General features: G+C 69.7%; 54 protein-coding genes (1 of these 54 only partly in view). 33 read left to right on the top strand and 21 right to left on the bottom strand.

The annotated features are described in order from the left end of the window. Positions 1-114 precede the first annotated feature (114 nt). The 21 genes from thrB (at position 115) to IE325_RS11445 (ending at position 22,111) form a co-directional block, all read left to right on the top strand. Positions 115-1,032: a homoserine kinase gene (thrB, locus tag IE325_RS11345; RefSeq protein WP_190069660.1), complete on the top strand. Its 918-nt coding sequence runs from the start codon at positions 115-117 to the stop codon at positions 1,030-1,032. 408 nt (positions 1,033-1,440) lie between these two features. Beyond that, the gene (gene rho, locus IE325_RS11350; RefSeq protein ID WP_190069661.1) at positions 1,441-3,435 is read left to right on the top strand and encodes a transcription termination factor Rho; all 1,995 of its coding nucleotides are present in this window, start codon (positions 1,441-1,443) and stop codon (positions 3,433-3,435) included. A 120-nt stretch (positions 3,436-3,555) separates the two neighbouring features. After that, a complete protein-coding gene (locus tag IE325_RS11355; RefSeq protein WP_229911753.1) occupies positions 3,556-5,346 on the top strand; it encodes a trypsin-like serine protease in 1,791 nt (596 codons plus the stop codon). Positions 5,347-5,553: 207 nt separating this feature from the next. Continuing rightward, positions 5,554-6,693, top strand: a complete 1,140-nt coding sequence (locus IE325_RS11360; RefSeq protein WP_190069662.1) for an LCP family protein — start codon at positions 5,554-5,556, stop codon at positions 6,691-6,693. Positions 6,694-6,815: 122 nt separating this feature from the next. Further along, positions 6,816-7,040: a 50S ribosomal protein L31 gene (rpmE, locus tag IE325_RS11365; RefSeq protein ID WP_019753312.1), complete on the top strand. Its 225-nt coding sequence runs from the start codon at positions 6,816-6,818 to the stop codon at positions 7,038-7,040. A 105-nt stretch (positions 7,041-7,145) separates the two neighbouring features. After that, positions 7,146-8,222, top strand: coding sequence for a peptide chain release factor 1 (gene prfA, locus IE325_RS11370; protein WP_190069663.1), 1,077 nt, complete (start codon positions 7,146-7,148; stop codon positions 8,220-8,222). 89 nt (positions 8,223-8,311) lie between these two features. Beyond that, entirely contained in the window at positions 8,312-9,151 is an 840-nt protein-coding gene (gene prmC, locus IE325_RS11375) for a peptide chain release factor N(5)-glutamine methyltransferase (protein ID WP_190069664.1), read from the top strand. A gap of 64 nt (positions 9,152-9,215) precedes the next feature. Continuing rightward, the gene (locus IE325_RS11380; protein ID WP_190069665.1) at positions 9,216-9,863 is read left to right on the top strand and encodes an L-threonylcarbamoyladenylate synthase; all 648 of its coding nucleotides are present in this window, start codon (positions 9,216-9,218) and stop codon (positions 9,861-9,863) included. Continuing rightward, the gene (locus tag IE325_RS11385; RefSeq protein ID WP_190069666.1) at positions 9,860-10,540 is read left to right on the top strand and encodes an arsenate reductase/protein-tyrosine-phosphatase family protein; all 681 of its coding nucleotides are present in this window, start codon (positions 9,860-9,862) and stop codon (positions 10,538-10,540) included. Before IE325_RS11380 ends, IE325_RS11385 begins: the two co-directional genes overlap by 4 nt. 89 nt (positions 10,541-10,629) lie before the next feature. After that, positions 10,630-11,868 carry a serine hydroxymethyltransferase gene (gene glyA / locus IE325_RS11390; protein ID WP_190069667.1) on the top strand — a complete coding sequence of 413 codons (1,239 nt, stop codon included), beginning with the start codon at positions 10,630-10,632 and terminating at the stop codon, positions 11,866-11,868. Positions 11,869-12,008: 140 nt separating this feature from the next. Continuing rightward, positions 12,009-13,373 carry an MraY family glycosyltransferase gene (locus IE325_RS11395; RefSeq protein ID WP_190069668.1) on the top strand — a complete coding sequence of 455 codons (1,365 nt, stop codon included), beginning with the start codon at positions 12,009-12,011 and terminating at the stop codon, positions 13,371-13,373. Between the two features lie 317 nt (positions 13,374-13,690). Continuing rightward, positions 13,691-14,137, top strand: coding sequence for a Cg1360 family ATP-synthase-associated protein (locus IE325_RS11400; protein ID WP_190069669.1), 447 nt, complete (start codon positions 13,691-13,693; stop codon positions 14,135-14,137). Positions 14,138-14,362: 225 nt separating this feature from the next. Continuing rightward, positions 14,363-15,190 (top strand): F0F1 ATP synthase subunit A, encoded by an 828-nt coding sequence (gene atpB / locus IE325_RS11405; RefSeq protein ID WP_190069670.1) that lies wholly within the window; start codon positions 14,363-14,365, stop codon positions 15,188-15,190. 78 nt (positions 15,191-15,268) lie between these two features. Then, complete coding sequence (gene atpE / locus IE325_RS11410; protein ID WP_009321656.1) at positions 15,269-15,499, top strand: ATP synthase F0 subunit C; 231 nt, start codon at positions 15,269-15,271, stop codon at positions 15,497-15,499. A gap of 41 nt (positions 15,500-15,540) precedes the next feature. Continuing rightward, on the top strand, positions 15,541-16,080 hold the full coding sequence (locus IE325_RS11415) for a F0F1 ATP synthase subunit B (RefSeq protein ID WP_190069671.1): 540 nt from the start codon (positions 15,541-15,543) through the stop codon (positions 16,078-16,080). Beyond that, entirely contained in the window at positions 16,077-16,892 is an 816-nt protein-coding gene (locus IE325_RS11420) for a F0F1 ATP synthase subunit delta (RefSeq protein WP_190069672.1), read from the top strand. The genes IE325_RS11415 and IE325_RS11420 overlap by 4 nt, the downstream gene beginning before the upstream one ends. A 137-nt stretch (positions 16,893-17,029) precedes the next feature. Beyond that, a complete protein-coding gene (gene atpA / locus IE325_RS11425; RefSeq protein WP_190069673.1) occupies positions 17,030-18,622 on the top strand; it encodes a F0F1 ATP synthase subunit alpha in 1,593 nt (530 codons plus the stop codon). Positions 18,623-18,643: 21 nt separating this feature from the next. Beyond that, positions 18,644-19,561 (top strand): F0F1 ATP synthase subunit gamma, encoded by a 918-nt coding sequence (locus IE325_RS11430; RefSeq protein ID WP_190069674.1) that lies wholly within the window; start codon positions 18,644-18,646, stop codon positions 19,559-19,561. Continuing rightward, positions 19,561-20,997 carry a F0F1 ATP synthase subunit beta gene (atpD, locus tag IE325_RS11435; protein ID WP_190069675.1) on the top strand — a complete coding sequence of 479 codons (1,437 nt, stop codon included), beginning with the start codon at positions 19,561-19,563 and terminating at the stop codon, positions 20,995-20,997. Before IE325_RS11430 ends, atpD begins: the two co-directional genes overlap by 1 nt. A 130-nt stretch (positions 20,998-21,127) precedes the next feature. Continuing rightward, positions 21,128-21,502 carry a F0F1 ATP synthase subunit epsilon gene (locus IE325_RS11440; protein WP_126395091.1) on the top strand — a complete coding sequence of 125 codons (375 nt, stop codon included), beginning with the start codon at positions 21,128-21,130 and terminating at the stop codon, positions 21,500-21,502. A gap of 162 nt (positions 21,503-21,664) precedes the next feature. Next, complete coding sequence (locus IE325_RS11445; RefSeq protein WP_190069676.1) at positions 21,665-22,111, top strand: DUF2550 domain-containing protein; 447 nt, start codon at positions 21,665-21,667, stop codon at positions 22,109-22,111. 8 nt (positions 22,112-22,119) lie between these two features. On the opposite strand, the gene IE325_RS11450 is transcribed toward IE325_RS11445, so the two are convergent. From IE325_RS11450 to IE325_RS11460, 3 genes are all read right to left on the bottom strand, one after another. After that, positions 22,120-23,946 (bottom strand): glycoside hydrolase family 18 chitinase, encoded by a 1,827-nt coding sequence (locus IE325_RS11450; RefSeq protein ID WP_190069677.1) that lies wholly within the window; start codon positions 23,944-23,946, stop codon positions 22,120-22,122. A gap of 135 nt (positions 23,947-24,081) precedes the next feature. After that, positions 24,082-24,723: a response regulator gene (locus IE325_RS11455; RefSeq protein ID WP_190069678.1), complete on the bottom strand. Its 642-nt coding sequence runs from the start codon at positions 24,721-24,723 to the stop codon at positions 24,082-24,084. Beyond that, positions 24,720-25,898, bottom strand: a complete 1,179-nt coding sequence (locus tag IE325_RS11460) for a sensor histidine kinase (RefSeq protein ID WP_190069679.1) — start codon at positions 25,896-25,898, stop codon at positions 24,720-24,722. Before IE325_RS11460 ends, IE325_RS11455 begins: the two co-directional genes overlap by 4 nt. A gap of 153 nt (positions 25,899-26,051) precedes the next feature. Here IE325_RS11460 and IE325_RS11465 point away from each other — a divergent pair, with 153 nt between their 5' ends. After that, the gene (locus IE325_RS11465) at positions 26,052-26,636 is read left to right on the top strand and encodes a hypothetical protein (RefSeq protein WP_190069680.1); all 585 of its coding nucleotides are present in this window, start codon (positions 26,052-26,054) and stop codon (positions 26,634-26,636) included. Between the two features lie 4 nt (positions 26,637-26,640). Here the strand turns inward: IE325_RS11465 and IE325_RS11470 are convergent, their stop codons facing one another. From IE325_RS11470 to IE325_RS11480, 3 genes are read right to left on the bottom strand one after another with little or no spacing between them, the layout of a single operon-like run. Beyond that, entirely contained in the window at positions 26,641-27,213 is a 573-nt protein-coding gene (locus tag IE325_RS11470) for a cob(I)yrinic acid a,c-diamide adenosyltransferase (RefSeq protein ID WP_190069681.1), read from the bottom strand. Positions 27,214-27,226: 13 nt separating this feature from the next. After that, complete coding sequence (locus IE325_RS11475) at positions 27,227-27,976, bottom strand: ABC transporter permease (RefSeq protein WP_190069682.1); 750 nt, start codon at positions 27,974-27,976, stop codon at positions 27,227-27,229. A 10-nt stretch (positions 27,977-27,986) separates the two neighbouring features. After that, on the bottom strand, positions 27,987-28,769 hold the full coding sequence (locus IE325_RS11480; RefSeq protein WP_190069683.1) for an ABC transporter ATP-binding protein: 783 nt from the start codon (positions 28,767-28,769) through the stop codon (positions 27,987-27,989). A gap of 79 nt (positions 28,770-28,848) precedes the next feature. Between IE325_RS11480 and IE325_RS11485 the strand changes: the two genes are divergently transcribed. The 4 genes from IE325_RS11485 (at position 28,849) to IE325_RS11500 (ending at position 33,801) form a co-directional block, all read left to right on the top strand. Further along, positions 28,849-29,490 carry a TetR/AcrR family transcriptional regulator gene (locus IE325_RS11485; protein ID WP_190069684.1) on the top strand — a complete coding sequence of 214 codons (642 nt, stop codon included), beginning with the start codon at positions 28,849-28,851 and terminating at the stop codon, positions 29,488-29,490. 136 nt (positions 29,491-29,626) lie between these two features. Next, complete coding sequence (locus tag IE325_RS11490) at positions 29,627-30,475, top strand: 3-hydroxyacyl-CoA dehydrogenase family protein (protein ID WP_190069685.1); 849 nt, start codon at positions 29,627-29,629, stop codon at positions 30,473-30,475. Positions 30,476-30,704: 229 nt separating this feature from the next. After that, a complete protein-coding gene (locus IE325_RS11495; protein WP_019760944.1) occupies positions 30,705-31,028 on the top strand; it encodes an STAS domain-containing protein in 324 nt (107 codons plus the stop codon). Between the two features lie 262 nt (positions 31,029-31,290). Beyond that, complete coding sequence (locus tag IE325_RS11500) at positions 31,291-33,801, top strand: ATP-binding protein (RefSeq protein WP_190069686.1); 2,511 nt, start codon at positions 31,291-31,293, stop codon at positions 33,799-33,801. 84 nt (positions 33,802-33,885) lie between these two features. On the opposite strand, the gene nucS is transcribed toward IE325_RS11500, so the two are convergent. Further along, a complete protein-coding gene (gene nucS / locus IE325_RS11505; RefSeq protein WP_190069687.1) occupies positions 33,886-34,557 on the bottom strand; it encodes an endonuclease NucS in 672 nt (223 codons plus the stop codon). A gap of 273 nt (positions 34,558-34,830) precedes the next feature. Here nucS and IE325_RS11510 point away from each other — a divergent pair, with 273 nt between their 5' ends. Further along, on the top strand, positions 34,831-35,223 hold the full coding sequence (locus IE325_RS11510; RefSeq protein ID WP_031485789.1) for an SCO5389 family protein: 393 nt from the start codon (positions 34,831-34,833) through the stop codon (positions 35,221-35,223). 103 nt (positions 35,224-35,326) lie between these two features. Here the strand turns inward: IE325_RS11510 and IE325_RS11515 are convergent, their stop codons facing one another. Further along, entirely contained in the window at positions 35,327-36,355 is a 1,029-nt protein-coding gene (locus tag IE325_RS11515) for an LLM class flavin-dependent oxidoreductase (protein ID WP_190069688.1), read from the bottom strand. A 234-nt stretch (positions 36,356-36,589) separates the two neighbouring features. Here IE325_RS11515 and IE325_RS11520 point away from each other — a divergent pair, with 234 nt between their 5' ends. Beyond that, a complete protein-coding gene (locus tag IE325_RS11520; protein ID WP_190069689.1) occupies positions 36,590-36,931 on the top strand; it encodes an Rv1322 family protein in 342 nt (113 codons plus the stop codon). Between the two features lie 22 nt (positions 36,932-36,953). Here the strand turns inward: IE325_RS11520 and IE325_RS11525 are convergent, their stop codons facing one another. The 7 genes from IE325_RS11525 to mce form a co-directional block, all read right to left on the bottom strand. Continuing rightward, a complete protein-coding gene (locus IE325_RS11525; protein ID WP_190069690.1) occupies positions 36,954-37,823 on the bottom strand; it encodes an ABC transporter permease in 870 nt (289 codons plus the stop codon). Then, on the bottom strand, positions 37,820-39,067 hold the full coding sequence (locus tag IE325_RS11530) for an ABC transporter ATP-binding protein (RefSeq protein ID WP_190069691.1): 1,248 nt from the start codon (positions 39,065-39,067) through the stop codon (positions 37,820-37,822). Before IE325_RS11530 ends, IE325_RS11525 begins: the two co-directional genes overlap by 4 nt. Positions 39,068-39,197: 130 nt before the next feature. Continuing rightward, positions 39,198-39,965, bottom strand: coding sequence for an ABC transporter permease (locus IE325_RS11535; RefSeq protein WP_373315139.1), 768 nt, complete (start codon positions 39,963-39,965; stop codon positions 39,198-39,200). Positions 39,966-39,970: 5 nt separating this feature from the next. Next, positions 39,971-40,939, bottom strand: coding sequence for an ABC transporter ATP-binding protein (locus IE325_RS11540; protein ID WP_190069692.1), 969 nt, complete (start codon positions 40,937-40,939; stop codon positions 39,971-39,973). Between the two features lie 86 nt (positions 40,940-41,025). Continuing rightward, the gene (locus IE325_RS11545; protein WP_190069693.1) at positions 41,026-41,964 is read right to left on the bottom strand and encodes a coiled-coil domain-containing protein; all 939 of its coding nucleotides are present in this window, start codon (positions 41,962-41,964) and stop codon (positions 41,026-41,028) included. Between the two features lie 183 nt (positions 41,965-42,147). After that, positions 42,148-45,996: a polarized growth protein Scy gene (gene scy / locus IE325_RS11550; RefSeq protein ID WP_190069694.1), complete on the bottom strand. Its 3,849-nt coding sequence runs from the start codon at positions 45,994-45,996 to the stop codon at positions 42,148-42,150. Between the two features lie 210 nt (positions 45,997-46,206). Beyond that, the gene (gene mce, locus IE325_RS11555; protein ID WP_048582912.1) at positions 46,207-46,647 is read right to left on the bottom strand and encodes a methylmalonyl-CoA epimerase; all 441 of its coding nucleotides are present in this window, start codon (positions 46,645-46,647) and stop codon (positions 46,207-46,209) included. Positions 46,648-46,796: 149 nt separating this feature from the next. Here mce and IE325_RS11560 point away from each other — a divergent pair, with 149 nt between their 5' ends. The 3 genes from IE325_RS11560 to IE325_RS11570 all read left to right on the top strand — a co-directional run bounded on the left by IE325_RS11560 (position 46,797) and on the right by IE325_RS11570 (position 50,351). After that, the gene (locus tag IE325_RS11560) at positions 46,797-47,999 is read left to right on the top strand and encodes an acetyl-CoA C-acetyltransferase (RefSeq protein ID WP_190069695.1); all 1,203 of its coding nucleotides are present in this window, start codon (positions 46,797-46,799) and stop codon (positions 47,997-47,999) included. A gap of 37 nt (positions 48,000-48,036) precedes the next feature. Continuing rightward, a complete protein-coding gene (meaB, locus tag IE325_RS11565) occupies positions 48,037-48,996 on the top strand; it encodes a methylmalonyl Co-A mutase-associated GTPase MeaB (protein ID WP_190069696.1) in 960 nt (319 codons plus the stop codon). A 131-nt stretch (positions 48,997-49,127) separates the two neighbouring features. Continuing rightward, positions 49,128-50,351, top strand: a complete 1,224-nt coding sequence (locus IE325_RS11570; RefSeq protein WP_190069697.1) for an MFS transporter — start codon at positions 49,128-49,130, stop codon at positions 50,349-50,351. A gap of 10 nt (positions 50,352-50,361) precedes the next feature. Here IE325_RS11570 and IE325_RS11575 read toward each other — a convergent pair whose 3' ends face one another. Beyond that, a complete protein-coding gene (locus IE325_RS11575) occupies positions 50,362-50,961 on the bottom strand; it encodes a PepSY domain-containing protein (protein ID WP_190069698.1) in 600 nt (199 codons plus the stop codon). 116 nt (positions 50,962-51,077) lie between these two features. Here IE325_RS11575 and IE325_RS11580 point away from each other — a divergent pair, with 116 nt between their 5' ends. Further along, positions 51,078-51,746: a response regulator transcription factor gene (locus tag IE325_RS11580; RefSeq protein WP_190069699.1), complete on the top strand. Its 669-nt coding sequence runs from the start codon at positions 51,078-51,080 to the stop codon at positions 51,744-51,746. After that, the gene (locus tag IE325_RS11585) at positions 51,743-53,125 is read left to right on the top strand and encodes a sensor histidine kinase (RefSeq protein WP_190069700.1); all 1,383 of its coding nucleotides are present in this window, start codon (positions 51,743-51,745) and stop codon (positions 53,123-53,125) included. Before IE325_RS11580 ends, IE325_RS11585 begins: the two co-directional genes overlap by 4 nt. A gap of 6 nt (positions 53,126-53,131) precedes the next feature. Here the strand turns inward: IE325_RS11585 and IE325_RS11590 are convergent, their stop codons facing one another. The 5 genes from IE325_RS11590 to IE325_RS11610 all read right to left on the bottom strand — a co-directional run. Next, positions 53,132-53,608, bottom strand: a complete 477-nt coding sequence (locus IE325_RS11590) for a MarR family winged helix-turn-helix transcriptional regulator (protein WP_190069701.1) — start codon at positions 53,606-53,608, stop codon at positions 53,132-53,134. Positions 53,609-53,720: 112 nt separating this feature from the next. Continuing rightward, complete coding sequence (locus tag IE325_RS11595; protein WP_190069702.1) at positions 53,721-54,518, bottom strand: AIM24 family protein; 798 nt, start codon at positions 54,516-54,518, stop codon at positions 53,721-53,723. Then, complete coding sequence (locus IE325_RS11600; RefSeq protein ID WP_190069703.1) at positions 54,515-55,165, bottom strand: AIM24 family protein; 651 nt, start codon at positions 55,163-55,165, stop codon at positions 54,515-54,517. Before IE325_RS11600 ends, IE325_RS11595 begins: the two co-directional genes overlap by 4 nt. A 1-nt stretch (position 55,166) precedes the next feature. Next, complete coding sequence (locus tag IE325_RS11605; RefSeq protein WP_190069820.1) at positions 55,167-55,799, bottom strand: AIM24 family protein; 633 nt, start codon at positions 55,797-55,799, stop codon at positions 55,167-55,169. 77 nt (positions 55,800-55,876) lie between these two features. Further along, positions 55,877-56,101, bottom strand: partial view of a DUF6191 domain-containing protein gene (locus IE325_RS11610; RefSeq protein WP_190069704.1) — the 3' portion only. It continues 108 nt past the right edge of the window; 225 of the gene's 333 nt are visible here — the last part of the coding sequence; its start codon lies beyond the right edge, outside the window; its stop codon occupies positions 55,877-55,879.

Raw genomic sequence — 56,101 nt, forward strand, 5'->3', positions numbered from 1 at the left:
TGCCTCCGCATGGGGTGCGGTGCCGCGCCGTCTCCACAGGAAGCGGCCCCAGAGGTTCTCGTACGTCATCGAATGTCTTCGACAATCACGCAGCTCAAGGAGAGTCATCGAGCGATGGCCGGTCCAGCGTTCCGCGCCGCCGCCGTGAGGGTGCGCGTCCCCGCCACCAGCGCCAACCTCGGCCCGGGCTTCGACGCCCTCGGCCTGTCGCTGGGGCTCTATGACGACGTCGTCGTCCGAGTGGCCGACTCCGGGCTGCACATCGACATCGCGGGCGAGGGCAGCGAGACGCTGCCGCGTGACGAGAACCACCTTCTCGTACGCTCCCTGCGCACCGCCTTCGATCTGCTCGGCGGGCAGCCGCGCGGCCTGGAGATCGTCTGCGCCAACCGCATCCCGCACGGCCGCGGTCTCGGCTCCTCCTCCGCCGCCATCTGCGCCGGCATCGTCGCCGCGCGCGCCGTGACCATAGGCGGCGAGGCCAAGCTCGACGACACCGCGCTGCTCGAACTCGCCACCGAGATCGAGGGCCACCCCGACAACGTCGCGGCCTGTCTGCTCGGCGGGTTCACCCTGTCCTGGATGGAGGCCGGCGCCGCCCGGGCCATCAGGATGGAGCCTGCCGATTCCATCGTTCCGGTGGTTTTCGTACCGGGTAAGCCGGTGCTGACGGAGACCGCGCGCGGCCTGCTCCCGCGCACCGTCCCGCATGTCGACGCCGCCACCAACGCGGGCCGCGCCGCCCTGCTCGTGGAAGCCCTGACCAGGCGCCCCGAGCTGCTGCTGCCCGCCACCGAGGACCGTCTCCACCAGGAGTACCGCGCACCCGCCATGCCGGAGAGCGCCGCACTGGTCGAGCGGCTGCGGGCCGACGGAGTACCGGCGGTCATCTCGGGCGCGGGACCCACAGTGCTGGCACTGGCCGATGAGGACAGCGCCGACAAGGTCGCCCATCTGGCAGGCGAGGGGTGGGCCGCGAACCGGCTCGACCTCGACGCCCAGGGAGCGAGCGTGCTGCCGCTTGCGCCCTGACACACGGTTGCCGGATTTCGAGAGGGGGAATGTTTGTTGGATCCGGTAGTGTTAACCTCAAGTCTGCACCCGACCCCACCATGGCGAGGTGCTTGTTGTCCCCGTCCGGGACAGACATTCTTCCGGGAGCCTCCCAAGCCGCACTGTGTTCCGTACGACGTACGCGGGCAGTACGTCGTACACGAGCACTGAGCGACTCGCCGGGCACGCTCCGGAACCGGCGCGACCGAGCCGCGTGACACAGACACTCAGTGCCACGGCTCTGGGAACCGCCATCACCAGAAATTTCCTCCGCCGCTTTGGCGGACCACCGCCCCGGCACGGTCCACACACCAAGGACCTAAGCCGGACAGCACAACCGGTCGCCGAGCCAGACAGGCCGACGTCCGCTCCAGGGAAGGACCCTTCGTGAGCGACACCACCGATCTGATGGGCGCACGTGTCGAGGAGACCGCTGCCGCGCCCGCCACGGACGCCTCCGCGCCTGCCAGCGGTGCCGGCTCCCGGCGGCGCCGCGGTACCGGCCTCGAGGGCATGGTGCTGGCAGAGCTTCAGCAGGTCGCATCAGGCCTCGGCATCAAGGGCACGGCGCGTATGCGCAAGAGCCAGCTGATCGAGGTCATCAAGGAGGCGCAGGCCGGGGGAGGTGCCGCGGCTCCGAAGGCGGAGTCCGCCACCGAGACCAAGCCCAAGCGCCGCGCCACCTCCAAGGCTCGTACCGGCGACGACGCCGGGAAGAAGGCGGAGAAGGCGGCCGAGGCCCCCGCCGAGAAGGCCGTGGCCCAGCAGCAGATCGAGATCCCCGGCCAGCCCGCCAGCGACGACGCGCCGGCCGGCGAGCGCCGCCGTCGCCGCGCCACCGCGGACGCGGGCAGCCCCTCGTCCGCGCCGGAGACGGTCGCCGCCGAGGCCAAGAGCGAGCCCAAGGCCGAGACGCCCGCGCAGCCGCAGGCCCAGCAGGGCGACGCCAAGAGCGACGCCGACGGCGGCGAGGGCCGTCGTCGTGACCGCCGTGAGCGCGGCCGCGACCGCGGTGACCGCGGTGACCGTCGCAAGGGCGACGACCAGCAGGGCGGCGGCCGTCAGGACCGCCAGCAGGGCCAGCAGCAGGGCGGTGGCCGTCAGGACCGCCAGCGCGACAACGGCCCGCAGGACGACGACGACTTCGAGGGCGGCCGCCGTGGCCGTCGCGGGCGTTACCGGGACCGCCGGGGCCGTCGTGGCCGCGACGAGATGGGCCAGGAGCCGCAGATCAACGAGGACGACGTCCTGATCCCGGTCGCGGGCATCCTGGACATCCTCGACAACTACGCCTTCATCCGTACGTCGGGTTACCTGCCGGGCCCCAACGACGTGTACGTCTCCCTCGCCCAGGTCCGCAAGAACGGCCTGCGCAAGGGCGACCACATCACGGGTGCGGTCCGTCAGCCCAAGGAAGGCGAGCGGCGCGAGAAGTTCAACGCGCTGGTGCGTCTGGACTCCGTCAACGGCATGGCGCCCGAACACGGCCGTGGCCGCCCGGAGTTCAACAAGCTCACCCCGCTGTACCCGCAGGACCGCCTCCGTCTGGAGACGGACCCGGGCGTTCTGACCACCCGGATCATCGACCTCGTGTCGCCGATCGGCAAGGGCCAGCGCGGTCTGATCGTGGCCCCGCCGAAGACCGGTAAGACCATGATCATGCAGGCGATCGCCAACGCGATCACGCACAACAACCCCGAGTGCCACCTGATGGTCGTCCTCGTCGACGAGCGTCCGGAAGAGGTCACCGACATGCAGCGGTCGGTGAAGGGCGAGGTCATCTCCTCGACCTTCGACCGCCCGGCCGAGGACCACACCACGGTCGCCGAACTCGCCATCGAGCGGGCGAAGCGCCTGGTGGAGCTGGGCCACGACGTCGTCGTGCTGCTCGACTCCATCACGCGTCTGGGCCGTGCGTACAACCTCGCAGCCCCGGCGTCCGGCCGCATCCTGTCCGGTGGTGTCGACTCGACCGCGCTGTACCCGCCGAAGCGCTTCTTCGGTGCCGCGCGCAACATCGAGGACGGCGGCTCGCTGACGATCCTCGCCACGGCTCTCGTCGACACCGGGTCCCGCATGGACGAGGTGATCTTCGAGGAGTTCAAGGGCACGGGCAACGCCGAGCTGAAGCTCGACCGGAAGCTCGCGGACAAGCGGATCTTCCCCGCGGTGGACGTGGACGCGTCCGGTACGCGTAAGGAAGAGATCCTGCTCGCCAGCGACGAACTCGCCATCGTCTGGAAGCTGCGCCGGGTGCTGCACGCGCTCGACCAGCAGCAGGCGGTCGAGCTGCTTCTCGACAAGATGAAGCAGACGAAGTCGAACGCCGAGTTCCTGATGCAGATTCAGAAGACGACGCCGACCCCCGGCAACGGCGACTGATCACACACGATCGGTAAAAGGCCGCCGTACGTCAATCAGTGACGTGCGGCGGCCTTTTGGCGCAGATAGGAGCGGGCGTATCCGTGCGCCCCTTCCTACTCTTGTGTCCCTGGGGGGAACTTGACCACCAATCCGTCCGGCAGAGGTCGTCACAGACGCCGGATACGCTTCGGGCTGCCCGTTGCCGCCGTCGGGGTCGCCGCGGCCGTCGCCGGTGCGCTGCTGACCTCGTCCGCGGGGGCCGCGACCGCGCTGCCGAAGCCCACCGTGAAGCCCACCACCAGCTCGGTCCCGCTCGCCGAGCTGGAGCGACGCGTCGCGGGTGCCGCCGCCGGTGATGACACCGCGGGGGAGACGGCGAAGAAGTCGTCGTACAGCGCCGGTGACTCCACCACGGGCGCCATGGTCATCGGCGGCACCACGACCAGCCTCACCTCCGCGCCCTGGATGGCGCAGCTCTGGTACTACGACGACCAGGGCACCGCCGACGAGGCCGACGACCTCGGCTTCTTCTGCGGCGGCGCCGTCGTCGCGCCGACGAAGATCCTGACCGCCGCGCACTGCGTCAAGGGCTACGACTGGGCCGGCTACGGTGCCATCGTCACCGGTACCGCCCAGCTGGCGTCCGACAGCGTCCCGAGCGGCGCCACCGTCTCCGCGCCGCACCGGCAGTGGTACCACCCGTCGTACAACTCGACGACGATCGACAACGACATCGCCGTCATCACGCTGGCCAACCCGGTCAAGGCGACGCCGATCCGCATGACGACGTCCGGCGACACCGCGTCCTACGCCGCCGGGACCAGCGCCAAGGTCTACGGCTGGGGCCGCACCAGCTCCACCAGCGAGGACATCTCGCAGTCGCTGAAGTCGGCGACGCTGCCGATCCAGTCCGACGCCACCTGCGCGGGCTTCTACGGCGGCGAGTTCATCAAGGGCCACATGGTCTGCGCGGGCAAGCCGGCCAGCGGCAGCGACACCGGCACGGTCTCCGCCTGCAACGGCGACTCCGGCGGGCCGCTCGTGGTGAACGGCCGTATCGCGGGCGTCGTCTCCTGGGGTGTGAAGGACTGTGTCGCCAAGGGCGCGTACAGCGTGTTCGCCAAGGTGACCTCCTACGTCGGCGCCGCCTACCCGCGGATCGACGACACCAACATCAGCGGTGACCACCGGGCCGACATGTGGCTGCGCAACGCGTCCACCAAGACCGGTTACTCGAAGGACTCCACGGGCACCTCGTTCGCCGCGCGCGAGTCCTGGGGCAACTGGAGCGGGACCAACCTGGTCCTGCAGACCGATCTCGACCGGGACGGCTACCAGGACCTGGTGTACCGGCGCAGCTCCGACGGGGCGATGTTCTGGGCGCACTTCGTGCCGGCCAGCGAGTCCTGGGCCACCAAGACGATCTTCAGCAACTGGAAGACCCGCACCCGCATCGTGGCACCGGGTGACGTCACCGGCGACTACCGGCCCGACCTGATCTCGGTCGACTCGTCCGGTGTCCTGTGGATCTACCCCGGCAACGGCAACGGCACCTTCGGCACCCCGGTGAAGTCCGGCACGGGGTACAACGCCTACAACTCCCTGCGCGGCCACGGCGACTTCAACGGCGACGGCAAGACCGACTTGATCGCCCGCAGCTCGTCCGGCGGTTACATCTACCTCCTCAAGGGCACCGGCAAGTCCGGCACGGGCGCCTTCGCCACCCGTATCAAGGTGCGTACCTGGTCGACCTACACCGGCTTCGACGCCGTCGGCGATGTGACCGGTGACGGCAAGGCCGACTTCCTGGCCCGCAACTCCTCCGGCACGCTCTACCTGTACCCGGGCACCGGAAAGGCCACGAGCGAGATCTTTGCCACACCGAAGTCCGTCGGCACCGATTACAAGCAGTACGACCTCTTCGGCTGAAATCCCAGGTGGGACCGGCCTGCCCGGTCCCCCTGACTACGCACTGTGCCCATCGCCTTCCAGGCGGTGGGCACGGTCCGTTGTGCAACCCTTTCCCGGGTTTCCCCGTCTGACCGGACGGGGTGACGATGGTGCGGTAAGGGCCTTTTGGCCATGCCTGTCCCTGAAAGCAGGGGGTAACCGACCGGACGAGAACCGAGGAGCACAGTGTCCGCCGAGAGCACGCCGGAGCCCGGCATACCGGGTGAGCCCGGCACCAACGGTCCACGCCACAGCGCCAAGGGCCGCCGCCGCAAGCCCCGCGAGAAACGCAAGGGCCTGCGGATCATGGCCTGGACGGCCGCCGGGATCGTGGTCCTGGGCGGCACGGGCGCCGGATATCTGTTCTTCAAGCTCAACGGCAACATCAAGAGCGTCGACATCGACCAGGCCCTCGGCACCGAACGGCCCGACAAGGTCGACAACGGCTCGGAGAACATCCTCGTCCTCGGCTCGGACACCCGCTCCGGCACCAACAAGGACCTCGGCGGCGGCACCGACGACGGCAGCGCCCGCTCGGACACGGCGATGATCCTGCACGTGTACGAGGGCCACAAGAAGGCCAGCGTCGTCTCCATCCCGCGCGACACCCTCGTGGACCGCCCCGAATGCACCGACACCAACGGCGACACGCATGAGGCCGCGTCCGGCGTGATGTTCAACGAGGCGTACGGCACGGGCGGCGCCGCCTGCGCGGTGAAGACCGTCGAGTCCATCAGCGGCATCCGCATGGACCACTATCTGGAGGTCGACTTCTCGGGCTTCCAGAAGCTCATCGACGAACTCGGCGGCGTCGAGGTCACCACCACCAAGGCCATCGACGACCCCGACAGCCATCTGAACCTGAAGGCCGGCACCCACCAGCTCGACGGCAAGCAGGCCCTCGGCCTGGTGCGCACCCGCCACGGCGTCGGCGACGGCTCAGACCTCGGCCGTATCCAGCTCCAGCAGGCCTTCATCAAGGCGCTCCTCGAGCAGGTCAAGGACATCAACCTCTTCGGCAACCCCAAGAGGCTCTACGACCTGGCCAACACCGCCACCAAGACGGTCACCACCGACTCCGACCTGGGCACGGTCAACCGCCTCATGTCCTTCACCAACGGCCTCAAGGGCATCAGCTCCAAGAACATGACCATGGTCACCTTGCCGGTCCGGTACGACCCGGCGGACCCGAACCGGGTGATCGTGGCCGAGCAGAAGGCCAAGCAGGTGTGGACGGCCCTGAGGAACGACAAGCCGATCCCGAAGGCGGCGACCGAGGGCACCGCGAAGGGCGATGCCAACGGTGTGGTGTCGGGCGCGGAATAGATCCGAGGAGCCCCCGGTTTTGGGGGATGGCCCCAGTCCTGGCAGACTGGTACGTCGGCTCCGGTTCACGCCCCCGCACCCCGCGGAAGCGACCCGGCGCCCTCCCGAAACTAGGAGACACCTTGAAGCGCGACATCCACCCCGAGTACGTCGAGACGCAGGTCAGCTGCACCTGTGGCGCGTCGTTCACCACCCGTAGCACGATCTCCAGCGGCACCATCCGCGCCGAGGTCTGCTCCGAGTGCCACCCGTTCTACACGGGCAAGCAGAAGATCCTCGACACCGGTGGCCGTGTGGCCCGCTTCGAGGCCCGCTTCGGCAAGGCTGCTGCCGGCTCCAAGAAGTAGCGAGCTCCAATCCGCCGGTCCACGGCCGCGCCCCACTCAGGCGCGCCGGGACCGGCGTTTTTGGTCGCCCGCCCTTCACAGACGTATTCCACACAGGAGCCCAAGATGTTCGAGGCCGTCGAGGACCTGGTCACTGAGCACGCCGACCTGGAGAAGAAGCTCGCCGACCCGTCGGTCCATGCCGACCAGGCGAACGCGCGCAAGCTGAACAAGCGCTACGCCGAGCTCACCCCGATCGTCGCCACGTACCGCTCCTGGAAGCAGACCGGCGACGACATGGACACGGCGAAGGAACTCGCCGCCGACGACCCGGACTTCGCGGCCGAGGTCAAGGAGCTGGACAAGCAGCGCGAGGAGCTGACCGAGAAGCTGCGGCTGCTGCTCGTCCCGCGTGACCCGAGTGACGACAAGGACGTCATTCTGGAGATCAAGGCGGGCGCGGGCGGCGACGAGTCCGCGCTGTTCGCCGGCGATCTGCTGCGGATGTATCTGCGGTACGCCGAGCGCGTCGGCTGGAAGACCGAGATCATCGACTCCACCGAGTCCGAGCTCGGCGGCTACAAGGACGTCCAGGTCGCGGTGAAGACCAAGGGCGGCCAGGGCGCGACCGAGCCGGGGCAGGGTGTCTGGGCGCGGCTGAAGTACGAGGGCGGTGTGCACCGTGTGCAGCGGGTGCCGGCGACCGAGTCGCAGGGCCGTATCCACACGTCGGCGGCCGGTGTCCTGGTGACCCCCGAGGCCGAGGAGATCGACGTCGAGATCAACCCGAACGACCTTCGGATCGACGTGTACCGGTCGTCGGGGCCGGGCGGGCAGTCGGTCAACACCACCGACTCCGCGGTGCGGATCACGCATATCCCGACCGGAGTCGTCGCCTCCTGCCAGAACGAGAAGAGCCAGCTGCAGAACAAGGAGCAGGCGATGCGTATCCTGCGCTCCAGGCTGCTCGCGGCGGCGCAGGAGGAGGCCGAGAAGGAGGCCGCCGACGCCCGCCGCAGCCAGGTCCGCACCGTCGACCGCTCCGAGAAGATCCGTACCTACAACTTCCCGGAGAATCGCATCTCGGACCACCGCGTCGGCTTCAAGGCGTACAACCTGGACCAGGTCCTGGACGGCGACCTCGACTCGGTGATCCAGGCCTGCGTCGACGCGGACTCGGCGGCGAAGCTGGCGGCCGCGTAACGGCGCAAGGGACGTACGCACGCACGAGTACGACACGGAGGACTTGGGTGCAGCAATACATTGGGGGGCGAACCCCGAGCCCTCGCAGCGTGCTGCTCGCGGAGGTGGCTCAGGCCACCCAGCGGCTGGCGGACGCCGGCGTGCCCTCGCCGCGCAACGACGCGGAGGAGCTCGCCGCGTTCGTGCACGGTGTGAAGCGGGGCGAGCTGCACTCCGTGAAGGACGCGGACTTCGACGCCCGCTACTGGGAGGTCATCGCCCGCCGTGAGCAGCGCGAGCCGCTCCAGCACATCACCGGGCGCGCGTACTTCCGCTACCTCGAACTCCAGGTGGGGCCGGGCGTGTTCGTGCCGCGCCCGGAGACGGAGTCCGTGGTCGGCTGGGCCATAGACGCGGTACGGGCCATGGATGTCGTCGAGCCCTGCATCGTCGACCTGTGCACCGGCTCCGGCGCCATCGCGCTCGCCCTCGCCCAGGAGGTGCCGCGCTCCCGCGTGCACGCCGTGGAGCTGTCCGAGGACGCCCTGGTGTGGACGCGGAAGAACGTCGCCGGGTCCAGGGTCGATCTGCGCCAGGGCAACGCGCTGGACGCCTTCCGCGACCTCGACGGCCAGGTCGACCTGGTCATCTCCAACCCGCCCTACATCCCGCTCACCGAATGGGAGTACGTCGCTCCCGAGGCGAGGGACTACGATCCCGAACTCGCCCTGTTCTCCGGCGAGGACGGCCTCGACCTCATCCGCGGCATCGAGCGCACCGCGCACCGGCTGCTGCGCCCCGGCGGCGTCGTCGTCATCGAGCACGCCGACACCCAGGGCGGCCAGGTGCCGTGGATCTTCACCGAGGAGCGGGGCTGGGCCGACGCGGCCGACCACCCCGACCTCAACAACCGTCCGAGGTTCGCGACGGCCCGCAAGGCCATGCCGTGACCACCCCCACAACTCCCTTCTTCCAGATGTACGTGTACTTCGTGTACGAGGAGGCCCGCTAGATATGGCACGGCGATACGACACCAACGACGCGACGGACCGTACGACGGGTCTGCGCGAGGCCGCGTCCGCCGTCCGCCGTGGCGAACTGGTGGTCCTCCCGACCGACACGGTGTACGGCATCGGCGCCGACGCGTTCTCCAAGGAGGCCGTCGGCGATCTGCTGGAGGCCAAGGGGCGCGGCCGCACCATGCCGACCCCTGTGCTGATCGGCTCCCCGAACACGCTCCATGGTCTCGTCACCGACTTCTCCGAGCTGGCCTGGGAGCTGGTCGACGCGTTCTGGCCGGGCGCGCTGACACTGGTCGCCAAGCACCAGCCGTCGCTGCAGTGGGACCTGGGCGACACCCGGGGCACGGTTGCCGTGCGCATGCCACTGCACCCGGTGGCGATCGAGCTGCTGACGGAGTTCGGCCCGATGGCGGTGTCCTCGGCGAACCTCACCGGGCACCCGGCGCCGGAGGACTGTGACGCGGCGCAGGAGATGCTCGGCGACTCGGTTTCCGTGTACCTGGACGGCGGCCCGACCCCCGGCAACGTCCCGTCCTCCATCGTCGACGTCACCCGCGAGATCCCCCTCCTCCTGCGCGAGGGCGCCATCTCGGCAGAGGAGCTGCGGAAGGTCGTACCCGACCTCGAGGTGGCCAATTGACAGCCCCTGAAGCGGGGCGTGGCATAGGCAACGGGGAAAGCGCGGCAGAGATCACGACGACCTTCGTGGGACTCCCGCGCGACAGCTTCCGCATCCTCCACGTCAGCACCGGCAACGTGTGCCGCTCGCCGATGACCGAGCGGCTGACGCGTCATTTCGTCACGCAGCGGCTCGGGGTGCTCGGCGGCGGGCTGATCGTGGAGAGCGCGGGCACCTGGGGCCATGAGGGCGCGCCCATGGAATCCAACGCGGAGACCGTCCTCGCCGACTTCGGCGCGGACGCCTCCGGCTTCACCGGCCGCGAGCTCCTCGACGAGCACGTCATCATGGCCGACCTCGTCCTCACGGCCACCCGCGACCACCGCGCCCAGGTCATCTCCATGGGCCACTCGGCGGGCCTGCGCACCTTCACCCTGAAGGAGTTCACCCGCCTGGTCCGCGCGATAGACCCGACCACGCTCCCTCCCCTGGAGGACGGCGTCGTCCTGCGCGCACGCGCCCTGGTCCGCGCGGCGGCGGCTCTACGCGGGTGGCTCCTGGCGCCCACGGCGGAGGCGGACGAGGTGTACGACCCGTACGGGGCGCCGCTGGGGTTCTTCCGGTCCGTGGGGGACGAGATACACCAGGCGCTGGATCCGGTGGTGACGGCACTCACGGGTGTCCCCGCCAGGATGTGACAACAGAGGACGTAACAACACAGGGCGCCCCTAGCGCCTCGGGCCTACATTGGACGTACGTCACTGTCGACGCACGCCCGGAGCCCACCATGTCGGTCACCCATACCCTCGAGGCCGATGTCCTGCGCCGCCAGGACCCGCAGCTGGCCGACATCCTGCTCGGGGAGTTGGAGCGGCAGTCGACGACGCTCCAGCTGATCGCCGCCGAGAACTACACGTCGCCCGCCGTGCTGGCGGCGCTCGGGTCGGCGCTGGCCAACAAGTACGCCGAGGGCTATCCGGGCGGGCGCTACCACGGTGGGTGCGAGATGGTCGACGTCGCCGAGCGGCTCGCCGTCGAGCGGGCCAAGGCGCTGTTCGGGGCCGAGCACGCCAACGTCCAGTCCCACTCGGGATCGTCGGCGGTGCTCGCCGCGTACGCCGCCCTGCTGCGCCCCGGCGACACCGTCCTCGCCCTCGGACTGCCGTACGGCGGACACCTCACCCATGGCTCGCCCGCCAACTTCTCCGGCCGCTGGTTCGACTTCGTCGGCTACGGCGTGGACGCCGAGACCGGGCTCATCGACCACGACCAGGTGCGCACCCTGGCCCTGGCACACCGGCCCAAGGCGATCGTCTGCGGCTCCATCGCCTACCCCCGGCACATCGACTACGCCTTCTTCCGCGACATCGCCGACGAGGTGGGCGCGTATCTCATCGCCGACGCCGCCCACCCCATGGGGCTCGTCGCCGGGGGAGCGGCGCCCAGTCCGGTGCCGTACGCCGATGTGGTGTGCGCCACCACGCACAAGGTGCTGCGCGGCCCGCGCGGCGGCATGCTCCTGTGCGGCGCGGATCTCGCCGAGCGCGTCGACCGGGCCGTCTTCCCCTTCACTCAGGGCGGCGCCCAGATGCACACCATCGCCGCCAAGGCCGTCGCGTTCGGGGAGGCGGCAACGCCGGCGTTCGCGGTGTACGCCCATCAGGTGGTCGCCAACGCACGAGCCCTCGCGTCCGGGCTGGCCGCGGAGGGACTCGTCGTCACCACGGGCGGCACCGACACCCACCTCATCACCGCCGACCCGGCGCCCCTCGGCGTCGACGGCCGTGAGGCCCGCGGACGGCTCGCGGCGGCCGGGATCGTCCTCGACTGCTGTGCGCTGCCGCACGGCGACACCCGTGGCCTGCGCCTCGGTACGGCGGCCGTCACCACCCAGGGCATGGGGGAGGAGGAGATGGTGTGGCTCGCCGCTACGCTGGCGCAGGTGCTCCGGGGAGCGACCGAAAGCCAGAAGGTACGTGAAGAAGTGCGGGAGCTGACCGGTAGATTTCCGCCGTATCCCGCTTGAGGAGGGGTACCCGCGCCGCCGTACACAGCCACTCGTGCAACCATCGTCGCTACCCGGAAGTCCCCACACATATGCGTCGCGTATGCGACCGTCGCTAGGGTGTGGGGCTGAGATGGCCAGCGAGACTTGTGGGGAAGCCTGTGCGTGAATACCTGCTGACGCTCTGCGTGACGGCCGCGGTGACGTATCTGCTGACAGGGCCGGTACGGAAGTTCGCGATCGTCGCCGGAGCGATGCCGGAGATCCGGGCACGTGATGTGCACCGGGAACCCACTCCGCGGCTCGGCGGTATCGCGATGTTCTTCGGCCTGTGCGCAGGCCTGCTGGTCGCCGACCACCTCACGAACCTCAGTACCGTCTTCGAGAAGTCCAACGAACCGCGGGCGCTGCTCTCCGGAGCGGCGCTCATCTGGCTGATCGGCGTCCTGGACGACAAGTTCGAGATCGACGCCCTGATCAAGCTGGGCGGCCAGATGATCGCCGCCGGCGTCATGGTCATGCAGGGCCTGACGATCCTGTGGCTGCCGATCCCGACGGTGGGCAATGTCGCCCTGACCCAGTGGCAGGGCACCCTCCTCACGGTCGCCCTGGTCGTGATCACCATCAACGCGGTCAACTTCGTGGACGGCCTGGACGGCCTGGCGGCCGGCATGGTCTGCATCGCCTCGGCGGCGTTCTTCCTCTACGCCTACCGCGTCTGGGTGTCGTACGGCATCGAGGCCGCCGCCCCGGCCACCCTGTTCTCGGCGATCCTGATGGGCATGTGCCTGGGCTTCCTGCCGCACAACATGCACCCGGCGCGGATCTTCATGGGCGACTCGGGCTCGATGCTGATCGGCCTGGTCCTTGCAGCGGGCGCTATCTCGATCACGGGACAGGTCGACCCGGACGCGCTGAAGCTGTTCGCGGGCTCGGAGAAGGCGGCGGTGCACCAGACGGTCCCGGTGTACATCCCCCTTCTCCTCCCGCTGACGATCATCGCGATCCCGGCGGCCGACCTGGTCCTGGCGATCGTGCGCCGCACCTGGCGCGGCCAGTCGCCCTTCGCCGCGGACCGCGGCCACCTCCACCACCGCCTCCTGGAGATCGGCCACTCCCACAGCCGCGCGGTGCTGATCATGTACTTCTGGTCGGCGCTGATCGCCTTCGGCGCGCTCGCGTACTCCGTGAACTCGGCGTCGATGTGGATCGTGCTGGGCGTGGTGTTCCTGAGCGCCATCGGCCTGGCCCTGCTCCTGCTCCCACGCTTCACACCCCGAGCCCCGCGCTGGGCGGAGGCATTCGTCCCGCCGCGCTACCGCCGAGGCGGACCGATCTCGGAGCCGGCGGCCACGACGCCCCGCACGGTCGCCGGCCAGGTATCGGCCGACGCCGCGGCGGATGCCCTGCCCGACGGACAGCCACGCACACCGGTCGCGGCCGGGGCGGGACGCGTCAACGGGGCTACTGCTATCGGTGCTCGATCGCGTCTGCTGGACCGGCGTAAGGCTGGAACGTCGCGCTGACGGTCAAGGTAAGCCAAGCCGCAAGGTAAGAATCTGACTAGAGCATTGCCAAGTCATGGGGGAACGAAGCTCCCCAATACCAGACAAGTCGACCGTGATTCTGCACAGACGTGCAGGTTCACTCTCATGTGTGACGCCGAGCACACCATCCAGGTAAAGACCTCATCAAATAGTTTGTGATACGGTTCACGAGAACCCCGGGACAGAGCCGAAGGACCGAAGTGCGACGGTCCACCGGCGTGAGGTTCTCTCTCAGCCCGGGACTACGCTCGTCCATGACGACACCCTGCCCCCACCGTGAAAGCGGAGTTGCCGCCATGCCGTCCAATGACGCCCGCACCCTGCTCCAGGCCGCTGTACCCACAGTCGTCGCCGGCGCTGTCGCCGCCGTCGTCAGTGGCGTGGTCGCCGGTGGCAAGGGAGCGATCGGCGCGGTGGTCGCCACGGTGGTCGTGATCCTTTTCATGGGGCTCGGTCTCTACGTTCTTCAGCGCACTGCCAAATCGCTTCCGCATCTGTTCCAGGCAATGGGTCTGATGCTGTACGCAGCGCAGATCCTGCTGCTGTTCATCTTCATGGCCGCGTTCAAGAACACGACGCTGTTCAACCCGCGGGTCTTCGCGTTCACACTGCTCGGAACCACTCTCGTGTGGATCGCCATGCAGACGCGTGCCCACATGAAGGCCAAGATCCTCTACGTAGAACCCGATTCGGACGCCTCCTCCAAGGACGGCAAGTCCGAAAAGACGGGGCACTCGTCGTGAGAGGTAGGGGCGGGATAAGGGCGCTTGAGAAGTCCTGCTATCGTCCGGTGCCAACTGCGGCATCGCGGGCGCGGGCATCCAAGCTGACGCCTGCTCAATCGCGAGGCTCGATGCCCCCCAGCCGCCCCCACATCCGTAACACCAGTCCCGTGCCGAACCGCGGCTGCGCGCCGCGCCGACACAACGAGGTTGCCGTACCTATGCGCCACGCTGAAGGAGCCCGCGGTGAGTGCTGACCCGACGCAGGTGCTCGCCTTCGAGACCGACTGCCACCTTTTCGACGGGTGTGGCTTTGCCGAGGTTTCTCCGGGCCTGCACTCGTTCCTGTTCCAGCCCCTGTGGGGCGACGGTGACAGCAACCTGTACTTCAACAAGACGATGCTGCTGGCGCTGCTCGGCTCGGTCATCGTCATCGGCTTCTTCTGGGCCGCGTTCCGCCGGCCGCAGGTCGTCCCCGGCAAGCTCCAGATGGTCGCCGAGGCGGGCTACGACTTCATCCGGCGCGGTGTGGTCTACGAGACCATCGGTAAGAAGGAAGGCGAGAAGTACGTACCGCTCGTCGTTTCGCTCTTCTTCTTCGTCTGGATGATGAACCTCTGGTCGATCGTTCCGATCGCCCAGTTCCCGGTCACCGGGATCATCTCCTACCCGCTGGTCCTGGCGCTGATCGTCTATGTCGTGTGGGTCTCGCTGACTTTCAAGCGGCAGGGCTTCGTCGGCTTCTGGAAGAACGTCACCGGCTACGACAAGTCGCTCGGCGCGGTGCTGCCGCTGTCGATGACGATCGAGCTGTTCTCCAACCTGCTGATCCGCCCGTTCACGCACGCTGTGCGACTGTTCGCGAACATGTTCGCCGGTCACACCCTGCTGCTGCTGTTCACGATCGCCAGCTGGTACATGCTGAACAGCTGGGGCATCGCCTACGCGGGTGTCTCGTTCGTGATGGTCATCGTGATGACCGCCTTCGAGCTGTTCATCCAGGCCCTGCAGGCGTATGTGTTCGTCCTGCTGACGTGTACCTACATCCAGGGCGCTCTCGCCGAGCACCACTGAGCCACCGCCCCTTTTTCACCTCCATAATTCGTCCGGTGGCCAACCCCCACCGGTCCGTAAAGAAAAGGAAGAACTGGCATGTCCCAGACCCTTGCTGCTGTCGAAGGCTCCCTCGGCTCCATCGGTTACGGCCTCGCCGCGATCGGCCCCGGCGTCGGCGTCGGCATCATCTTCGGTAACGGCACCCAGGCCCTGGCCCGTCAGCCCGAGGCCGCCGGCCTGATCCGTGCCAACCAGATCCTCGGCTTCGCCTTCTGTGAGGCGCTCGCCCTGATCGGTCTGGTCATGCCGTTCGTCTACGGCTACTGATCCACCACACCAGTCCAGCCGACTAGACGAAAGGCACTCACATGAGCCCGCTGCTCATCGCGGCGAACGAGGAGAACCCCCTCGTTCCGCCGATCCCTGAGCTTGTCATCGGCCTGCTCGCCTTCGTCATCGTCTTCGGCTTCCTCGCCAAGAAGCTCCTCCCGAACATCAACAAGGTTCTGGAAGAGCGCCGCGAGGCCATCGAGGGCGGTATCGAGAAGGCCGAGGCCGCCCAGACCGAGGCACAGAGCGTTCTGGAGCAGTACAAGGCCCAGCTCGCCGAGGCCCGGCACGAGGCCGCGCGGCTGCGTCAGGAGGCGCAGGAGCAGGGTGCCGCGCTCATCGCCGAGATGCGTGCGGAAGGCCAGCGGCAGCGCGAGGAGATCGTCGCCGCCGGTCACGCCCAGATCGAGGCCGACCGCAAGGCCGCGTCCTCCGCGCTGCGCCAGGACGTCGGCAAGCTCGCCACCGACCTGGCCGGCAAGCTCGTCGGTGAGTCCCTCGAGGACCACGCCCGGCAGAGCCGCGTCATCGACCGCTTCCTCGACGAGCTCGAGGAGAAGGCCGAGGCCGGACGATGAACGGAGCGAGCCGCGAGGCCCTGGCAGCCGCACGCGAGCGACTCGACGCGCTGACGGACAACACGTCCGTGGACGCCGCCCGGCTCGCCGACGAGCTGGCCGCCGTCACCGCGCTGCTCGACCGCGAGGTGTCGCTGCGTCGGGTCCTGACCGACCCGGCGCAGGCCGGCGAGGCCAAGGCCGAACTGGCCCAGCGCCTGCTCGGTGGCCAGGTCGGCGGCGAGGCCGCTGACCTGCTGGCCGGCATGGTGCGCTCCCGCTGGTCGCAGTCCCGCGACCTGGTGGACGCGCTGGAGGAGCTGGCGGACACCGCCGACCTCACCGCCGCGCAGAAGAACGGCACCCTCGACGACGTCGAGGACGAGCTGTTCCGGTTCGGCCGGATCGTGTCCGGCAGCACCGAGCTGCGCGCCGCGCTGACCGACCGCTCCGCCACCACCTCGGCCAAGGGCGAGCTGCTGCGCAGCCTGCTCGGCGGCCGGGCCAAGGCGACCACCGAGCGTCTGGTGACGCGTCTTGTGACCGCGCCGCGTGGACGTAGCCTGGAGTCGGGACTGGAGTCCCTGTCCAAGCTCGCCGCCGAGCGCAGGCAGCGCCTGGTGGCCGTCGTGACCACGGCGGTGCCGCTGAGCGACACGCAGAGGCAGCGCCTCGGCGCCGCCCTCGGAAAGCTCTACGGCCACACGATGCACCTCAACATCGACGTGGACCCCGAGGTCGTAGGCGGAATCCGGGTGCAGGTCGGCGACGAGGTCATCAACGGCTCCCTCGCGGACCGCATCGAGGACGCCGGCCGCCGACTGGCGGGCTAGCAGCAACTTCATAAGCAGTAAGCAGTACGTACCTACGGCCCGGTTGGGCCGTGCAGAGGATTCACCTCGTTCATGGGGGGAGTCCCCATCCCCCCAAAGTGAAACTTCGGGCCCAACAAGGAGAGCAGGGAACCCAGATGGCGGAGCTCACGATCCGGCCGGAGGAGATCCGGGACGCGCTGGAGAACTTCGTCCAGTCGTACAAGCCGGACGCGGCCTCGCGCGAGGAGGTCGGTACGGTCACCCTTGCCGGCGACGGCATCGCGAAGGTCGAGGGTCTGCCCTCGGCCATGGCCAACGAACTTCTGAAGTTCGAGGACGGCACCCTCGGCCTCGCGCTGAACCTGGAAGAGCGCGAGATCGGCGCCATCGTCCTCGGTGAGTTCAGCGGTATCGAGGAGGGTCAGCCGGTGCAGCGCACCGGTGAGGTGCTCTCCGTGGCCGTCGGCGAGGGCTACCTCGGCCGCGTCGTCGACCCGCTCGGCAACCCGATCGACGGCCTCGGCGAGATCGAGACCAGCGGACGTCGCGCCCTCGAGCTGCAGGCCCCGGGCGTCATGGCCCGTAAGTCGGTGCACGAGCCGATGGAGACCGGCTACAAGGCCGTCGACGCGATGACCCCGATCGGCCGTGGCCAGCGTCAGCTGGTCATCGGTGACCGTCAGACCGGCAAGACCGCCCTGGCCGTCGACACGATCATCAACCAGCGCGACAACTGGCGCTCGGGCGACCCGAAGAAGCAGGTCCGCTGCATCTACGTCGCCATCGGCCAGAAGGGCTCCACCATCGCGTCCGTGCGCGGTGCCCTGGAGGAGAACGGCGCGCTGGAGTACACGACCATCGTCGCCGCCCCGGCGTCCGACCCGGCCGGCTTCAAGTACCTGGCGCCGTACACCGGTTCGGCCATCGGCCAGCAGTGGATGTACGAGGGCAAGCACGTCCTCATCATCTTCGACGACCTCTCGAAGCAGGCCGACGCCTACCGCGCCGTGTCCCTGCTGCTGCGCCGCCCGCCGGGCCGTGAGGCCTACCCGGGTGACGTCTTCTACCTGCACTCCCGTCTGCTGGAGCGCTGCGCGAAGCTCTCCGACGACATGGGCGCCGGTTCGATGACGGGTCTGCCGATCGTCGAGACCAAGGCCAACGACGTCTCGGCGTTCATCCCGACCAACGTCATCTCCATCACCGACGGCCAGTGCTTCCTGGAGTCGGACCTGTTCAACGCCGGTCAGCGCCCCGCGCTGAACGTCGGTATCTCCGTCTCCCGAGTCGGTGGTTCCGCGCAGCACAAGGCGATGAAGCAGGTCTCCGGCCGTCTGCGCGTGGACCTGGCCCAGTTCCGTGAGCTGGAGGCGTTCGCCGCCTTCGGTTCCGACCTGGACGCCGCGTCGAAGGCGCAGCTGGAGCGCGGTCAGCGCATGGTCGAGCTGCTGAAGCAGGCCCAGTACGAGCCGATGTCCACCGAGGACCAGGTCGTCTCCGTGTGGGCCGGCACCACCGGCAAGATGGACGACGTACCGGTCGTCGACATCCGCCGCTTCGAGAAGGAGCTCCTGGAGTACCTGCACCGCAAGGAGCAGGGCCTCATGACCTCCATCAAGGAGGGCGGCAAGATGTCGGACGACACGCTCACCGCCGTCGCCGACGCCATCGCGGAGTTCAAGAAGCAGTTCGAGACCGCCGACGGCAAGCTGCTCGGCGAAGAGGCTTCGGCCGCTGCCGCCAAGTGACGTAAGGAAGGGACCTGACTCATGGGAGCCCAGCTCCGGGTCTACAAGCGTCGCATCCGATCCGTCACCGCGACCAAGAAGATCACGAAGGCGATGGAGATGATCGCCGCCTCGCGCGTCGTCAAGGCGCAGCGCAAGGTGGCGGCCTCCGCGCCGTACGCGACCGAGCTCACCCGCGCGGTCACGGCGGTCGGCACCGGCTCGAACACCAGGCACCCGCTGACCACGAAGGCCGAAACGGTCACGCGGTCCGCGGTGCTGCTCCTGACGAGCGACCGTGGCCTCGCCGGCGCCTTCAACTCCAACGCCATCAAGGCGGCGGAGCAGTTGACCGAGCGCCTGGAGCGCGAGGGCAAGGAGGTCGACGTCTACATCGTCGGCCGCCGTGGTGTGGCGCACTACAACTTCCGTGAGCGCAAGATCGCGGAGTCGTGGAGCGGCTTCACCGACGAGCCCACGTACGCGGACGCCAAGAAGGTCGCGGCCCCGCTGATCGAGGCCATCGAGACGGAGACGGCCGAGGGCGGCGTGGATGAACTCCACATCGTCTACACCGAGTTCGTCTCGATGATGACGCAGCAGGCGCTGGACGCCCAGCTTCTGCCGCTCAGCCTCGAAGAGGTCGCGGAGGAGACCGCCACCAAGGGCGAGATCCTCCCGCTGTTCGACTTCGAGCCGTCGGCGGAGGACGTCCTCGACGCCCTGCTGCCGCGGTACGTCGAGAGCCGGATCTACAACGCGCTGCTTCAGTCGGCCGCCTCCAAGCACGCCGCCACGCGGCGCGCGATGAAGTCGGCCACCGACAACGCCGGAGAGCTCATCGAGACGCTGTCCCGGCTTGCCAACGCGGCCCGCCAGGCCGAAATCACCCAGGAAATCAGCGAGATCGTCGGTGGCACCGCAGCCCTGGCCGACGCGACCGCGGGGAGTGACCGCTAATGACCACCACTGTTGAGACCGCGACGGCCACGGGCCGCGTCGCCCGGGTCATCGGCCCGGTCGTCGACGTGGAGTTCCCCGTCGACGCGATGCCGGACATCTACAACGCCCTTCACGTCGAGGTGGCCGACCCGGCCAACGCCGGCGAGAAGAAGACGCTGACCCTGGAGGTCGCCCAGCACCTGGGTGACGGCCTGGTCCGCACCATCTCCATGCAGCCCACCGACGGTCTGGTCCGCCAGGCCGCGGTCACCGACACCGGCGACGGCATCACCGTCCCGGTCGGCGACTTCACCAAGGGCAAGGTGTTCAACACCCTCGGTGAGGTGCTGAACGTCGACGAGAAGTACGACGGCGAGCGCTGGTCCATCCACCGCAAGGCCCCGAACTTCGACGAGCTCGAGTCGAAGACCGAGATGTTCGAGACCGGCGTCAAGGTCATCGACCTTCTCACCCCGTACGTCAAGGGTGGAAAGATCGGCCTGTTCGGCGGTGCCGGCGTCGGCAAGACGGTGCTCATCCAGGAGATGATCTACCGCGTCGCCAACAACCACGACGGTGTGTCGGTGTTCGCCGGTGTCGGTGAGCGCACCCGTGAGGGCAACGACCTCATCGACGAGATGAGCGAGTCGGGCGTCATCGACAAGACCGCCCTGGTCTTCGGTCAGATGGACGAGCCCCCGGGCACCCGTCTGCGCGTGGCCCTCGCCGGTCTGACCATGGCGGAGTACTTCCGCGATGTGCAGAAGCAGGACGTGCTGTTCTTCATCGACAACATCTTCCGCTTCACGCAGGCCGGTTCCGAGGTGTCGACCCTGCTCGGCCGTATGCCCTCCGCGGTGGGCTACCAGCCGAACCTGGCCGACGAGATGGGTCTCCTCCAGGAGCGCATCACCTCGACCCGTGGTCACTCGATCACCTCGATGCAGGCGATCTACGTCCCCGCGGACGACCTGACCGACCCGGCCCCGGCCACCACCTTCGCCCACCTCGACGCGACGACGGTTCTGTCCCGTCCGATCTCCGAGAAGGGCATCTACCCGGCCGTGGACCCGCTGGACTCCACGTCCCGGATCCTGGACCCGCGCTACATCGCGCAGGACCACTACAACACCGCCATGCGCGTCAAGGGGATCCTGCAGAAGTACAAGGACCTCCAGGACATCATCGCGATCCTCGGTATCGACGAGCTCAGCGAGGAGGACAAGCTGGTCGTCCAGCGTGCCCGCCGCGTCGAGCGCTTCCTGTCCCAGAACACGCACGTCGCCAAGCAGTTCACCGGTGTGGACGGCTCGGACGTGCCGCTGGACGAGTCGATCACCGCGTTCAACGCGATCTGCGACGGTGAGTTCGACCACTTCCCGGAGCAGGCGTTCTTCATGTGCGGTGGTCTCGAGGACCTCAAGAAGAACGCGAAGGAGCTGGGCGTCTCCTGACGCACCGGTCTTCGTGAGCCATTGAGCTCTTGATGAGGGGGCGGGGGCACGTCCCGCCCCCTCTTCCTTGCCTACTAGACTTGTAACCAACACCCGGCACAACCGCCGGGTGGTGACCCGAGGAGCCACCTTGGCTGCTGAGCTGCACGTCGCGCTGGTCGCCGCCGACCGTGAGGTCTGGTCGGGCCAGGCCACCCTGGTCGTCGCGCGCACCACGTCCGGCGACATCGGCGTCATGCCCGGTCACCAGCCGCTGCTCGGTGTGCTGGAGTCGGGCCCGGTGACCATCCGTACGAGTGAAGGTGGAACCGTCATCGCCGCGGTGCACGGCGGTTTCATCTCGTTCGCGGACAACAAGCTGTCGCTGCTGGCCGAGATCGCCGAGCTTTCGGACGAGATCGACGTCCAGCGCGCGGAGCGGGCGCTGGAGCGCGCGAAGTCGGACGACGACGCGTCCGCAGGCCGCCGCGCGGAGGTCCGCCTGCAGGCTGCGACGGCGCGCTGACCCCCGGGGTCACCTTCGGAGCCGTCTAGGCTCTGGGGGAGCGCACGCGATGACGTCACTCAGCCGCGGCTGGGACCGGAGCAATCCGGTGCCGGTCGCGGCTGAGGCAGATATGGAAGTTTTTTCCGTTCCGTTACCTAGGAGACGAGGAGGTCGGTGTCGATGGTCCTCGCTCTGACTGTGTGCGGAATCGTTGTCGCCCTGGTGGTGCTGGGACTGTTCGTCTTCGGCCTGCGCCGCAGACTCATCCAGCGCTCCGGTGGCACTTTCGACTGTTCCCTGCGCTGGGACGTGCCGGAGAAATCCGATACCAGCGGCAAAGGCTGGTCGTACGGGGTCGCCCGCTACAACGGCGACCGCATCGAGTGGTACCGCGTCTTCTCCTACGCCTATCGCCCGCGCCGCATCCTGGAGCGCTCCGCCATCGAGGTGGCCGGCCGCCGGGTACCCGACGGCGAGGAGGAGCTGGCGCTGCTCTCCGACGCGGTGATCCTCACCTGTCTGCACCGGGGCACGCGCCTCGAACTCGCCATGAGCGAGGACGCGCTGACCGGATTCCTCGCGTGGCTCGAAGCGGCCCCGCCCGGTCAGCGCGTCAATGTCGCCTAGTAACTCGTTTACGACAGCCCGTTGTTGATGGCGGTCACCAGCTCACCGTTGCCGGTGTCGCCGCTGAACTCCCAGAAGAACGCGCCGCCCAGGCCCTGGTTCTTGGCCCAGGTCATCTTCCCGGCGATCGTCGACGGGGTGTCGTACGACCACCAGTTGTTGCCGCAGTAGGCGTATGCCGTGCCGGCGATGGTGCCGTTCGCGGGGCAGGAGTTCTTGAGGACCTTGTAGTCCTCGATGCCGGCCTCGTAGGTGCCGGGGGCCGCGCCGGTCGCCGTGCCGCCGGGGGCGGCCTGGGTGACGCCGGTCCAGCCGCGGCCGTAGAAGCCGATGCCGAGGAGCAGCTTCTTGGACGCCACGCCCTTGGACTTGAGCTTGGCGATCGCGTCGGCGGAGTTGAAGCCCGCCTGCGGGATGCCGGGGTACGACGTGAGCGGTGAGTGCGGCGCGGTCGGGCCCTGGGCGTTGAAGGCGCCGAAGTAGTCGTACGTCATCACGTTGTACCAGTCGAGGTACTGCGAGGCGCCGCCGTAGTCGGCCGCGTCGATCTTGCCGCCGGAGGAGCCGTCGGCGGTGATGGCCGCGGTGACCAGGTAGTTGGAGCCGAACTCGGTGCGGAGGGCGGACATGAGGTTCTTGAAGGCCGCGGGCCCGCTGGTGTCGCAGGTCAGGCCGCAGGCGTTCGGGTACTCCCAGTCGATGTCGATGCCGTCGAAGACATCGGCCCAGCGCGGGTCCTCGACCACGGCCTTGCAGGACTTGGCGAACGCGGCCGCGTTGGCGGCGGCCTGGCCGAAGCCGCCGGAGTAGGTCCAGCCGCCGAAGGAGTACAGCACCTTGATGTGCGGGTACTTGGCCTTCAGCTGGCGCAGCTGGTTGAAGTTGCCGCGCAGCGGCTGGTCCCAGGTGTCGGCGGTGCCGCTGACGGACTGGTCGGCGGTGTAGGCCTTGTCGTAGGCGGCGTAGGTGTCGTCGACGGTGCACTGACCGTTCTTGACGTTGCCGAACGCGTAGTTGATGTGCGTGATCTTCGAGGCGGAGCCCGAGGTCACCAGGTTCTTTACGTGGTAGTTGCGGCCGTAGACGCCCCACTCGGTGAAGTAGCCGAGCTTGACCTTGTCGCCGGTGGGCGGCGGGTCGGTGGTGCCGCCGGTGGTGCGCACCGCGCGGGCGCCGCTGACCGGGCCGGTCTGGTCGGCGGTGTCGCGGGCCTGGACGGTGTAGGAGTAGTCGGTGCCGGCGGTCAGGCCGGTGTCGCTGTACGACGTCGTCGTCACGGTGGCGACCTTGGCGCCGTCGCGCAGGACGTCGTAGTTCTTGATGCCCTTGTCGTCGGTTGCGGCGGACCAGCTGAGCTTCACCGAGGTGTTGGTGATGTCGGAGGCGGTGGGGGCGCCGGGAGCGCTGGGCGCGCTGTCGCCGGGCTCGGTGGTGCCGCCGTCACAACTGCCGCTGTTCAGCTTGCAGTTGGCGGGGGAGCCGGAGCCGGAGCCGTTGAAGCCGAAGGAGACGGAGGCGCCGGGGGCGAGGGTGCCGTTCCAGGACTTGTTCTTGGCGGTCCAGTGGGTGCCGGAGGAGGTGACGTCGGCGTCCCAGGCGGAGGTGACGGAGGTGCCGGAGGGGAAGTCCCACTCGACGGTCCAGGAGCTGAGGGAGGTGGTGCCGGTGTTCTTCACCGTCCACTTGCCCTCGAAGCCGGAGCCCCAGTCCTGGGTCTTGGCGTAGGTGGCGGTGGCGGAAGTCGCGGCTTCGGCCGGGCTCGCGAGGCCGACCAGACCGGCCAGCGGGAGCAGCAGGGTCGCGAACCCCGCCATGGCTCTGTGTCTGAAGCGCATGCTGCGCCTCCTTGTCGGGGAGTTGAGGGGCATGACTGAGCCTCACGCCCATTCATGGTGCGGTGAGAATAGAAAGGTCTGGACCACAGGTCAATAGGTCTGGACCAGTTGTCCGTCGGTCCCGACCGCGGCCGACTAGATCCCCAACTCCTGCGCCAGTACGGCCGCTTGGACCCGGCTGCGCAGTTCCAGCTTGCCCAGCAATCGGCTGACATGTGTCTTCACGGTCGCCTCGGCCATGTCGAGCCGGGTCGCGATATCGGCGTTGGACAGGCCCTCGCCCAGGCAGGACAGCACCTCGCGTTCCCGGCGGGTGAGGCAGTCCAGGACGGACGGGTCGGCCTTCGGCTCCCGTACCGGCTTCGCGGCGAACTCGGCGATCAGGCGCCGGGTGACGGCCGGGGCGATCAGGCCCTCGCCGCGCGCCACGGTACGGACCGCCTCCAGCAGGTCGCGGGCGTCGGTGTTCTTCAGCAGAAAGCCGGAGGCGCCCGCCCGCAGCGCCCCGAAGACAAACTCATCGAGATCGAAGGTGGTCAGCACGAGCACATCCGCGAGCCGCTCCTCGACGACCTTGCGGGTGGCCGACATCCCGTCCAGACGCGGCATCTGAATGTCCATCAGCACCAGGTCGGGCCTGAGCTCCCGGGCCAGCTCCACCGCCTGCTCACCGTCCGCCGCCTCGCCGACCACCTCGATGTCGGGCGCGCTGCGCAGGATGAGGACCAGCCCGGCGCGTACGGCGGACTGGTCCTCGGCGACGAGCACACGGATCATGCGAGGTCTCCTTCGGTCAGCGGCAGCGCGGCGCGTACGACCCAGATCTTGCCGTCCGCCGACTGCTCGGGTCCGGCCTCGAAGGTGCCGCCCAGCAGGGCGACCCGCTCCTGCATCCCGACGAGCCCGGCGCCGGAACCGGGTGCGCGCGGCCCGTCGTGGTCGCCGAACGGGCTGGTCACGGAGACGGTGAGGGAGCCGTCCCGCTGGGCGAGGGCCACCGTGACCCGGCCGGGGGAGGCGTGCTTGAGGGCGTTGGTCAGGGATTCCTGGACGATGCGGTAGGCGGCGAGCTCGACGGGGGCCGGGACGGTGCCGGGGTCCGAGTCGAGGTGGACGTCGAGGCCGTTGGTGCGGGCGCCGGCCGCTAGGGCGCCGAGCCCGTCCAGGGTGGGCGCGGCCACCGGCTCGGTGTCGCCGCCGGCGTCCCGCAGGATGCCGATCAGCCGGCGCATCTCGGCGAGTCCCTCGACGCTGTTCTCGCGGATGACCGACAGGGCCTCCTGCGAGGTCTTGGCATCGCCGATGGAGAGCGCGGCCGTGGAGTGGATGGCGATCGCGGAGAGATGGTTGGCGACCATGTCGTGCAACTCGCGGGCCATACGTGCGCGTTCGGCGACGACCGCCTGGGAGCGGTCGATCTCGGCCAGCAGCGCGGTCTGCTCGGCGCGCAGCCGTGCCGCCTCGGCGGCGTCACGGTGATTGCGCACGATCCAGCCCGTCGCGGCCGGTCCGTACGCCACGATGCCGACCACCACACCGATCAGCAGCGCCTCCGGAATGCGCCAGATCGCGAACGGCACCAGGGTCGCGGCCACCGTGAGCAGGCCGGTGATCCACTGGATACGGCGGGCCGAGGCGAGCGGGCCGTACAGCACGGCGGCGTACATGATGTCGGTGAACATCAGGATCGACGCCAGGCTGCCCTGGGTCATGACGTCCGCGCTGATCGCGACCGTGCCGGTCAGCAGCGCCGTGCGCGGGGCGGCCCGGCGCAGCAGCTCGCAGCCGGCCAGCACGGTGAGCGGCACCAGGATCGGCCAGGGGCCGTCGAAGAGGGTGATCGGGTCCTTGGCGGGACGGGTGGCCAGGCCAATGCCCACCAGCAGCAGGCCGCCGAGCAGTCCGCCGACGGCGATGTACACGTCGAAGCGGTGCGGGCGGGGGAGGACCATGACTCCATCCAACACGGTGTGCCCGGGTCGGCGCGTGATTCCGGGGGACGGTCCCGCACTGCATCTTTCGATGTACCGCGAGTTCGTCACCGCCGACGACGAATACGGCCGGTCCCGACGGGAGCCTGGAAAGGTGACCGAAGGGAGCAAGTTGTGATCGTCGCCCTCATCATCGCCTGCGAGGTCGGCTTCTGGGTGCTGCTGGCGCTGGGCCTCTCCGTGCGCTACCTGCTGAAGTGGCGCCGCACGAGCGTGGTGCTGCTGCTGTGCGAGCCGGTGCTGGAGCTGGTCCTGTTCGTCGCCACGGCGATCGATCTGAAGAACGGCGCGGAGCCGGGCTGGGAGCATGGCCTGGCCGCGATCTACATCGGCTACACCGTGGCGTACGGCCACTACACGATCCGCTGGCTGGACGGCCACGCCGCGCACCGCCTGGCCGGCGCACCCCGCCCGCCCAAGCCCCCGCAGTACGGCATGGCACGGGCCCGGCACGAGGGTGGGCTGTGGCTGCGGACGCTGCTTGGGGCGGCGGTGGCTCTGGCTCTGTTGCAGGGGGCGATCTGGTATGTCGGGGACGGGGATACGTCGTCTCTGCGGTCGTTCCAGTGGGTGGCGCTGCGAGCTGCGGGGATTCATGGGTTGGTGGCGCTGGCCTACCTGATCTGGCCGAAGCAGCCGAAGGGTGGGCCCGAGCCCGCCGACCGGTTCGACACGTCGAAGGAGCGAGCCGGTCGATGAGCGCCTAGCGCTCCCCGCCCGGCACCCACAGCACGTCCCCGACCTCCTTGTTCGCCGTCCTCGCCAGGATGAACAGGAGGTCGGACAGGCGGTTCAGGTAGGTCGCCGTCAGGGGGTTCATCGTCTCGCCGTGCGCCTCCAGGGCCGACCATGTCGAGCGCTCCGCCCGGCGGACGACCGTGCAGGCCTGGTGGAGGAGGGCCGCGCCCGGGGTGCCGCCGGGGAGGATGAAGGAGCGGAGCTTTTCCAGCTGCTCGTTGAAGTGGTCGCAGTCCGCCTCCAGCTTGTCGATGTAGAACTGCTCCACCCGCAGGGGCGGGAACTCCGGGTTCTCCACCACCGGCGTCGACAGGTCCGCACCCACGTCGAACAGGTCGTTCTGCACCCGGGTGAGGACCTTGACGACCTCCTCGGCCAGGCCGCCCAGCGCGATCGCCGTGCCGATCACCGCGTTCGCCTCATTGGCGTCGGCGTACGCCGAGATCCGCAGGTCGGTCTTGGCGACCCGGCTCATGTCGCCGAGGGCGGTGGTGCCCTGGTCGCCGGTCCTGGTGTAGATGCGTGTCAGATTGACCATGAGGTCAGCCTAGTTAGGCCCCGGCCGTTCGGAACACGCGTGTGCCGACCGTCACGGCCAGTGCCGCGAAGGCGATGGCGACGAGGGTGCCGTACAGCATGTGTGCCGTGGTGTAGGAGCCGATGTACGCGTCCCGTATCGCGTCCACCAGATAGCGGAACGGGGTGAAGTGGGAGAGGACGTCCAGCCAGGTCGGTCCCAGTGTCATCGGCAGCATCAGGCCGCTCAGCAGCATCATCGGCATCGTCGTGGCGTTGATCGCCGGGCCGAACTCCTGCGGGGTGCGGACCTTCATCGCGAGCGCGTACGACAGTGAGGCCAGTGACACCGTCAGCAGTGCGACGAAGGCGAAGCCGATCAGGACGCCGGGGAGCGGAGCCCTCAGGCCCATCGCCAGTGCCGCCAGGACCAGGAGCACCGCCTGGAAGACGAACAGTGTCGCGTCCCGCAGGACGCGGCCGAGGAGCAGGGCGAGGCGGCTGACCGGGGTCACCCGCATCCGCTCCACCACCCCCTGGCTGTTCTCGATGATGATCGTGAAGCCCGCGAACGACGCCCCGAACAGGCCGAGTTGGAGCAGGAGGCCGGGGACCAGTACCTGCCATGAGCTGCCCTGCCCGCCCAGCGGCAGATTCGTCAGCAGCGGGCCGAAGAACAGCAGATACAGCAGCGGCATCAGCACGCCGAAGAGCAGGGCGAAGCGGGAGCGGAGGGTCTGGCGGGCGTAGCGGCCGTAGATGAGGGCCGTGTCCTGGAGCAGCATCTGGGGATTCCTATACGGCTACGGGGGCGGCGTCGGCCGGGACGGGACCGCGGCCGGTGATGGCGAGGAAGGTGTCCTGGAGCGAGGCGTCGATCGAGCCGCCGTGCGCCAGTTTCAGCGCGGTCGGTGTGCCCTCCGCGACGACCACGCCCTGGTCGACTATCACCAGGCGGTCGGAGAGGGCGTCGGCCTCGTCCAGGTAGTGCGTGGTGAGGAACACCGTCGTGCCGTGCTCGTCGCGCAGGCGTCGGATCAGAGCCCACAGGTCGGCCCTGCTGGCGGGGTCGAGTCCGGTCGTCGGCTCGTCCAGGAACAGCACCTTCGGGCGGTGGGTGAGCGCCATCGCGATGTCGAGGCGGCGCCGCTGGCCGCCGGAGAGCGCGCCCGCCTTGCGGTCGAGGAGGTCGGTCAGGCCCAGGTCGCGGGCCAACTCCTCGGCGCGCTCGGCGGCCTGCGCCTTCGTCAGGCGGTACAGGCGGCCCTGGGTGATCAGCTCCTCCCGCACGGTGATCTGCGGGTCGACGCCGCCCGACTGCGCCACGTATCCACACGCCCGGCGCACCCCCGCGGGGTCGGTCGCGAGATCGCAGCCGGCGACGGTGGCCGCGCCGCCGGTGGGTGCCAGCAGGGTCGTCAGCATCCGCAGGGTCGTCGTCTTGCCTGCTCCGTTCGGGCCCAGGAAGCCGAGGATCTCGCCTTCCCGGACGGTCAGGTCGATGACGCGCACGGCCTCCACCGGGCCGCGCTTGGTCTGGAAGGTACGGGCCAGTCCGGCCGTACTGATGATGGGCATGACCCCAGAAAAACAGAGTCCCTTAAATTTTGCAATCACCCCAAAGTTTGAATGAGCCCATGGAAGCTAGGATGGGGTCATGGCGGAAGGGCTCAGGGAGCGCAAGAAGCGCGAGACGCGGCAGCGGATCTCGGACATCGCCACCGGGCTGTTCCTGGAGCACGGCTTCGTGACCGTGACCATCGCCGAGGTGGCCGAGGCCGCCGACGTCTCCGTGAACACCGTCTACAACTACTTCCCGGCGAAGGAGGACCTCTTCTTCGACCGCTCCGCCGGCGTCGTCGACCAGCTCTCCCGCTGGGTGCGCGCGCGGGAGGAGGGGGAGTCTGCCGCCCGCGCCGTGCTGCGCGAGCTGCGCGCCGAGGTCGAGGCCGTCTCGCCCAGGGTCGGCCTCATGGCGGGCTACGACCGGTTCATGCGCGTCATCCATGAGGCGCCGCCGCTGCGCTCCCGGCTGTGGAGCATGCAGCAGGAGATCCACGACCATCTGGAGTCGACCCTGCGGGACGAAGTCGGCGCGGACGACTCCGACCCGCTGCCGGGGCTGATCGCCGGTCAGGTCGCCTGGATCCATCAGACCGTGTTCGTCCATATCGGGCGGGAGATGGTCGCCGGGCGAAATCCGGGCAAAGTGTCACGCGAGGTGCTCGTGCTTCTCGACGACATCGAGGAGCTGTTGAGCGAGAAGGTGCTCAACTACGCCGTCCGAGGCGCTTCGTGACCCGTGCCGGTGTGATGTCCGTCAGTTGAGACGTGACTCGCGTTACTAACCGGTCACACAGTGCCCCACGACCGCTAAGGTCCGCCGAAGAGCAACGTAAACAGGGTGTAAGGCGTTTCAAAGGGGAGTCGCAACAGTGGCACGGAAGCTTGCCGTCATCGGCGCCGGCTTGATGGGTTCCGGGATCGCCCAGGTCTCCGCTCAGGCGGGCTGGGACGTCGTCCTGCGGGACGTCACCGACGAGGCACTGAAGCGTGGCACCGACGGCATCAAGGCGTCGTACGACAAGTTCGTCAGCAAGGGCAGGCTGGAGGCGCACGACGCCGACGCCGCCCTCGCCCGTATCACCGCGACCACCGACCTGGACGCCGTCGCCGAAGCGGACGTCGTGGTCGAGGCCGTCTTCGAGAAGCTCGAGGTCAAGCACGAGATCTTCCGCGCGCTCGACAAGATCGTGCGCGACGACACCGTGCTCGCCTCCAACACCTCCGCCATCCCGATCACCAAGATCGCGGCGGCCACCGAGCGCCCCGAGCGGGTCGTCGGTGTGCACTTCTTCTCGCCGGTGCCGATGATGCAGCTCGTCGAGCTGGTCCGCGGCTACAAGACGAGCGACGAAACGCTCGCCACCGCGCGAGAGTTCGCCGAGTCCGTCGGCAAGACCTGCATCGTCGTGAACCGGGACGTCGCAGGATTCGTCACCACCCGGCTGATCTCGGCCCTCGTGGTCGAGGCCACCAAGCTCTACGAGTCGGGCGTCGCCACCGCCGAGGACATCGACCTCGCCTGCAAGCTGGGCTTCGGTCACGCCATGGGCCCGCTGGCCACGGCCGACCTCACCGGTGTCGACATCCTGCTGCACGCCGCCAGCAACATCTACACCGAGTCCCAGGACGAGAAGTTCGCCCCGCCGGAGCTGATGCGCCGGATGGTGGACGCGGGTGACATCGGCCGCAAGAGCGGGCAAGGCTTTTACAGCTACTGAGGTTTCGTAGACCACCGCACAGCCCCTCGGCGCGTCACGCGATGGGGTGAATTCGGTATCGGTTCGCTTACAGACGGCAACCTCTGGCCGCTCAACGCAGTCAGAGGTTGCATCAGCGGCCACTGCGAAGTCTCAGAACAAGCACAGGCACAGCGAGCACAGCAAGCACAGAGACCCGAAGACACAGACAACACACCGCGGAGCACGAACGCACGCTTGGGGAGCGCATATGCACATCAGGGGCGACCACGCCGAGCTGGTCGTCGGGGGCCGCCTCGACGTCCGCAGCGCGGCGGACGCCCGTACGGTCCTGCACTCGGCCGTCGACGACGGAGTCGGCGATCTGGTGCTCGACCTGTCCGAGCTGGAGTTCTGGGACGCCACCGGACTCGGGGTGATCATGGGAGCTCATCGGCGGGCCGGCCGCTGCGGCCGGCGCCTGGTGCTGCGTGGCGTGCCGCCGCAGATGCAGCGCCTGCTGGTGGCCACCCGGCTGCACCGGATCCTGGCGATCGAGGGCGGCATCGGGGTGGAGTCACTGCCCCGGGTGTGACGCCCGGCACGGGTGGGGCGGGACAGTAGGGCGTTCCGGCTGCGAACCGCATGTCACGCACAATCCTCACGAGACTGTGATGTCTCGGGCGGCGCGGTACCCCGACCTGTCGTAGATACTGTGCAAAGGTTTAGGGTTCGGCTGCCCGCCGCCTAGACACAACCCCTTCGAGCGGGCCCGGACCAGAAGCGACAGCGCGGTGTGCAACAGGCCGGGAGGGGCTTGGCTTACGCACACGACGCTTTTGGGGGGCTTGAAACCTATGGACCCGAACACCCGGGGACCCGAGGAGTACGGCCATGACGCCGACGGGCAGTCGTCGCGCCAGCGCCCTCCCAGGGATCCTCTGACAACCGACTTCGGACAGCACACGCCCGCGCTCGCCCGTACGGCGCAAGTGGTCTCGGGCGACTTCCTGCTCACCGTCAACCCCGTCGACGGCAGCGAGATCGAGGTCTGCCCGCCCGCCGAGCGGCCCGCACGGCCCGTCAAGCTGGCCCCGGCCGAACGCGCCGAGGCCGACCGTGCCGCCAAGCCGCCCGTCCCGCCCGGCCCGACCCGTCCCGCACAGCCGCTCCTGGCCCGCCAGGACGAGCGCGAGCAGCTGGTACGGATGCTCGCCCGCGGCCGCTCCGTACGCCTGGTCGGCCCCCGGGGCGCCGGCCGCACCAGCCTCCTCGACCTCGTCGCCGAGGACTGCGCGGACCTCGCCCCCGACGGCGTCGTCCGCCTCAACGGCTTCCACCGCACCCCGGCGGACCTGCTGTACGACCTCCTGTACGCCGTGCACAGCGCGCCCCTGTACCGCCCGGATCAGGACGAACTGCTCTCCTGTGTGCGTGACATCGGCGCGGTCGTCGTCCTGGACGACATCGAGTTCGGCGGCGCCGCGCTCGACGAACTGCTCGACGCGACCCCCGAGTGCGCCTTCGTGCTCGGCGCCACGCCCGAGGTGCCCGCGCCGTCCGCCGAATCCGGCATCGAGGAGGTCACCCTCGAAGGGTTCGACCGCGCCGCGAGCATGGAGCTCCTGGAGCACGGGGTCGGCCGTGTCCTCACCGAGGACGAGCTGAACTGGGCGGGCGACCTGTGGTTCGAGTCGGAGGGCCTGCCGCTGCGGTTCGTCCAGGCCGGCGCGCTGCTGCGGCAGCGGGACCTGCTGCGGGCCGGCGCGGAGGCCGTCGACGAGCACGGCGTCTTCGAGGACGCCCCGCCCGTCGACGCCCCGACCGGCGCCGAGGACGTACCGCTGCCCTCGCTCGGCGAGGCCGCCGGACCGGCGCCGCTGCTCGCCTCGCGGCTCAGCGCGTCGGCGCGCACCACCCTGAGGTTCGCCGTCGCGCTCGGCGGCGAGGTGCCGCATCAGGCCCATCTGCCCGCACTGGTCGGTGACACCCACGCGGACGCCGCGCTGGGCGAGCTGGCCGACTGCGGACTGGTCTCCCCGGTCGGCTCCCGCTACCGGCTCGCCGCCGGCGTGCAGGCCCAGCTGGAGGCCGCCGGATACGCCGACGACGCCCGGGACGACGCCCTCACCGCCGCCCGGCACTACGCCTGGTGGGCCGGGCACCCCTCGGTCACCCCGGAGCGCGTCTGCGCCGAGGCCGACGCCGTGCTCGCCGCGCTGGGCGTGCTGGTGCCCGCCACGACGCCGCCGGCCGAGGGCGAGGAGAGCCCGACCGTGCAGCTGGCCCGCACCGCGGCGCCCGCGTTCGCGGCGGGGCTGCACTGGAGCGCCTGGGAGCGGGCGCTGCGGGCCGGCGCCGAGGCCGCTCGCCTCGCCGGTGATGTCTTCGAACAGGCCTATTTCCACCACGAGTTGGGCATCCTCGCGCTGTGCGGCGGCCAGCTGGACCGGGCCCGCGCCGAGTTGGAGACCTCCACCGGCCTGCGCGGCGCCCTCGCCGACAAGCGCGGCACCGTCGCGGGCCGGCGCGCGCTCGCCCTGGTCTCGGACCGCTCCGGCACTGCCCCTGGGGTCGCCGCCTTCTCCGCCACCGCGGGGGAGGAGGTGCCGGACGCGCGGTACGAGGAGTCGCAGTCGCCGCCGGGCGGTGTGCCGGCCGCGTTCCCGCCGGGCGGGGACACCACGACGCTGGTCACCCATCAGGCGTCGGCGCCCTCCGGAACCTCCCACAAGGGCCGCGGCGGCGTCCGGAACTTCGCGCGGCGCAACCTCGTCGCGGCCGGCGCGGGCGCGCTGCTCGTGGCCGTGCTCGGCACCGTCGTGACGCTCGGCGCCACCTCCGACAACGACCCCAACGCCCCGTCGAACCAGGTCGACGTCCCGTCCGCCAGCCAGGGCCCCGGCGACGACAGCCTGGGCGCGGACAAGGTGGAGGGCGACGACGAGCAGACCCCCGGCGACACCGGCAAGGCGACGAGCCGGCCGACGGACACGGGCACCGAGGACCCGACCACCACGGACGACCCGACGGACCCGTCGGACGAGCCGAGCGGCACGCAGAGTTCGGGCGGCGGCCCGACGAAGCCGACGGACGACCCGACGAAGCCGACGAGCAACCCCACGAAGCCGACGGACGACCCCACGAAGCCGACGGACGACCCGACAGATCCCACGGACGATCCGACGGGCCCGACTGACGATCCGACGGGACCGACGGACGACCCCACCGATGATCCGACGGACGGACCGACGCCGCCGTCCACGTCGACCTCGGCCAGCGGCCCGGCCTCCTCCAGCCCGGCGGAGACCACCAGCTCGGCCAGCGCCCCCACGGCCACCGAAACAGAAGCAAACCCGGTGATCTGACGCAACGATCAGGACGAGATCGATCACGACAAGAGGGCCGGGCCCGTCAAACGGACCCGGCCTTCACCGTCGTAGAAACCGCCCTCAGAACAACCGCAGCTTGTCGTCCTCGATCCCCCGCAGGGCGTCGTAATCCAGCACCTGGCAGCCGATTCCCCGGTCCGTCGCGAGGACCCGGGCCTGGGGCTTGATCTCCTGGGCGGCGAAGATGCCGCGGACCGGGGCGAGATGGGGATCGCGGTTCAGCAGGTCGAGGTAGCGGGTCAGCTGCTCCACGCCGTCGATCTCGCCGCGCCGCTTGATCTCGACCGCGACCGTCGCGCCGTCCGCGTCCCGGCACAGGATGTCGACCGGGCCGATGGCCGTCGGGTACTCGCGGCGGATGAGGGTGTAGCCCTCGCCGAGCGTCTCGATGCGGTCCGCGAGGAGTTCCTGGAGGTGCGCTTCCACGCCGTCCTTGATCAGGCCGGGGTCCACACCCAGTTCGTGCGAGGAATCATGGAGGATCTCCTCCATCGTGATGATCAGCTTCTCGCCCGCTTTGTTGATGACCGTCCAGACGTCCTGCTGCTCGCCGTCCCCCTCCTTCAGAGTGCAGGGCGGCGACATCCAGTTCAGGGGTTTGTAGGCCCGGTCGTCCGCGTGGATCGAGACGCTGCCGTCCGCCTTGACCAGGATCAGACGGGGCGCCGAGGGCAGGTGGGCGGTGAGCCGGCCCGCGTAGTCGACGGAGCATCGGGCAATGACGAGACGCATGGTCGGCAACGCTACTCGACGGGCAGGTGTCGACGCGATTCGCCCCGGGGGAGTCCGTAAGACCCCGGACTGCCCCTGTTCATTTCTGGCCGATTGTGAGCTCGTGTGACCAACGAGGACCGCCCAAGTACGCATTCTCCTGGTGCCGTCACCGTCCGTTGCCTACCGTATTAAACGGGAGGTCGCGAGGCGTGTACACAGCGTGTCCGGTATCACGAACTCCCACATCTGTCCGGCAACCCCCGCGCTTGCGGGGGTGCGAGAGGAGAACCCATGTCGCTCGACGTCTCACCGGCCCTACTCGAACAGGCCGAGCGAGGCGAGGTCGACGAAGCCGCCTTCGTCGACTGCGTCCGGACCTCCCTGCCCTACGCATGGGAGATGATCAGCTCCCTGGTGGCCCAGCTGAAGGTCGACGGCGGTTCGTTCGCCGACAACCAGACGCCCCCGCCGGACGAGCAGGCACGTGGCCAGTTGCTGCGTGCGCTTGCGAGTGACGCGATACGCGGCGCGCTGCAGCGGCACTTCGGGGTGCGACTGGCCTTCCAGAACTGCCACCGGGTGGCGGTGTTCCCGCTTGACGGCTCGGTCGACGAGTCGCTCGCCCGCTTCACCTCGGTTCGCAGCCAGGTGCTGAACCAGTCCCCGGAATTCAGGGACTGCTGACGCAGTGAGCCACTTGCTTGCCGCTCCGTACGCGGGAGGTGCAATCAGTACTGGGGCGGCAAGCCCTCTGGGGGACCGGGCCGTTCGGCGGGCACGGAGCGATTCAGCCGAGGTGCGGAAGCACTTCGGCGCCCAGCCGCCGTACGTTCTCCTCGGTCGCCGCGAGGTCGCCCGAGCCCTCCACGAGGAGGGCGAAGCGGGAGATTCCGGTCCGCTCGCTGGTGGCCGCCAGCCGGTCGGCGCACAGCCGGGGCGTGCCCACCGGGTGCAGTCCGCAGAGCAGTTCGGTGTACGCCAGCGGGTCGCGCATCGCGCGATGGCGGCCGTCCACCGTCACATGGGCCTCCAGGCCCTGCCGCAGCCAGCCCGGCATCGCCTTCGTCAGCGTCTCCACCGCGTCGGTGCGCCGGTCCGCGATCTGGCAGACGCCGGCCGACACATGGGCCGCGCCCCGGATCTCGTCCGCGGTACTGCCCGCCGCACGCGCGTGCTCCCGCCACAGGGCGACCATCTCGGCCTTCTCCTCGTCGCCCACATGCATCCCGAGCAGCATCGGCAGCCCCCGCTCGGCCGCGAGCCGGACGCTCGGTGGTGAGGTGCACGCGACGACGACCTCGGGCCCCTCTACCTCCGCGAGACACTCCGACGGCCTTGGTACGACGGGGACTTCACGGAACCCGAACCGCTCGCCCGCCGCCGCGACCGAGGGCTCGCGCAGCCAGCGGACCAGTAGATCGAGTGATTCCGGGAACCCCTCCTCGTACGCCTTCAGACCCGAGCCGAACACCTCGAGATCGACCCACGGCCCGCCGCGTCCCACGCCCAGCGAGAAGCGCCCGCCGGAGGCGATGTGCAGCAGCGCGGCCTGCTCGCCGAGGGCCACCGGGTGGACGGTGGGCAGCACGCTGACCGCCGTGCCGACCCGCAGTCGGCTGGTGCGGCCCAGTAGTAGGGCGGCCAGGGTGATCGCGGACGGACAGGTGCCGTACGGCACGAAGTGGTGCTCGGCCAGCCAGACCGTGTCGAGCCCCGCTTCCTCGGCGACCTCGGCGGAGCGGACCGCCCGGTGCAGCGCCTCCCCGTCGCCCTGTCCCGGGAACCGGGCCGCCAACACGAAACTTCCTACGCGCATTGCTTTTTCCTGCTTCCTTGGCTCCGACGCGGAGCTCCCCCACCGGGCATAACCCTCTGACACGTGCCGAGGACACGGCCTGGCGAAGAGATTTGCGGATTGTCTGCAGAATCGGAGGCCGAGTGGCGCCCGGCGTGGGGCCCTTGTGGGGATTGGTGCCGTACAGCTACCCCTGGCCGTCCCGCGTAGGCTGGACATACCCCGTGCATCCTGTATAGCCCCGTGAGGTGTCCTGTGTCCCCGCGTCGCAATCGACCCAACGGCCCCCGAGACGCCGCCTCGGCCGGACGCGGTGCCGAGGACGACCGTTCCGGCCGCTACGGCGGCTGGCAGTCCACGGAGAACTGGCAGGGCGAGGACTGGAACGTGCGGCATGTGGCGGGCGCGAGCGCGCAGGGCAAGGCGTACCGCTGCCCCGGCTGCGACCAGATGATCCCGGACGGCGTCCCGCATGTCGTGGCCTGGCCGGACCACTCGGGCGTCGACGAGCGCCGCCACTGGCACAAGGCGTGCTGGAACGCGAAGGACCGCCGCACCACCCGGGTGCAGCGGTCCAGGAACGCGCCGAAGTTCTAGCGGGTTCTTTGAGCGGGCAGGACTACACGTCCCGCTTCTCCAGCAGCGCGAGGGCGCCGGCGAACACGGCGGCCGTCACACCGAGCATGATCCACAGCGGGTCCCAGCCGGTCGGTCCCGACTCCGTGAGGGACTGGGTGTAGAAGACGCTGAGCTGGTTCGGGATGGAGTACTCGATCAGGGCCTGCTGGAGGCCGCGCAGCGACTCCGAGAACATGAACATCGCGATGACCAGCGGGGCCAGCAGCACACCGATCATGATGGTGATCGCGCCCGCCGAGTGCCGGATGATCGAGCCGACGACGAGCGAGAGCAGGCCGAGCAGGGCGATGTAGACCGAGACGCCGACCGTGCCCTTGAGCCATTCCCCGCCGCTGGGCTCCCGCGCGTCCACCATGGCGACGTCCGCGAGGGCGACCAGGACGGCCGACGCCAGCGTCACCACGAACGCGACCGCGAAGAACACGATCGCCTTCGCCGTCAGCACCCGCCCACGGCTCGGGCACGCGGTCATGGTGGTGCGGATCATGCCGGTGCCGTACTCCGAGGCCGTGGTCAGCACGCCGAGCGTGATGATGCAGATGCTGCCGAGCAGCAGTCCGAAGAAGCCGAACCCGAGCGCGGTCTCGTCGCTCACGTTCCCTTCGTCGGTGTTGGCGGCGACCAGGGCGGCGGCGGCCAGGCCGATGCCGACGACGAGCAGCACGAACACGCCGAGCGTCCACATCGTGGAGCGCACCGACCGGATCTTCGTCCACTCCGAGGCGAGCGCGTGCCCGAGGTTCGTGCGCACCACGGGGATCGGTGAGGTGTAGGTGGGGTGCGCCGGACCGGGAGCCGCCTGCCAGTTCGGTGCGGCGGTCTGCGGCATCGGGGGCTGGGGCGTGCTCATCGGACGTCCTTGGGCTCGGTCGGGGCGGTCGTCGGCGGGGCGGGCGGAGCCGCGGGCGCCACGGGCGGCTGTACGGGGCTCTGGGCGGCCGGCGGCGCGGGCTGCGCCGGAGCGTGGCCCGGGGCGGGCTGAGGCGCCTGGGGGGCCGCCTGCGCGTACGGGTTGGGTGTCTCCGGGGCGCCGCCGTAGCCCTGGGGCGCGGCGAACGGCTGCCCGCCCTGCTGGGGCGGCGGCGGGGCGTACCAGCCGGGCTGGCCCTGACCCGGGACGGGCATCGGCGGCTGCGCGCCGGGCGGCAGCTGCTGCTGGAGGCCTTCCTTCTGGTCGGTCGTCGAGCGGTAGTCGACGGCGCCCTGCGTCATCCGCATGTACGCCTCCTCCAGCGAGGCCTGGTGCGGCGACAGCTCCCACAGCCGTACGTCGGTGCCGTGCGCGATGTCGCTGATGCGGGGGAGCGGCAGCCCGGTCACCCGGAGCGCGCCGTCCTGCTCGGGCAGCACATGCCCGCCCGCCTCGGTGAGCGCGCCGGCCAGCTTCTCGCGCAGCTGCGGCTCGGTGTCGGGCGTACGGACCCGGGCGAAGCCCGCGGAGTTCGCCGCGATGAAGTCCTTGACGCTCATGTCGGCCAGCAGCTGGCCGCGCCCGATGACGATCAGGTGGTCGGCGGTCAGCGCCATCTCGCTCATCAGGTGGGAGGAGACGAAGACGGTACGGCCCTCGGCCGCCAGCGACTTCATCAGGTTCCGCACCCAGAGGATGCCCTCGGGGTCGAGGCCGTTGACCGGCTCGTCGAACAGCAGCACCTGGGGGTCGCCGAGCAGCGCGGCGGCGATGCCGAGCCGCTGGCCCATGCCGAGCGAGAAGCCCTTGGAACGCCGCCTCGCCACGTCCTGGAGGCCGACCACGCCCAGCACCTCGTCCACCCGCCGGGCCGGGATGCCGGACAGCTGGGCCAGGCTCAGCAGATGGTTGCGGGCCGCTCTGCCGCCGTGCACCGCCTTGGCGTCGAGCAGCGCGCCGACCTGACGCGGGGCGTTGGGCAGCTTGCGGTACGGATAGCCGCCGATGGTGACATGGCCCGCGGTCGGGTTGTCCAGGCCGAGGATCATCCGCATCGTCGTCGACTTGCCGGAGCCGTTGGGGCCCAGGAAGCCGGTCACGGAACCGGGCCGTACCTGGAAGGACAAGTTGTACACAGCGGTCTTGTCGCCGTAGCGCTTGGTCAGGCCGACTGCTTCGATCATGCTCCGCACCCATCGAAAGGATCAGGACAGCGGGGCACACGCCCCCGTAAGGGTTAGGAGGATACCGAGGCGCTGACGGTTCCACTCAAGGGCAGGTAAAAACTCGGGCGCCGACCGCCGCCGCCCCGCGCTACGCGTCCCGCTTCTTCAGCGTGAGGTACCCCCCGGCGAGCGCCGCGATCACCCACAGCAGCATGATTCCGAGGCCGCCCCAGGGGCCGTACGGCTTGTCGTCGTCGAGTGGGGTGACGACCTGCATGATCCTGCTGCCGGCCTGGTCGGGCAGGTACTGGCCGATCTTCTCGGTGGCCGAGACGTTGCCGAGGATGTTGGAGATCAGGAAGAAGAACGGCATCAGGATGCCCAGCGACAGCATCGGTGAGCGCAGCATCGCCGCGACCCCCATCGAGAACATCGCGATGAGGGTCATGTAGATCCCGCCGCCGATCACCGCGCGCAGCACCCCGGGGTCGCCGATCTCCGCCCGGTGGTCGCCCAGCATCGCCTGCCCCAGGAAGAAGGTGACGAAGCTGGTGGCCAGGCCGACGGCGAGGGAGAGGCCGGTCGCCACCGCGATCTTGCTGAACAGGAAGGTGCCGCGCTGCGGTACGGCGGCCAGCGAGCTGCGGATCATGCCGGTGCTGTACTCGTTCGAGACGACGAGCACCCCGAACACGATCATCGCGAGCTGCCCGAGGCCCATCCCGGCGAAGCTGATGAAGGTCGGGTCGAAGGACGCCTGGTCCCGTCGGCTCATGTCGGCGAACTCGTTCTTCGACAGGGCCGAGATCAGCATGCCGAGGGCGATGGTGACCACCACGGCGAGGGACAGCGTCCACACGGTGGAGGCGACGGACCGGATCTTGGTCCATTCGGAGCGGATGACCTGGGTGACCATCGTGCTCAGCTCCTCTTCCAGTCCGCGCCCCACTGCTGCTGTCGCTGCTGTGGTGGCCGCGTCGGTGCCTCGGTATGTGCGTGGTACTCCACCGACTCCGCGGTCAGCTGCATGAACGCCTCCTCCAGGGAGGCCTGTTGCGGGCTCAGCTCGTGCAGTACGACCTGGTGGCGCGCCGCCAGCTCACCGATCTGCTCGGACTTGCCGCCGTCCACCTCCAGCGTGCCGTTGCCGTTCTCCACGGCGGTGATCCCCGCCTCGTGCAGCACATCGAGCAGCCGCTCGCGCTGCGGGGTGCGGATGCGGACGTACGCCCGGGAGTTGCGGGCGATGAAGTCGGGCATGGAGGTGTCGGCGAGCAGCCGCCCCTGGCCGATGACGACGAGATGGTCGGCGGTCAGCGCCATCTCGCTCATCAGATGGGAGGAGACGAAGACGGTCCGGCCCTGCGCGGCCAGCGATTTCATCAGGTTCCGGATCCAGTGGATGCCCTCGGGGTCGAGGCCGTTGACCGGCTCGTCGAACATCAGGATCCGTGGATCGCCGAGCAGCGCGCCCGCGATGCCGAGCCGCTGGCCCATGCCCATCGAGAAGCCCTTGGTCTTCTTCTTCGCGACCGCCGTCAGCCCGACCGTGTCCAGCACCTCGCGCACCCGGCTGCCCGGAATGCCGTTGCTCTGCGCGAGACACAGCAGATGGTTGTAGGCGCTGCGCCCGCCGTGCCAGGCCTTGGCCTCCAGCAGGGCGCCGATATAGGTGAGCGGGTCCTTGAGCTGGTCGTAGTGCTTGCCGTCGATCCGGACATCGCCGGCGGTGGGCCGGTCCAGGCCCAGGATCATCCGCATGGTGGTCGACTTGCCCGCGCCATTGGGGCCGAGGAAGCCCGTGACGATGCCCGGTCTCACCCCGAAAGTGAGGTTGTTGACCGCCACCTTCTCGCCGTACCGCTTCGTCAGCCCCGTCAGCTCGATCATGCCGCCCACGCTAAAACGGGACAAAGCCCTCTGCCACCCCAGTGGCAGAGGGCTTTGCCAAAATTCAGCAGACGTGTGCCGGATCGTTACCGGGTCTGCTGGGCGGGCACCCCACGGGAGATCGGCTCGTCCTCGGCGGCGGGCGCGCCGGTCGCGGCCACCGCGGCACCGGTGAGGGTCGCCAGCATCTCGCGGACGTTCGTCAGCTGAGCGTTGATGCTGTCGCGGCGGTTGGTGAGCGCCGCGAGCTCGCGCTCGGATTCCGAACGGATGCGGTCGGCCTTGGCGTTGGCGTCGGCCACGATGTCCTCGGCCTGACGCTGAGCCGTCTCCACCGTCTGGCGGGCGCGGCGCTCGGCGTCGGTGCGCAGCTTCTCGGCCTCCAGGCGCAGCTGCTCCGCGCGGTGCTCGATCTCGGCGAGCCGCTTCTCGGCCTTGGCCTGACGGGACGCCAGGTCGCGCTCGGACTGCTCGCGGCGCTTGGCGAGGTTCGTCTCGAAGTCGGCGGCGGCCTGTGCGGCCTTGGCGCGGGTCTCCTCGAAGAGAGCGTCGGCCTCCTCACGCTTGGACTGCGCGTCCTTCTGCGCCTCGGTGCGCAGCTGGGCGGCGTCGCTCTTGGCCTTCTCGACGATCCGGACGCCTTCGTCCTCGGCCTTGGCCTTGCGCTCCGCAGCGAACGATTCTGCGTCGTTGCGGACCTGCTGGGCTGCCGATTCGGCGAGCTCGCGGTGCTGCTCGGCGGCGCGGCGGGCCTCCTCGCGCAGATCCTTGGCCTCTTCCTCGGCGAGGCGGAGGATCTTCTCGACACGCGCGCCGAGGCCGGCGTACGACGGCTCTGCGTCGGTTACCTGGGCCTGGGCGTTCTGCGTTTCGAGGTGGAGCTCCTCGATGCGCTTTTCCAGAGCGGTGATGCGGGCGAGAGCGCTGTCACGGTCGGAGACGAGCTTGGAGATTCGTTCGTCCACCTGAGCGCGGTCGTACCCACGCCGCACAAGCTCGAAGCCGTAGGGGGAAGTGTCGCTCATGGGGTTCCTGTCGAATGAGACCGGTGAGGTGATAAGTGGAATCCTAGGGGCCGAAGCGGTGTGTCATCGAGCGGATACGTGTTTGATCTGGAGAATGAGACCCCTTTTGAGTGGCTAACCGTCGGCCGGCTTGCCAAAAACCGGGTCAAAGGCCCCAGGAGACACTGGAACCCGCCCGCCACGCTAGCCGTCTGACGACTTGCCACCCGATCGGGGTGCTCCGACTGTCGCACCCGCCTTGACCCCGCCGTCCTTCGCGCCGCCCGGCGCCTCGAAGGACTCCAGCGCCTCCAGGACGTCCTGGACGCGCGAGATCTCGGCATTGATGTCCTCGCGGCGCCGCACGAGGACCTCCAGTTCGCGCTTGCCCTCCTCGACGGTGCGCTTGGCCTCGCGGATCGCCTCGGCCTTGAGCTCCTCGGACTCCCTGATGAGCGTCGAGCGTTTCTGCTCGGCCTCCTTCAGCAGGCCCTCGGCCTTCTTGACGGCGGCGATACGGACCTTGCCGGCCTCGGAGTTGGCCTCCGACACCAGCTCCTTGGCCTTCGCCTGCGCCTTGGACAGCTGTTCCTCGGCGGCCTTGATGAGCGCGTCGCAGCGGTCGCCGGTCGACTTCATCGTCTCGGCGGACTCGCGGCGGGCCCGCTCGTGCAGCTCCTCGATCTCGCTGGTGATGCGGTCCCGCAGCTCCTCCGCGCGCTCCCTGATGGCGGTCGCGTCCCGGCGGGCGCCGACGAGCAGCTCGTCCGCGTCCGTACGGGCCTTCTCCACCATGGAGTTGCCCTCGACCGTCGCCTCGGAGACCAGCCGGTCGGCCTCCTTGCGGGCGGCGCCCACCATGGTGTCGGCCTGGCCCTCGGCGTCCGCGGTCGTCTTGTGCGCCTGCGACTGCGCCTCGGTGAGCAGCTTGTCCGCCTCGGCGGTGGTCTCCGTGATGAGCTTGTCGACCTGCTCGGCCACGTCCTGGCGCCGCTTGCCGGCGTCCTTGCGGGCCTCGTCGAGGGTGCGCTCGGCCTCCTCGCGCGCGGAGTTGACCAGCCGCTCGGCCTCCGCCGCCGCCTCGGCCTTGAGGCGCTCGGAGTCGCTGCGGACCCGGTCGGCGTGCTGCTGGGCGGAGCCCACCGTGTCGGCGGCCTCGGCGCGCAGCCGCTCCGCCTCCGAGGTGGCGTCCCCGACCAGCTTCTCGGCCTTGGCCAGCGCGTCGGTCCGCACCCGGTCGGCCTCGGTGATGGTCTCCGACTGGAGCCGCTCCGCCTCCGAACGGGCCTCGGTGATGAGGGTGTCGGCCTGGGTCGCGGCGTCCGAACGGATCCGGTTGGCGTCCTCGCGGGCGTCCGCCCGGGTGCGGGACGCCGACTGCTCTGCCTCGCTGATCTTGTCCGAGGCCTCGGTACGGATCCGCTGGGCGTGCTCGGAGGCGTCCGACCGCAGCCGCTCCGCCTCGGCGATGGCCTCCCCGACGGTGCGCTCGGCGAGGGACTTGGCGGCGGCGGACTCCTCGTTCGCCTCGCGCCGCACCCGGCCCGCGTCCTCGCTGGCCCGCTCCCGCTCGGCGTAGGCGTCGGCGCGGACCCGGTCCGCCTCCTCCTCGGCCTCCCGGCGGGTACGGTCCGCCGCGTGCTCGGCGGCGCTGCGCAGCCCGGTGATCTCCTCCTGGGCCTGCTCGTGCAGCCCGGTCACGGAGTCGCGGACCTGCTGGGCGTGCTGCTCGGCGGCCGACACCATCTCGTTGGCCCGCCGGTCGGCCTCCTCGACCAGCCGTACCGCCTCGGTCTGCGCCTCCTCGACCCGCTTGCGGGCGGAGGCCAGCAGCTCCTCGCTCTGCTCGCGGGCCCGCTCGCGCTCCTGGTCGGCCTCCTGGCGGGCCGAGCCGAGGAGCTCCTCGGCCTCGCGGCGGCGCCGGGCGGCCTCCTCCTGGGCGGCGGCCAGCGTCTCGGACGCCTCCGTCGCCAGCCGCTCGGCGGCGGCCTGTGCCTCCGCCCGTACCCGGTCGGCGGTGTCCTGCGCCTCGGACTTCAGCCGCTCGGCCTCGGCCGCGGCCTCCGACCTGAGGCGTACGGCGATGGCCTCGCCCTCGGCACGGGACGCGGACGCGTCGGAGGCGGCCTCGGTGCGCAGCCGGTCGGCCTCCTCGTCGGCCTGCTGCTGAAGGGAACGGATCCGCTCGGCGGCCTCGCCGCGCAGCCGGTCCGTCTCCTCGGCGGCCTCGCGCCGGATGCGGGCGGCCTCGTCGCGGGCGTCGGTGAGCGCCTGCTCGGCCGACGCGAGCCGCTGCTCGGCCTCGGTGTGAAGGCGCGTCAGCTCCTCGGCGGCCTCCGCGCGGCGGGCCTCCACGCCGCGCTCGGTCTCCTCGCGCAGCTCACGGGCGGCCTGCTCGGCGTCGGCCTTGATGCCCTCGGCCTGCTCGACGACCTCGTCGCGGTGGCGCTCGGCCTCCTGGCGGGTGCGCTGAAGGGTCTCCTCGGCCTGCCGGCGCAGGGTGGTGGCCCGCTCGATGGCCTCGGTGCGGACTTTCTCGCTGTCCGTCGTGGCCGTCTGGCGCAGGTCGTCCGCGTCCTGGCGGGCCTTGGACAGCAGCTCCTCGGCGGTCTTGGCCGCCTCCTCGATCTGCTGGACGGCCTCCTTGCGGGCCTCCGCGCGGATCTTCTCGCCCTCGGCGACCGCCTCGGAACGCAGCTGCTCGGCCTCGCCGCGCAGTCGGCGGGCCTCCTCCTGCAGCTCGACCGTCTTGGCGCGGTACTCCTTGGTGTCGTCCTTCGCCGAGCCCTTGAGCTGCTCGGCGATGTCATGCGCCTCGGCGCGCAGCCGGTCCGCCTCGGCCTCGGCCTCGGTGCGGATCCGCTCGGCCTCCTCGGCCGCGGCCTTGGTGGTGTTCTGCGCGTCCTCCTGCGCCTTGTTGAGGACGTCCTCGGCGGTCTTGGCCGCCTTCGACAGCTGGGTCGCGCTCTCCTCGGCGGTGATCGTGCGGGCCTTCTCGGCGGCCTCGGCGACGATCTTCTCGGCCTCGGCACGCGCGTCGGCGACGACCTGCTCGGCGTCCGACTTGGTGGACTCGGCCTCCTTGGTGGCCTCGCTGACCAGCCGGGCGACCTGCTCCTTGGCCGTGCGCATGCGCTGCTCATTGGCCGACTCGGCGCTGGAGAGCGCCTTCTCGGCGGCCGTCTTGGCCTCGGTGACCAGCTTCTCGGCCTCGGACTGCGCCTTGCGCAGCGCCTCCTCGGCCTCCGCCATGCGCTGCTCGGCGGCGCGGCTGAGCTCGGTGGCCTGGCGGCGGGCGGAGTCGGACTCCGAGGCGGTGGAGGTACGCAGCTGCTCGGCGTGGTCGGTGGCCTCCTGGGCCTGCGTCGAGGCGGCGTTCAGCAGCCGCTCGGCGTCCGTACGCGCCCGGAGCAGGATCTGCTCGGCCTCCGCACGGGCCTCCTCGGCCGCGCCGGTGAGGCGCTGCCGGGCCTCGCTGGTGAGCCGCTCGGCCTCGGCGCGCGCGGCCGACATCGCCTGGTCTGCCTCGGCACGGGACTCGTCGAGGAGACGGCGGGCCTGGGACTCGCTGCGGGCGCGCAGCTGCTCGGCCCACGCCACGTTCTCGTTGACGTGCGACTCGACGGTCTGGCGGCGCTCGGCCAGCTCCTGGTCCAGCTGCTGGCGGCGGGTGACCGCCTCCTGGTGCAGCTCGGCCTGCAGCCGGGCGGCGTTCTCCGCGTGCTCCTGGAGGATGCGCTGGGTCTGCGCGCGGGCCTGGCTGAGTTCGCGCTCGGCCTCCTGGCGCAGCTGGTCCGCCTGGACCTGCGCGTTCCGCAGCAGCTGCTCGGCCTGGTAGCCGATGTCGCCGCCGTCGAAGGCGGGCCGGGACATGATGGTCCGCCGCGCCTCGTGCAGCTTGGCGCGCAGCACCTCGACCTGGTAGCCGAGGTCCTCGGCGTGCTGGATCGCCTTCTCCCGCTCGGTCTTCAGCCGATCCATCTCGGCCTCGAACCGAGAGAGGTGGTCGACGTCAGCCGCCGGCTCTCGCTCCTGGCGTTCGTAGCCCCGCACTGCGCGGTCCCATCCGTCCCCTGGTCGCAAGTCTGGCCAAACGGGCTCCGTCCGTCCGCCGAACGGGGCCCCCGGGGAATGGTGTCAGATCATCGGCAGAGCCTGGGCTGCTGCCCCGACGCTCGCCCCCCGAAACCCGGACCCCGGCATGCGGCCACCCCGTGTCGAGGAGCGACCGCCCCCAACCCTACCGGCCCATATGTACGAGGGTCAGTGCTCAGGTGACTCAACAGGCGCCGAAGTGACCAGTTCTGTCAGTACTCCATGGCAATCCTTCGGGTGCAGGAAGGTGATTCGTGACCCCATGGAGCCGCGCCGGGGCTCTTCGTACAGCACGCGTACGCCCTTGTCCTTGATGTCGGCGGCGTCGCCGTCCACATCCGCCGTGCCGAAAGCGATGTGGTGGACACCCTCGCCGTTCTTGTCGAGCCACTTGGCGACGGTGGAGTCGGGGCGGGTGGGTTCGAGAAGCTGCAGGTAGGAGGCACCTCCGTCGGAGGTGTCGTTGATCTTGAGCATGGCCTCGCGGACGCCCTGCTCCTCATTGACCTCCGAGTGGAACACCTCGAAGCCGTAGGTGGCCCGATAGAACTCGACGGTCTTGTCGAGGTCGAAACAGGCGATCCCGATGTGGTCGATTCGCGTCAGCATGGAACTCAGTGCAGCGCTCCCGCGGTGGTTACGCAACGTGCCAGCGATCACACCGACAGCCCGGTGACGGCACGGAGTGCCACTCAGTACATTCGAAGTAAACCCTCGTTCACTCCTCGGCTGCACAAGCTGAAAGGGGATCGCACCTCATGTCTTCTGGAAACGGCACGACCTCCGTGATCGTCGCGGGTGCCCGCACCCCGATGGGACGGCTGCTCGGCTCATTGAAGTCCTTCTCCGGAGCCGACCTCGGTGGCTTCGCGATCAAGGCCGCCCTCGACCGTGCGGGGATCGGTGGCGACCAGGTGCAGTACGTGATCATGGGCCAGGTGCTCCAGGCCGGGGCAGGGCAGATCCCGGCGCGCCAGGCGGCGGTCAAGGCCGGTATCCCGATGAGCGTCCCGGCGCTCACCATCAACAAGGTCTGTCTCTCCGGACTCGACGCCATCGCGCTCGCGGACCAGCTGATCCGCGCCGGCGAGTTCGACGTGATCGTCGCGGGCGGCCAGGAGTCCATGACCAACGCCCCGCATCTGCTGCCGAAGTCCCGCGAGGGCTTCAAGTACGGCGCGGTGCAGATGATCGACGCCATGGCCCACGACGGCCTGACCGACTCCTTCGAGAACATCGCCATGGGCGAGTCCACGGAGAAGCACAACACCCGCCTCGGCATCCAGCGCCCCGAGCAGGACGAGATCGCCGCCCTGTCCCACCAGCGCGCCGCCGCCGCCCAGAAGAACGCCATCTTCGAGGCCGAGATCACCCCGGTCGAGATCCCGCAGCGCAAGGGCGACCCGGTCCTCTTCAGCAAGGACGAGGGCATCCGCGGCGACACCACGACGGAGTCGCTCGGCAAGCTGCGTCCGGCGTTCTCCAAGGACGGCACCATCACGGCGGGTACCAGCTCGCAGATCTCCGACGGCGCCGCCGCGGTCGTCGTCATGAGCAAGGCCAAGGCGCAGGAGCTCGGCCTGGACTGGATCGCCGAGATCGGCGCGCACGGCAATGTGGCGGGACCGGACAACAGCCTCCAGTCCCAGCCCTCCAACGCCATCCGGCACGCCCTGAAGAAGGAGGGCCTGGAGGTCTCCGACCTCGACCTCATCGAGATCAACGAGGCCTTCGCCGCGGTCGCCGTGCAGTCAATGAAGGACCTCGGCGTGTCCACGGAAAGGGTGAACGTCAACGGCGGAGCCATCGCCCTCGGTCACCCGATCGGCATGTCGGGGGCGCGGCTCGTCCTGCACCTGGCACTGGAGCTCAAGCGGCGGGGCGGCGGCGTCGGCGCGGCCGCGCTGTGCGGTGGCGGCGGACAGGGTGACGCGCTGATCGTGCGGGTACCCAAGGCCTGAGTTCTCTTAGTAGGACCTCTTAGTGAACGGAGCTGTGATGCAGGACGTCTCCACCCTGGTGTCCCAGGCCAGGGAAGGCCGGCCGCGTGCCGTGGCCCGGCTGATCTCCCTGGTGGAGGGGGCGTCCCCGCAGCTGCGGGAGGTCATGGCGGCGCTGGCCCCGCTGACGGGCAACGCGTATGTCGTGGGGTTGACGGGATCGCCGGGTGTCGGCAAGTCGACATCCACCTCGGCGCTCGTCACCGCGTACCGCAAACAGGGCAAGCGGGTCGGCGTCCTGGCCGTCGACCCGTCCTCGCCCTTCTCGGGCGGCGCCCTGCTCGGCGACCGGGTCCGGATGTCGGACCACGCCTCCGACCCCGGCGTCTACATCCGTTCGATGGCGACCCGGGGCCACCTCGGCGGCCTCGCCTGGGCCGCCCCGCAGGCGATCCGTGTCCTGGACGCGGCCGGCTGCGACGTGATCCTCGTCGAGACGGTCGGCGTCGGCCAGTCGGAGGTGGAGATCGCCTCCCAGGCCGACACCTCGGTGGTGCTGCTGGCCCCGGGCATGGGCGACGGCATCCAGGCGGCCAAGGCGGGCATCCTGGAGATCGGCGACGTGTACGTCGTCAACAAGGCCGACCGTGACGGGGCGGACGCCACGGCCCGCGAGCTCAACCACATGCTGGGGCTCGGTGAGTCGCGTGGCCCCGGTGACTGGCGGCCGCCGATCGTGAAGACGGTCGCGGCCCGCGCCGAGGGCATCGACGAGGTCGTGGAGGCCCTGGAGAAGCACCGGGCCTGGATGGAGGAGCGGGGCGTTCTGACCGAGCGCCGTCGCGCCCGCGCCGCCCGCGAGGTGGAGACCATCGCCGTCACGGCCCTGCGGGAGCGGATCGCCGACCTGCACGGGGATCGGCGGCTGGGGGCGCTGGCGGAGCGGATCGTCGCCGGGGAGCTGGATCCCTATCGGGCGGCGGACGAGTTGGTCGCGGGAGTCACGGGGACCTCGTAGGGAGTGGTCAACTCCCGGGCCGCGTTGCTAGGTTGATTCACATGTACCTCCTCATGGCATAGGGCACGCCCCGCCCGCGCACCGCGCGGGCGCTCAGGTGTCCCCCTTTCGCCTCGAGTCGAGGAATCCCCGTGTCTTCCACCTCTGTGGCGCGGCCTTCGTATGCCGCCGTCCTCCGGATCCCCCATGCCCGCCGCACCTTCGCCGCCGCCCTGCTCGGCAGGCTGTCCTACGGCGTCGCCCCGCTGTCCGTGATGCTCGCGGTGACCCGTGCCTCCGGGTCGTACGCCGTGGCCGGTGTAGTGATGGCGCTGTTCTCCGGTACCAGTGTCTTCCTGTCGCCCGCGCGGGCGGCCCTGATCGACCGGTACGGGCCGCGCCGGGCGCTCGTGCCGATGGTCGCGGCGTACACCTCGCTGCTGGTTCTGCTGGCGGTGCTCGTGTGGTGGCCGGGTGCCGCCTCGCCGTTCGCCCTCGGTGCCGTGGCCGCCTTCGCCGGTTCCTGCACTCCGCCGCTCGGGCCGACCATGCGGGCCGTGTGGGGGCGGCTGGCGCCGGACCGGGCGCTGATGAACCGGGCCTTCAGCCTCGACGCCGTCGCCGAGGAACTGCTCTATGTCTCGGGTCCGTTGCTGGTGGGCGTGCTCCTCGGGTTCGCCCCGCCGGCGGTCGGGGTGCTCGTCGGGGCGGCGCTGATCGTGGTGGGGACGGCCGGGTTCGTGTCGTCGCCCGTGGTGCGTGCGGTGCCCGGCAGCGGGCGCGAGAAGGGGGCGCGTACGGCAGGACCGCGGGTGCTGCGCGGGCTCGGGAGGCCGGTGATCGCCGCCGCCGGGGTCGGGCTCGCGCTGGGCGTGGTCGATCTGCTGGTGGTCGCCTTCGCCGAGGGGCATGGGCACGGGGCCGGGAGCGCGGCCTGGGTGCTGGCCGCCCTGTCCGTGGGCAGCGCCGGGGGCGGGCTGCTCAACGGGGCCGTGGCATGGCGGGCCTCCGCCGGGACGGGGCTGTCGGCGCAGGCGGCCGGACTGGGGCTGGCGCTGTGCGCTGCCGGGTTGGCCCAGGGGCTGGGCGGGCTCGTGGTGGCGGTCGTGGTCGTCGGGCTCTTCGTGTCGCCGCTCATCACCACCGCCTATCTCATCGCCGACGAGACCACCGCGCCCGAGGCCCGGGTCCGCGCCGGGGCCTGGGTCAACACCGCCGTCAACGCGGGCAGTACGGCCGGTGCGGCACTCGCCGGTGTCCTCGTCGGATGGCTGCCGGCGGGGGTGTGCTTCGCGGTGACCGGTGGGGTGATGCTGCTCACGGCGTTCGCGGTGGCACGGGTCAGGGGTACGGGACGTCCCGTACCCCTTGTGTGACGCGCCGACCTCAGTCGTCGAGGTCCTGGGTGACCTTGCCCGTCCTGACGTCGACCTTCCACTCGCCCTTGGTGGTCTCCACCTTCCACGCCGCCGGGCCGTCGTCGTCGAGGTCGACCTCGGTGACGACGCCCTTCACCGCCCCGGCGGCCTCCCGGGCGTCGACGCTCGCGCCCTTGAGCGCGGCGAGGTCCTCGCGGGCGTCGTCGTCATCGTCGTCGCGCCGGTCGCCGAGGACCTTGCCGTCGCTCGCGGAGATCCTGACGTCGTGGTCGGAGCCGTCGCCCTTGATGACGCTCACCTCCCAGACGCCCGAGCGGTCGTCGTCCAGGTCGGCGGAGACGGCGGTGCCCGGTGTGTGCTTCAGCGCGACCGCGATGGCGTCGGCGGCGGTGACCTTCGCGGCGGAGGCGTACGAACGGACCTCGATGGTGTCGTCGTCCCGGTCGTCGGCATCCCGGTCATCGGCATCCCGGTCCTCGGCGACCTGTACGCCCGACTGCCGCTGCTTGGCCGTGCCGTCGTCGTCGCCGGACGCGTAGGCCGCGACGGTGCCGCCTCCGATCAGGGCCGCTGCGGCGACGGTGGCGATGACGATGTTGCGCTTCATTCCGGTTCCTCCCGAGTCGTTGTCGTTTCGACACCGCTCAATCTGCCGAACCGACGCTGAGGGGAACCTGAAGGAGCCTGAAGAGATCTTCAGCTTGGCTTTGCGAACCTTGACGCATGCGCCTGTTGATCGTGGAGGACGAGAAGCGGCTGGCCCTGTCGCTCGCCAAGGGACTGACCGCCGAGGGATACGCCGTGGACGTCGTCCATGACGGGCGGGAGGGGCTCTACCGGGCGAGTGAGGGGTCGTACGACCTCGTGATCCTCGACATCATGCTGCCCGGCATGAACGGCTACCGCGTCTGCGCCGCCCTGCGCGCCGCAGGCCAGGAGGTGCCGATCCTGATGCTCACCGCCAAGGACGGCGAGTACGACGAGGCGGAGGGGCTGGACACCGGCGCCGACGACTACCTCACCAAGCCGTTCTCCTATGTCGTCCTCGTCGCCCGTGTGAAGGCGCTGCTGCGGCGCGGGGGACAGGGCGGCGGGGCCTCGCCCGTGCATGTCCACGGTGACCTCAAGGTCGACACCGCCGCCCGCCGGGTCTTCCTCGGCGATGCCGAAGTGGCGCTCACCACCAAGGAGTTCGCCGTCCTGGAGCAGCTCGTCACGCGGGCAGGCGAGGTGGTGTCCAAGGCTCAGATCCTGGAGCACGTCTGGGACTTCGCGTACGAGGGCGATCCCAACATCGTCGAGGTGTACATCAGCACCCTGCGGCGCAAGCTGCGGGCCGGGCTGATCGTGACGGTGCGCGGCGCCGGTTACCGGCTGGAGAAGCAACGATGAGACGGGTCTTCGGCTCGGTCCGGTCCAGGGCCACGCTCGGCGCCACCCTCGTCGTCGCCGTGGCACTGGTCGCGGCGGGGGCGGCGGTGCTGCTGTCGCTGCGGTCCAACCTGATCGACCAGGCGGGCAACGAGGCGCAGCGCACCGCGCAGAGCGTCGCCACCCAGCTCGCCGGCGGCACCGCCTACGACAAGCTGGAACTGGACGACGACGGTCCCGTCCAGGTCGTGGACGCGGGCGGCACGCTGGTCGCGGTGAGCGACGACCTGGAGCGGATCAGCGGGACGGGCACGGATGCCGTGCGCCCACAGCCGCAGCAGCACAAGGGGGACGACGACTCGGACGACGACACCGGCGAGATCGGCGAGGACACCGACTTCAGCGACGGCTCCGCGACGATCGACGGCGAGACCGCCGACTACCGCTTCGCCACCGTCACGGTCGAGGCCGGCGACCGCGGCACCCTCACCGTGCACGCAGGGGGCTCGCTGGACGCCGAGCAGAGTGCCGTGAACAGCGCGCTCACCGTCATGCTGATCGGCTTCCCGCTGCTGCTCGGTGTCGTCGCCGGCGTCACCTGGCTGGTCACCCGGCGGGCGCTGCGCCCGGTCGAGGGCATCCGCGGTGAGATGGCCGCGATCACCGCCTCCGAGGACCTCGCACGCCGCGTGCCGGTGCCGGACACCCACGACGAGGTGGCCCGCCTCGCGCTGACCACCAACAAGACGCTGACCGCCCTGGAGACCTCGGTGGAACGCCAGCGCCGCTTCGTCGCCGACGCCTCGCACGAGCTGCGCAGCCCGATCGCGTCCCTGCGCACCCAGCTGGAGGTGGGCGCCGCGCACCCCGAGCTGCTGGACCTGGACGGCGCGGTGCAGGACACCGTACGGCTCCAGGGTCTGGCCGCCGACCTGCTGCTGCTCGCCCGGCTGGACGCGGGGGAGCGGCCGGGTGACGCGCGGTTCGACCTCGGTGCGCTGGCCCGGGAGGAGGCCGAGGGGCGGGCCGGGGTGACGGTGGCGGCGGACGCCGTGACCGTGGCGGGGTCGCGGGGGCAGGTCGGGCGGGTGCTCACCAACCTGCTGGACAACGCCGGGCGGCATGCCCGCTCGGCGGTCACCGTGAGCGTCCACAAGGACGGGGCCTGGGCCGTGGTGGCCGTCGCCGATGACGGGGACGGGGTGGCCGAGGCCGACCGGGAGCGGATCTTCGAGCGGTTCGTACGGCTTGACGAGGCCCGCAGCCGCGACGACGGCGGTGCCGGTCTCGGCCTGGCCATCGCCCGCGACGTCGCCGTACGCCACGGAGGGACGCTCACCGTGGACCGGGCGCCTGCGGGCGGAGCCCTGTTCGAACTCCGCCTGCCGCAGGCTCCGTAGCTCCGGTTACGGGCGTCCCCGCTGGCCGCGCAGGTGCTCCGCGATCGGCTTGAGGCCCTTGTCCAGCTCCGTCAGGGCGTCGGGGGACAGCAGGTCGATGAAGTGGCGGCGCACGGACGCGACATGGTGCGGGGCGACCTTCTGCATCGTCTCCATGCCGTGCTCGGTGAGGACCGCGTAGAGCCCGCGGCGGTCGGACTCGCAGTTCTCACGCCGGACCAGGTTCGCGTTCTCCATCCGGGTGATCTGGTGGGAGAGCCGGCTCTTGGACTGCAGGGTGGCGGAGGCGAGGTCGCTCATCCGCATCCGTACGTCCTCCGACTCGGAGAGGTTCACCAGGATCTCGTAGTCGTTCATCGTCAGGCCGAACGGCTGAAGGTCTTTTTCGAGCTGGTAGCTCAACAGCCTGTTGACCTCCAGGTGGGTGCGCCAGGCGCACTGCTCCGCATCGGTCAGCCAGCGGGTGGCCGTCTCGGTCTCCATGAATGAAGTCTACCTAAGAAGTTGAAAGGCGAACTAGTGAGGGTTTTCTATGACCCGTCCGTGTGAACACTGTGTGCTCACACGTTCGATGTCACACTCCGCAGACTACCGCTCACAGCCCGAAGCGACGCTGGAGGTCCCCCAGCTGTCCGGGAAGGCGCGGTGTCCCGGCCGTTTGTGAAGGGCCTGTGTGGGCGCCCCCGGAACCGGGTACACCGGCGTCCGGCGGAACCGCCCCCGTGGCCTGCTCGGCCATGAGGGTCTCGGTCGACTGGAGCAGCACCGTGCCGGCCCCGACGAACTCGAACTGATGCTCCTCCCCGGAGGCCCCGCCGAGGCCCGTCAGTGCACGTAGACCGCCCATTACGCCGGTCATGTAGCCATGGTCGTAGTGGTGGCACGGCGAGGGGCAGTCGGCCCAGCCGACGAGCGCCTGCGGGTCCACCCGGATCGGGGGTTCCATGAACACCACCGGCCCGTTAGATGCGGCTACGAACTTTCCGGTTCCGATGAGCGTCAGAAAACCCGGGACGATGGATTGCTTGAGCGCGAGACTTGGCTGAAAAGCGAGCAGGTTGCCGGAGCGAATGGTCAGGTTGCCGTCCTCGAGGTCGAACGAATTGACGTCGAAGGCCCGGTCAGCGAGGAGCATTTTCCCGGAGCCCGCCGCCACGACCCAGTCGCTCGCATGCAGTGGCGAATGAAAGGACGTACGGACAAGCCGGTCGAGTCGGCCGTGCCCGATGCCGTTGAAGTCGATCGAGCCGTAGTAGGCGATCATCTTCCCCTTCTGCAGGAACCACTGGCTCCCCTTGAGCTCCACGCAGAAGGTGTACGAGTTGACATTGTCGTCGGAGGGCAGGGTGGCGGGGTCGTGCACGGCGGGGCCCGCGCCCGGGTAGTGGCTCACAGCTTCTCCTCCGAGGCCTGGACGTACACCGCGCCGCTGCCGCTGAGCTCCAGCTGGAAGGCCTCGCCGGAGCCGCGGCCCACCATGTCGCGCCAGCCGAGCGCGGTCGACAGCTTGTTGCGTACGTCGCCGTGGTGGGCGACGTAGGCCTGGGGGTCGACATGGACGGGGCGCTGCGGGGTGATCGGGATCTCGAAGACGCCGCCGTGCGCCATGACGGCCACGGCGCCGTGCCCCTTGAGGGTGGTCGTGAACAGCCCCTGGCCGCTGATCTGGCCCCGGACCATGCCCATGACGCCGCCCTGGGAGCCGAGGAACATCGTGCCCTGCTGAAGGGTGCCCTCGAAGGCGAGGAGGCGGTCGGCCTCTACGCACAGGGTGTCGCCGGTGAGGCCGATCACCTGGACGTGATGGCCGCCGTGCCCGAAGAGGACGGTGCCGCTGCCCTCGACAGTCATCAGCGGGGTGTCCTCGTTCGCCACCCGGCGCCCGATCATCGACATGATGCCGCCCTGCCCGCCGGACATGTTCGGGGTGAAGGACACCTCGCCCTTGTAGGCGAGCATCGCGCCGCGCTGACTGAACAGCTTTTGTCCGGGCGTGACCGTCGCCTCGACCATCTTGGAGTTGATCTCGCGGAAGGTCATGTCACACATCCCCCGCGATCGTGTTCCGCTCGCTCGGCTGTACGTACACCAGCCCGTCCCCCTCGAACCGGATCTGGAAGGCCTCGCCACCGCCCTCGCCCATGAGGGTGCGGAACGTCACACCGGACTGGAAGGACTGCCGCAGATTCCCCTGGTGGGCCACATACGCCCCCGGGTCGACGGTCAGCGGGTACTGCGCGCTGACCCTCAGCACCACGGCCGGACCGTCCGACATGATCGCCGCCTGTCCGTGCCCCTCGACGGTCGTCGTGAACAGTCCGTTGCCCTGCGACGCGCCGCGCATCCCCGTGAAGGAGGTGCCGGTGCGCAGCCCCGCGTCCGTCGCGAGCAGATTGCTCGACTCGACGTAGAGCTTGTCGCCCTGGAGGCCGACGAGGTTGATCTCGGAGGCGCGGTCCGCGAACCAGCACGTCCCGTGCCCCTTCACCTCCATCACCGTCATCTGCTCGCCGGTGAGGCGCCGGGTCACCATGCCCCGGATGCCCTCACCGCCGCCGCTCATCTTCTTGAAGGCCATCTGCCCGTCGTACGCGACCATCGAGCCGTTCTTCGCCTTGACGGCGTCCCCGGTCATGTCGACGGCGAGCACCTTGCTGCCCTGAAGTCGGAACATCGCCACGCAGCGAAGGTAGACCGCGGGTGCCCGCCGCCGACAGATCCCAAAGGCTGACTTCACCCCTGACGAGACCCTTAGGTCCCACTCCGGTGGGTTTCGTCCCGCCGCAGCCGGATGACCGCCGTCCCGCCGCGCAGGTCCACCGTCGACCTCGGCGGCGCCCCGTCCTCCTCGTCGTCCCGCATCACCAGGGCGCTGCGCCGCTCCTCCAGCTCGCTCTGTTTGCCGGGGGAGAAGGAGGCGTGCAACTGCTCGAAGCCGGTCGCGGAGATCTGGCCCTGCCGCGCGGAGTTGCGCCA

This window comes from Streptomyces lanatus (assembly GCF_014655715.1).
Taxonomy (GTDB): Bacteria; Actinomycetota; Actinomycetes; order Streptomycetales; family Streptomycetaceae; genus Streptomyces; species Streptomyces lanatus.

Bases quoted from the DNA above. Each gene is read 5' to 3' on its own strand.
- IE325_RS11445 (WP_190069676.1), top strand. From the start codon at position 21,665: ATGGTCCTCGCTCTGACTGTGTGCGGAATCGTTGTCGCCCTGGTGGTG.
- IE325_RS11580 (WP_190069699.1), top strand. From the start codon at position 51,078: ATGCGCCTGTTGATCGTGGAGGACGAGAAGCGGCTGGCCCTGTCGCTC.
- IE325_RS11400 (WP_190069669.1), top strand. From the start codon at position 13,691: ATGCCGTCCAATGACGCCCGCACCCTGCTCCAGGCCGCTGTACCCACA.
- IE325_RS11560 (WP_190069695.1), top strand. From the start codon at position 46,797: ATGTCTTCTGGAAACGGCACGACCTCCGTGATCGTCGCGGGTGCCCGC.
- glyA (WP_190069667.1), top strand. From the start codon at position 10,630: ATGTCGGTCACCCATACCCTCGAGGCCGATGTCCTGCGCCGCCAGGAC.
- meaB (WP_190069696.1), top strand. From the start codon at position 48,037: ATGCAGGACGTCTCCACCCTGGTGTCCCAGGCCAGGGAAGGCCGGCCG.
- IE325_RS11585 (WP_190069700.1), top strand. From the start codon at position 51,743: ATGAGACGGGTCTTCGGCTCGGTCCGGTCCAGGGCCACGCTCGGCGCC.
- IE325_RS11535 (WP_373315139.1), bottom strand. From the start codon at position 39,965: ATGGTCACCCAGGTCATCCGCTCCGAATGGACCAAGATCCGGTCCGTC.
- IE325_RS11485 (WP_190069684.1), top strand. From the start codon at position 28,849: ATGGCGGAAGGGCTCAGGGAGCGCAAGAAGCGCGAGACGCGGCAGCGG.
- atpA (WP_190069673.1), top strand. From the start codon at position 17,030: ATGGCGGAGCTCACGATCCGGCCGGAGGAGATCCGGGACGCGCTGGAG.
- IE325_RS11500 (WP_190069686.1), top strand. From the start codon at position 31,291: ATGGACCCGAACACCCGGGGACCCGAGGAGTACGGCCATGACGCCGAC.
- IE325_RS11455 (WP_190069678.1), bottom strand. From the start codon at position 24,723: ATGATCCGTGTGCTCGTCGCCGAGGACCAGTCCGCCGTACGCGCCGGG.
- IE325_RS11475 (WP_190069682.1), bottom strand. From the start codon at position 27,976: ATGCTGCTCCAGGACACGGCCCTCATCTACGGCCGCTACGCCCGCCAG.
- IE325_RS11470 (WP_190069681.1), bottom strand. From the start codon at position 27,213: ATGGTCAATCTGACACGCATCTACACCAGGACCGGCGACCAGGGCACC.
- thrB (WP_190069660.1), top strand. From the start codon at position 115: ATGGCCGGTCCAGCGTTCCGCGCCGCCGCCGTGAGGGTGCGCGTCCCC.
- prfA (WP_190069663.1), top strand. From the start codon at position 7,146: ATGTTCGAGGCCGTCGAGGACCTGGTCACTGAGCACGCCGACCTGGAG.
- IE325_RS11430 (WP_190069674.1), top strand. From the start codon at position 18,644: ATGGGAGCCCAGCTCCGGGTCTACAAGCGTCGCATCCGATCCGTCACC.
- mce (WP_048582912.1), bottom strand. From the start codon at position 46,647: ATGCTGACGCGAATCGACCACATCGGGATCGCCTGTTTCGACCTCGAC.
- IE325_RS11380 (WP_190069665.1), top strand. From the start codon at position 9,216: ATGGCACGGCGATACGACACCAACGACGCGACGGACCGTACGACGGGT.
- IE325_RS11510 (WP_031485789.1), top strand. From the start codon at position 34,831: ATGTCGCTCGACGTCTCACCGGCCCTACTCGAACAGGCCGAGCGAGGC.
- IE325_RS11540 (WP_190069692.1), bottom strand. From the start codon at position 40,939: ATGATCGAGCTGACGGGGCTGACGAAGCGGTACGGCGAGAAGGTGGCG.
- IE325_RS11525 (WP_190069690.1), bottom strand. From the start codon at position 37,823: ATGAGCACGCCCCAGCCCCCGATGCCGCAGACCGCCGCACCGAACTGG.
- IE325_RS11480 (WP_190069683.1), bottom strand. From the start codon at position 28,769: ATGCCCATCATCAGTACGGCCGGACTGGCCCGTACCTTCCAGACCAAG.
- IE325_RS11605 (WP_190069820.1), bottom strand. From the start codon at position 55,799: ATGTTCCGACTTCAGGGCAGCAAGGTGCTCGCCGTCGACATGACCGGG.
- IE325_RS11590 (WP_190069701.1), bottom strand. From the start codon at position 53,608: ATGGAGACCGAGACGGCCACCCGCTGGCTGACCGATGCGGAGCAGTGC.
- IE325_RS11545 (WP_190069693.1), bottom strand. From the start codon at position 41,964: ATGAGCGACACTTCCCCCTACGGCTTCGAGCTTGTGCGGCGTGGGTAC.
- IE325_RS11450 (WP_190069677.1), bottom strand. From the start codon at position 23,946: ATGCGCTTCAGACACAGAGCCATGGCGGGGTTCGCGACCCTGCTGCTC.
- IE325_RS11530 (WP_190069691.1), bottom strand. From the start codon at position 39,067: ATGATCGAAGCAGTCGGCCTGACCAAGCGCTACGGCGACAAGACCGCT.
- IE325_RS11460 (WP_190069679.1), bottom strand. From the start codon at position 25,898: ATGGTCCTCCCCCGCCCGCACCGCTTCGACGTGTACATCGCCGTCGGC.
- nucS (WP_190069687.1), bottom strand. From the start codon at position 34,557: ATGCGTCTCGTCATTGCCCGATGCTCCGTCGACTACGCGGGCCGGCTC.
- atpD (WP_190069675.1), top strand. From the start codon at position 19,561: ATGACCACCACTGTTGAGACCGCGACGGCCACGGGCCGCGTCGCCCGG.
- IE325_RS11600 (WP_190069703.1), bottom strand. From the start codon at position 55,165: ATGACCTTCCGCGAGATCAACTCCAAGATGGTCGAGGCGACGGTCACG.
- IE325_RS11495 (WP_019760944.1), top strand. From the start codon at position 30,705: ATGCACATCAGGGGCGACCACGCCGAGCTGGTCGTCGGGGGCCGCCTC.
- atpE (WP_009321656.1), top strand. From the start codon at position 15,269: ATGTCCCAGACCCTTGCTGCTGTCGAAGGCTCCCTCGGCTCCATCGGT.
- IE325_RS11515 (WP_190069688.1), bottom strand. From the start codon at position 36,355: ATGCGCGTAGGAAGTTTCGTGTTGGCGGCCCGGTTCCCGGGACAGGGC.
- IE325_RS11420 (WP_190069672.1), top strand. From the start codon at position 16,077: ATGAACGGAGCGAGCCGCGAGGCCCTGGCAGCCGCACGCGAGCGACTC.
- IE325_RS11415 (WP_190069671.1), top strand. From the start codon at position 15,541: ATGAGCCCGCTGCTCATCGCGGCGAACGAGGAGAACCCCCTCGTTCCG.
- IE325_RS11575 (WP_190069698.1), bottom strand. From the start codon at position 50,961: ATGAAGCGCAACATCGTCATCGCCACCGTCGCCGCAGCGGCCCTGATC.